The sequence below is a fragment of the Pseudomonas sp. RIT-PI-q genome, from assembly GCF_001297125.1.
In the GTDB taxonomy this organism is placed as follows: domain Bacteria; phylum Pseudomonadota; class Gammaproteobacteria; order Pseudomonadales; family Pseudomonadaceae; genus Aquipseudomonas.
Window position 1 is genome coordinate 1 of record NZ_LHPC01000021.1, and the last position, 56,649, is coordinate 56,649.

52 protein-coding genes, 1 other RNA gene and 1 pseudogene (1 of these 54 only partly in view) are annotated in these 56,649 nt (G+C 56.6%); 20 read left to right on the forward strand and 34 right to left on the reverse strand.

All coding sequences use genetic code 11. The features are described 5' to 3' along the window. Positions 1-296: 296 nt before the first annotated feature. The 5 genes from AEQ67_RS06790 to AEQ67_RS06810 all read left to right on the forward strand — a co-directional run bounded on the left by AEQ67_RS06790 (position 297) and on the right by AEQ67_RS06810 (position 6,190). Positions 297-1,742, forward strand: coding sequence for a SulP family inorganic anion transporter (locus AEQ67_RS06790; protein WP_059403136.1), 1,446 nt, complete (start codon positions 297-299; stop codon positions 1,740-1,742). Positions 1,743-1,917: 175 nt separating this feature from the next. Further along, positions 1,918-3,267 carry a GntT/GntP/DsdX family permease gene (locus tag AEQ67_RS06795; protein WP_059403137.1) on the forward strand — a complete coding sequence of 450 codons (1,350 nt, stop codon included), beginning with the start codon at positions 1,918-1,920 and terminating at the stop codon, positions 3,265-3,267. A 15-nt stretch (positions 3,268-3,282) separates the two neighbouring features. Next, positions 3,283-4,143, forward strand: coding sequence for a MurR/RpiR family transcriptional regulator (locus AEQ67_RS06800; protein WP_059403138.1), 861 nt, complete (start codon positions 3,283-3,285; stop codon positions 4,141-4,143). Position 4,144: 1 nt separating this feature from the next. Then, positions 4,145-5,602 carry an N-acyl-D-amino-acid deacylase family protein gene (locus AEQ67_RS06805; protein ID WP_059403139.1) on the forward strand — a complete coding sequence of 486 codons (1,458 nt, stop codon included), beginning with the start codon at positions 4,145-4,147 and terminating at the stop codon, positions 5,600-5,602. Between the two features lie 219 nt (positions 5,603-5,821). Beyond that, positions 5,822-6,190: a glyoxalase superfamily protein gene (locus tag AEQ67_RS06810; RefSeq protein ID WP_059403140.1), complete on the forward strand. Its 369-nt coding sequence runs from the start codon at positions 5,822-5,824 to the stop codon at positions 6,188-6,190. Between the two features lie 108 nt (positions 6,191-6,298). Here the strand turns inward: AEQ67_RS06810 and AEQ67_RS36670 are convergent, their stop codons facing one another. Together AEQ67_RS36670 and AEQ67_RS36675 are read right to left on the reverse strand one after the other, a co-directional pair. Next, positions 6,299-7,162: a methyl-accepting chemotaxis protein gene (locus tag AEQ67_RS36670; RefSeq protein ID WP_442965633.1), complete on the reverse strand. Its 864-nt coding sequence runs from the start codon at positions 7,160-7,162 to the stop codon at positions 6,299-6,301. Between the two features lie 42 nt (positions 7,163-7,204). Beyond that, positions 7,205-8,218: pseudogene (locus tag AEQ67_RS36675) on the reverse strand (methyl-accepting chemotaxis protein); the annotation flags it as partial. A 261-nt stretch (positions 8,219-8,479) separates the two neighbouring features. On the opposite strand from AEQ67_RS36675, the gene AEQ67_RS06820 reads away from it, so the two are divergent. Both AEQ67_RS06820 and AEQ67_RS06825 read left to right on the forward strand, forming a co-directional pair. Then, entirely contained in the window at positions 8,480-9,151 is a 672-nt protein-coding gene (locus AEQ67_RS06820; RefSeq protein ID WP_059403412.1) for a histidine phosphatase family protein, read from the forward strand. A 26-nt stretch (positions 9,152-9,177) separates the two neighbouring features. Then, positions 9,178-10,011 (forward strand): phosphatase PAP2 family protein, encoded by an 834-nt coding sequence (locus AEQ67_RS06825; protein ID WP_059403142.1) that lies wholly within the window; start codon positions 9,178-9,180, stop codon positions 10,009-10,011. Positions 10,012-10,149: 138 nt separating this feature from the next. On the opposite strand, the gene AEQ67_RS06830 is transcribed toward AEQ67_RS06825, so the two are convergent. Next, a complete protein-coding gene (locus AEQ67_RS06830) occupies positions 10,150-11,589 on the reverse strand; it encodes an ArnT family glycosyltransferase (RefSeq protein WP_059403143.1) in 1,440 nt (479 codons plus the stop codon). Between the two features lie 177 nt (positions 11,590-11,766). On the opposite strand from AEQ67_RS06830, the gene AEQ67_RS06835 reads away from it, so the two are divergent. Then, the gene (locus AEQ67_RS06835; RefSeq protein WP_177333634.1) at positions 11,767-12,801 is read left to right on the forward strand and encodes a metallophosphoesterase; all 1,035 of its coding nucleotides are present in this window, start codon (positions 11,767-11,769) and stop codon (positions 12,799-12,801) included. 56 nt (positions 12,802-12,857) lie between these two features. Here the strand turns inward: AEQ67_RS06835 and AEQ67_RS06840 are convergent, their stop codons facing one another. The 9 genes from AEQ67_RS06840 to AEQ67_RS06885 form a co-directional block, all read right to left on the reverse strand. Continuing rightward, positions 12,858-13,880: a sensor histidine kinase gene (locus AEQ67_RS06840; RefSeq protein ID WP_059403414.1), complete on the reverse strand. Its 1,023-nt coding sequence runs from the start codon at positions 13,878-13,880 to the stop codon at positions 12,858-12,860. A gap of 10 nt (positions 13,881-13,890) precedes the next feature. Further along, positions 13,891-15,351: an ATPase domain-containing protein gene (locus AEQ67_RS06845; RefSeq protein ID WP_059403144.1), complete on the reverse strand. Its 1,461-nt coding sequence runs from the start codon at positions 15,349-15,351 to the stop codon at positions 13,891-13,893. Further along, entirely contained in the window at positions 15,348-15,782 is a 435-nt protein-coding gene (locus AEQ67_RS06850) for a hypothetical protein (protein ID WP_236710287.1), read from the reverse strand. The genes AEQ67_RS06845 and AEQ67_RS06850 overlap by 4 nt, the downstream gene beginning before the upstream one ends. Positions 15,783-16,004: 222 nt before the next feature. Continuing rightward, on the reverse strand, positions 16,005-17,411 hold the full coding sequence (locus AEQ67_RS06855) for a DUF2252 domain-containing protein (protein ID WP_059403146.1): 1,407 nt from the start codon (positions 17,409-17,411) through the stop codon (positions 16,005-16,007). 217 nt (positions 17,412-17,628) lie between these two features. Then, positions 17,629-17,988 carry a DUF6124 family protein gene (locus tag AEQ67_RS06860; protein WP_059403147.1) on the reverse strand — a complete coding sequence of 120 codons (360 nt, stop codon included), beginning with the start codon at positions 17,986-17,988 and terminating at the stop codon, positions 17,629-17,631. A gap of 161 nt (positions 17,989-18,149) precedes the next feature. Continuing rightward, positions 18,150-18,611 carry a cysteine hydrolase family protein gene (locus tag AEQ67_RS06865; RefSeq protein ID WP_059403148.1) on the reverse strand — a complete coding sequence of 154 codons (462 nt, stop codon included), beginning with the start codon at positions 18,609-18,611 and terminating at the stop codon, positions 18,150-18,152. Between the two features lie 333 nt (positions 18,612-18,944). Beyond that, positions 18,945-19,544 (reverse strand): hypothetical protein, encoded by a 600-nt coding sequence (locus AEQ67_RS06870; protein ID WP_059403149.1) that lies wholly within the window; start codon positions 19,542-19,544, stop codon positions 18,945-18,947. 1,337 nt (positions 19,545-20,881) lie between these two features. Further along, positions 20,882-21,298, reverse strand: coding sequence for a hypothetical protein (locus AEQ67_RS06880; RefSeq protein ID WP_059403151.1), 417 nt, complete (start codon positions 21,296-21,298; stop codon positions 20,882-20,884). Between the two features lies 1 nt (position 21,299). Next, positions 21,300-21,854: a Panacea domain-containing protein gene (locus AEQ67_RS06885; RefSeq protein ID WP_059403152.1), complete on the reverse strand. Its 555-nt coding sequence runs from the start codon at positions 21,852-21,854 to the stop codon at positions 21,300-21,302. Between the two features lie 441 nt (positions 21,855-22,295). On the opposite strand from AEQ67_RS06885, the gene AEQ67_RS06890 reads away from it, so the two are divergent. The 3 genes from AEQ67_RS06890 to AEQ67_RS06900 all read left to right on the forward strand — a co-directional run bounded on the left by AEQ67_RS06890 (position 22,296) and on the right by AEQ67_RS06900 (position 25,660). Next, positions 22,296-23,162 (forward strand): hypothetical protein, encoded by an 867-nt coding sequence (locus AEQ67_RS06890; protein ID WP_059403153.1) that lies wholly within the window; start codon positions 22,296-22,298, stop codon positions 23,160-23,162. Further along, positions 23,140-23,556, forward strand: a complete 417-nt coding sequence (locus tag AEQ67_RS06895; RefSeq protein WP_059403154.1) for a hypothetical protein — start codon at positions 23,140-23,142, stop codon at positions 23,554-23,556. Before AEQ67_RS06890 ends, AEQ67_RS06895 begins: the two co-directional genes overlap by 23 nt. Before the next feature lie 445 nt (positions 23,557-24,001). After that, positions 24,002-25,660: a hypothetical protein gene (locus AEQ67_RS06900; RefSeq protein ID WP_059403155.1), complete on the forward strand. Its 1,659-nt coding sequence runs from the start codon at positions 24,002-24,004 to the stop codon at positions 25,658-25,660. 706 nt (positions 25,661-26,366) lie between these two features. Here AEQ67_RS06900 and AEQ67_RS06905 read toward each other — a convergent pair. The 19 genes from AEQ67_RS06905 to AEQ67_RS06990 form a co-directional block, all read right to left on the reverse strand. Further along, on the reverse strand, positions 26,367-26,987 hold the full coding sequence (locus tag AEQ67_RS06905) for an abortive infection system antitoxin AbiGi family protein (RefSeq protein ID WP_161807459.1): 621 nt from the start codon (positions 26,985-26,987) through the stop codon (positions 26,367-26,369). 676 nt (positions 26,988-27,663) lie between these two features. Further along, entirely contained in the window at positions 27,664-28,029 is a 366-nt protein-coding gene (locus AEQ67_RS06910) for a histone-like nucleoid-structuring protein, MvaT/MvaU family (RefSeq protein WP_059403157.1), read from the reverse strand. A 63-nt stretch (positions 28,030-28,092) separates the two neighbouring features. Continuing rightward, on the reverse strand, positions 28,093-28,281 hold the full coding sequence (locus AEQ67_RS06915) for a hypothetical protein (RefSeq protein ID WP_059403158.1): 189 nt from the start codon (positions 28,279-28,281) through the stop codon (positions 28,093-28,095). A gap of 55 nt (positions 28,282-28,336) precedes the next feature. Next, entirely contained in the window at positions 28,337-29,200 is an 864-nt protein-coding gene (locus tag AEQ67_RS06920) for a hypothetical protein (protein WP_236710288.1), read from the reverse strand. An 89-nt stretch (positions 29,201-29,289) separates the two neighbouring features. Next, complete coding sequence (locus tag AEQ67_RS06925; protein ID WP_059403159.1) at positions 29,290-32,196, reverse strand: DUF927 domain-containing protein; 2,907 nt, start codon at positions 32,194-32,196, stop codon at positions 29,290-29,292. Further along, a complete protein-coding gene (locus AEQ67_RS06930; protein ID WP_059403160.1) occupies positions 32,193-32,465 on the reverse strand; it encodes a DUF3077 domain-containing protein in 273 nt (90 codons plus the stop codon). Before AEQ67_RS06930 ends, AEQ67_RS06925 begins: the two co-directional genes overlap by 4 nt. Then, positions 32,462-32,746 carry a hypothetical protein gene (locus AEQ67_RS06935; RefSeq protein WP_038362940.1) on the reverse strand — a complete coding sequence of 95 codons (285 nt, stop codon included), beginning with the start codon at positions 32,744-32,746 and terminating at the stop codon, positions 32,462-32,464. The genes AEQ67_RS06930 and AEQ67_RS06935 overlap by 4 nt, the downstream gene beginning before the upstream one ends. Positions 32,747-33,277: 531 nt before the next feature. Next, on the reverse strand, positions 33,278-33,583 hold the full coding sequence (locus tag AEQ67_RS06940) for a hypothetical protein (protein ID WP_059403161.1): 306 nt from the start codon (positions 33,581-33,583) through the stop codon (positions 33,278-33,280). Next, entirely contained in the window at positions 33,580-33,834 is a 255-nt protein-coding gene (locus AEQ67_RS06945; protein WP_059403416.1) for a helix-turn-helix transcriptional regulator, read from the reverse strand. Before AEQ67_RS06945 ends, AEQ67_RS06940 begins: the two co-directional genes overlap by 4 nt. Positions 33,835-33,929: 95 nt before the next feature. Further along, positions 33,930-34,181, reverse strand: a complete 252-nt coding sequence (locus tag AEQ67_RS33590) for a helix-turn-helix domain-containing protein (protein WP_082377788.1) — start codon at positions 34,179-34,181, stop codon at positions 33,930-33,932. Between the two features lie 536 nt (positions 34,182-34,717). Continuing rightward, on the reverse strand, positions 34,718-35,953 hold the full coding sequence (locus tag AEQ67_RS06950; RefSeq protein WP_059403162.1) for a tyrosine-type recombinase/integrase: 1,236 nt from the start codon (positions 35,951-35,953) through the stop codon (positions 34,718-34,720). 167 nt (positions 35,954-36,120) lie between these two features. Continuing rightward, positions 36,121-36,518: a transfer-messenger RNA gene (ssrA, locus tag AEQ67_RS06955) on the reverse strand. A 114-nt stretch (positions 36,519-36,632) separates the two neighbouring features. Then, positions 36,633-36,887, reverse strand: a complete 255-nt coding sequence (locus AEQ67_RS06960) for a hypothetical protein (RefSeq protein ID WP_059403163.1) — start codon at positions 36,885-36,887, stop codon at positions 36,633-36,635. A 236-nt stretch (positions 36,888-37,123) separates the two neighbouring features. Then, positions 37,124-37,396, reverse strand: coding sequence for a hypothetical protein (locus tag AEQ67_RS06965; RefSeq protein WP_059403164.1), 273 nt, complete (start codon positions 37,394-37,396; stop codon positions 37,124-37,126). 118 nt (positions 37,397-37,514) lie between these two features. After that, entirely contained in the window at positions 37,515-40,334 is a 2,820-nt protein-coding gene (locus AEQ67_RS06970) for an FAD-binding and (Fe-S)-binding domain-containing protein (protein ID WP_059403165.1), read from the reverse strand. Continuing rightward, a complete protein-coding gene (locus AEQ67_RS06975) occupies positions 40,331-41,002 on the reverse strand; it encodes a LutC/YkgG family protein (protein WP_059403166.1) in 672 nt (223 codons plus the stop codon). The genes AEQ67_RS06970 and AEQ67_RS06975 overlap by 4 nt, the downstream gene beginning before the upstream one ends. Beyond that, positions 41,002-42,456: a LutB/LldF family L-lactate oxidation iron-sulfur protein gene (locus tag AEQ67_RS06980; RefSeq protein WP_059403167.1), complete on the reverse strand. Its 1,455-nt coding sequence runs from the start codon at positions 42,454-42,456 to the stop codon at positions 41,002-41,004. Before AEQ67_RS06980 ends, AEQ67_RS06975 begins: the two co-directional genes overlap by 1 nt. Further along, on the reverse strand, positions 42,453-43,277 hold the full coding sequence (locus tag AEQ67_RS06985; protein WP_059403168.1) for a (Fe-S)-binding protein: 825 nt from the start codon (positions 43,275-43,277) through the stop codon (positions 42,453-42,455). The genes AEQ67_RS06980 and AEQ67_RS06985 overlap by 4 nt, the downstream gene beginning before the upstream one ends. 150 nt (positions 43,278-43,427) lie before the next feature. After that, positions 43,428-45,122, reverse strand: a complete 1,695-nt coding sequence (locus tag AEQ67_RS06990) for a lactate permease LctP family transporter (protein WP_059403169.1) — start codon at positions 45,120-45,122, stop codon at positions 43,428-43,430. 262 nt (positions 45,123-45,384) lie between these two features. On the opposite strand from AEQ67_RS06990, the gene AEQ67_RS06995 reads away from it, so the two are divergent. After that, positions 45,385-46,152, forward strand: a complete 768-nt coding sequence (locus AEQ67_RS06995; protein ID WP_010463546.1) for a GntR family transcriptional regulator — start codon at positions 45,385-45,387, stop codon at positions 46,150-46,152. Positions 46,153-46,260: 108 nt separating this feature from the next. Here the strand turns inward: AEQ67_RS06995 and smpB are convergent, their stop codons facing one another. Then, entirely contained in the window at positions 46,261-46,743 is a 483-nt protein-coding gene (gene smpB, locus AEQ67_RS07000) for an SsrA-binding protein SmpB (protein WP_008149046.1), read from the reverse strand. A gap of 118 nt (positions 46,744-46,861) precedes the next feature. On the opposite strand from smpB, the gene AEQ67_RS07005 reads away from it, so the two are divergent. From AEQ67_RS07005 to AEQ67_RS07015, 3 genes are read left to right on the forward strand one after another with little or no spacing between them, the layout of a single operon-like run. Then, a complete protein-coding gene (locus AEQ67_RS07005) occupies positions 46,862-48,265 on the forward strand; it encodes a sodium-dependent transporter (RefSeq protein ID WP_059403170.1) in 1,404 nt (467 codons plus the stop codon). Between the two features lie 7 nt (positions 48,266-48,272). Continuing rightward, a complete protein-coding gene (locus AEQ67_RS07010; RefSeq protein ID WP_059403171.1) occupies positions 48,273-48,707 on the forward strand; it encodes a type II toxin-antitoxin system RatA family toxin in 435 nt (144 codons plus the stop codon). Then, positions 48,700-49,014 carry an RnfH family protein gene (locus tag AEQ67_RS07015; RefSeq protein ID WP_059403172.1) on the forward strand — a complete coding sequence of 105 codons (315 nt, stop codon included), beginning with the start codon at positions 48,700-48,702 and terminating at the stop codon, positions 49,012-49,014. The genes AEQ67_RS07010 and AEQ67_RS07015 overlap by 8 nt, the downstream gene beginning before the upstream one ends. Before the next feature lie 61 nt (positions 49,015-49,075). Here AEQ67_RS07015 and AEQ67_RS07020 read toward each other — a convergent pair whose 3' ends face one another. Then, the gene (locus AEQ67_RS07020; protein WP_059403173.1) at positions 49,076-49,603 is read right to left on the reverse strand and encodes an outer membrane protein assembly factor BamE; all 528 of its coding nucleotides are present in this window, start codon (positions 49,601-49,603) and stop codon (positions 49,076-49,078) included. Positions 49,604-49,700: 97 nt separating this feature from the next. On the opposite strand from AEQ67_RS07020, the gene fur reads away from it, so the two are divergent. Beyond that, positions 49,701-50,105: a ferric iron uptake transcriptional regulator gene (fur, locus tag AEQ67_RS07025; RefSeq protein WP_003197684.1), complete on the forward strand. Its 405-nt coding sequence runs from the start codon at positions 49,701-49,703 to the stop codon at positions 50,103-50,105. Positions 50,106-50,180: 75 nt separating this feature from the next. Here the strand turns inward: fur and recN are convergent, their stop codons facing one another. Continuing rightward, on the reverse strand, positions 50,181-51,854 hold the full coding sequence (gene recN, locus AEQ67_RS07030) for a DNA repair protein RecN (protein WP_059403174.1): 1,674 nt from the start codon (positions 51,852-51,854) through the stop codon (positions 50,181-50,183). 240 nt (positions 51,855-52,094) lie between these two features. On the opposite strand from recN, the gene grpE reads away from it, so the two are divergent. From grpE to dapB, 4 genes are all read left to right on the forward strand, one after another. Next, the gene (gene grpE, locus AEQ67_RS07035; protein WP_059403175.1) at positions 52,095-52,649 is read left to right on the forward strand and encodes a nucleotide exchange factor GrpE; all 555 of its coding nucleotides are present in this window, start codon (positions 52,095-52,097) and stop codon (positions 52,647-52,649) included. Between the two features lie 102 nt (positions 52,650-52,751). Beyond that, positions 52,752-54,668, forward strand: a complete 1,917-nt coding sequence (gene dnaK, locus AEQ67_RS07040) for a molecular chaperone DnaK (RefSeq protein ID WP_059403176.1) — start codon at positions 52,752-52,754, stop codon at positions 54,666-54,668. A gap of 297 nt (positions 54,669-54,965) precedes the next feature. Further along, the gene (gene dnaJ, locus AEQ67_RS07045; RefSeq protein ID WP_059403177.1) at positions 54,966-56,090 is read left to right on the forward strand and encodes a molecular chaperone DnaJ; all 1,125 of its coding nucleotides are present in this window, start codon (positions 54,966-54,968) and stop codon (positions 56,088-56,090) included. 9 nt (positions 56,091-56,099) lie between these two features. Continuing rightward, positions 56,100-56,649, forward strand: partial view of a 4-hydroxy-tetrahydrodipicolinate reductase gene (dapB, locus tag AEQ67_RS07050; protein WP_059403178.1) — the 5' portion only. 257 nt of this gene lie beyond the right edge of the window; the window shows 550 of its 807 coding nt (coding positions 1-550); the start codon lies at positions 56,100-56,102; its stop codon lies beyond the right edge, outside the window.

Consider the following 56,649-nt stretch of genomic DNA (forward strand, 5'->3'; position numbering starts at 1 on the left):
ACCACTCAGGCATTGGTGATACTGGCTCGCAAGCTTGCTCGGATCGTATTCGCTCTACTGAAAGGACAGGGCGAATACCAACCCAAAGCTGGTTGAGGGCTTCCCCTCAACCATAGAATCTCCCACAGGTTCTGTGTCGTTCGCCAATTTCGCGAACGACACAGAACCTGTGGGAGCGTGGCTTGCCCGCGATTGCGTTTGCGCAGTCTCAATAACTGGCCGGGCCGCCCGCAATTCCGTACCATCCGCCCCTTCTTTTTCGGCCATTTCCTGCGGCCTGTCTTGTTGGGTAAATCATGAAACCACAGCGTCTGCGCGCCGATGCCCTGGCCGGCCTCACGACCTCTTTCGCCCTGCTCCCCGAATGCATTGCCTTCGCATTGGTGGCCCATCTCAATCCATTGATGGGGCTTTACGGCGCTTTCATCATTTGCACCCTGACCGCGCTGTTCGGCGGGCGGCCGGGCATGGTGTCGGGTGCTGCCGGATCGATGGCCGTGGTGATCGTTGCGCTGGTCGTGCAGCACGGCGTGCAGTATTTGTTGGCCACCGTGTTGTTGGGGGGGCTGATCATGCTGGCGTTCGGGCTGCTGAAACTGGGCAAACTGGTGCGCATGGTGCCGCACCCGGTGATGCTGGGTTTTGTCAACGGCCTGGCGATCATCATTGCCCTGGCTCAGTTGGAGCACTTCAAGAGCGGTGAAGCCTGGCTCAGCGGTACGCCGCTTTACGTGATGACGGGACTGGTGGCCGTGACAATGGCCATCGTTTATCTGCTGCCGCGCCTGACCCGTGCCGTACCGCCGGCGCTGGTGGCGATTCTGGGCGTGGGCCTGGCGGTTTATCTGCTGGGTCTGCCGACCCGCACCCTGGGCGACATGGCGCACATCGCCGGTGGTTTGCCGACGTTGGCCCTGCCGGACATTACCTGGAACCTGGAAACCCTGCGCATCATTGCGCCGTACGCCATCCTGATGGCGCTGGTCGGCCTGCTGGAAACCTTGCTGACCCTGAACCTCACCGACGAAATCACCGAAAGCCGTGGCTACCCGGATCGCGAGTGCGTGGCGTTGGGCGCGGCCAATATGGTCTCCGGTGTTTTTGGCGGCATGGGCGGTTGCGCGATGATCGGGCAAACCGTGATCAACCTCAGTTCCGGTGGTCGTGGCCGGCTGTCCGGGGTAATGGCCGGGGTGATGATCCTGCTGTTTATCCTGTTCCTTTCGCCGCTGATCGAGCGGATTCCGTTGGCCGCGTTGGTTGGAGTGATGTTTGTGGTATCGCAGCAGACCTTTGCCTGGGCCTCGCTGCGGGTATTAAACAAAGTGCCAATGAACGACGTTCTGGTGATCGTCGCGGTGACGGTGATTACGGTGTTCACCGATCTGGCCACTGCCGTGCTGTGCGGGATCATCATTGCGGCGCTTAACTTCGCCTGGCAGCAGGCTCGGCAGCTTTACGCCGACAGTCATCTGGAGAACGACGGCAGCAAGCTTTATCGCGTGCATGGCACGTTATTCTTCGCCTCGACAACACCGTTTTTAAATCAGTTCGATCCTGCCAACGACCCCTCCCAAGTGACCCTCGACTGTCGCCACCTGAGCTTCGTCGACTACTCGGCCATCGCCGCGCTGAATACGCTGCGCGAGCGCTATGCCAAGGCCGGCAAGCACCTGCGCGTGCTGGGCCTGTCTGAGCGCTGCAAGAAACTGCTGAAACGCGCTCGCGTGCATCACGACTGAGCGCTCGATCATGTAAATACCGCCCCTCAATTTTCATAACCCACGCCCACGCATACCTCTGCGCGACATCCCTTACCTCTTCACGAAAATTACTTTCACCTCGTTTGAATATAACGCCTCGAAATGTTTTAAGAGTTTCACAAATTTTCGACGTGACCCTCTCGAGGAGTACCGCATGACCCTGTCCTTCGGCTATTGGCTGCTGGTGTATGCCGCCATCGCCATCATTGCGCTGATCGTGCTGATCGCCCGTTACCGACTCAATCCATTCATTGTCATCACCCTCGTTTCCATCGGCCTGGCCTTGCTCGCCGGGATGCCGGCGTCCGGGGTGGTCGGCGCGTACGAGGCCGGCGTCGGCAAGACCCTGGGGCACATCGCGCTGGTGGTGGCGCTGGGCACCATGCTCGGCAAGATGATGGCCGAGTCCGGCGGCGCCGAGCAGGTGGCGCGGACCTTGATCGACCGTTTCGGCGAGAAAAACGCGCACTGGGCGATGGTCTGCATCGCGTTTCTGGTCGGCCTGCCGCTGTTCTTCGAAGTCGGTTTTGTGCTGCTGGTGCCGATCGCCTTTACCGTGGCGCGACGCGTCGGCGTGTCGATTCTGATGGTCGGCTTGCCGATGGTCGCCGGGCTTTCGGTGGTGCATGCGTTGGTGCCGCCGCATCCGGCAGCGATGCTGGCGGTGCAGGTCTATCAGGCGTCGGTGGGGCAGACCTTGCTCTACGCGATTCTGATCGGCATTCCGACCGCGATCATCGCCGGTCCTTTGTACGCCAAGTTCATCGTGCCGCGCATTCAATTGCCGGCGGAGAACCCGTTGGAGCGGCAGTTTCTCGACCGCGAACCGCGCGACAGCCTGCCGGGTTTCGGCATCACCATGGCGACCATTCTGTTGCCGGTGGTGCTGATGCTGATCGGCGGCTGGGCTAACCTGATTTCCACGCCGGGCAGCGGTTTCAACCAGTTCCTGTTGTTCATCGGCAACTCGGTGATTGCCTTGCTGCTGGCGACCTTGCTGAGTTTCTGGACCCTTGGCCTGGCCCAGGGCTTCAACCGCGAATCGATCCTCAAGTTCACCAACGAATGCCTGGCCCCGACCGCCAGCATCACCTTGCTGGTTGGCGCGGGCGGCGGCTTGAACCGGATTCTGGTGGACGCCGGCGTCACCGACCAGATCGTCAGCCTGGCCCAGGTCTTTCACTTGTCGCCGCTGTTGATGGGCTGGCTGTTCGCCGCGTTGATGCGCATCGCCACCGGTTCCGCCACGGTGGCCATGACCACCGCGTCCGGCATCGTAGCGCCGGTGGCCGTGGGGCTGGGCTATCCGCATCCGGAATTGCTGGTGCTGGCGACGGGCGCCGGCTCGGTGATCTTTTCCCACGTCAACGACGGCGGCTTCTGGTTGATCAAGGAATACTTCAACATGACCGTCGCCCAGACCTTCAAGACCTGGACGGTGCTCGAAACCCTGATCTCGGTCGTCGCTTTCGGTCTGACCGTTGGCCTTTCTTACCTGATTTAACCGGAGCCGCCCGCCATGGACATCCTCTACCAGATCCGCGCCCGTCAGGATTCCTTCAGCGCGGGCGAAGGACGCATCGCCCGGCTGATGCTCGACGACGTCGGATTTGCCGCTTCTGCCAGCCTTGATGAGCTGGCGCAAAGGGCCGAAGTCAGCACCGCCACGCTGTCGCGTTTCGCCCGCACGGTGGGCTGCCGCGACTTGCGTGACCTGCGTTTGCAACTGGCTCAGGCCAGTGGCGTGGGCAGTCGCTTTCTCAACCCGGCGGGCACGCCGGAGCAGTCGGCGTTTTACGGGCAGATCGTCGGCGATATCGAGACGACGCTGCGTCAGCATTTGTCAGCCTTCGACGAGTCGCGTTTCGCCGATGCGGTGAAACTGCTGGGCAACGCGCGGATGATTCACGCCTTCGGCATGGGCGGTTCATCGACGCTGTGCAGCGACGAATTGCAAGTGCGGCTGGTGCGTTTCGGCTACCCGATTGCGGCGTGCCACGACCCGGTGATGATGCGCCTCACCGCCGCCGGCCTCGGTGTCGAACATGCGGTTATCGCGTGCTCGCTGACCGGCATCACCCCCGAATTGCTTGAGGCCGTTGAACTGGCCCGCAACTACGGCGCGCGGATTCTCGCCATCACCCGGGCCGACTCGCCGCTGGCGCAATTGGCCGATGTGCTGCTGCCGCTGCAAATTGCCGAAACCTCATTCATCTACAAACCGACGGCAGCGCGCTACGGCATGTTGCTGGCGATCGATGTGCTTGCCACCGAGCTGGCACTGGCTAATCCTGAAGACAATCAAGAACGTCTGCGGCGGATCAAACTCGCCCTGGACGACTACCGCGGCGGCGACGATCACTTGCCGCTGGGAGACTGACATGATGTACGACACGCTCATCCGCAATGCCTTGGTCATCGATGGCAGCAACCGCCCCGGTTACCCCGCCGACGTGGCGATTCTGAACGGGCGCATCGAGCGCATCGGCGACTTGCACGACACCCGCGCCACCGAAGAAATCGACGCAGCGGGCCGGGTATTGGCGCCGGGTTTCATCGATGTGCACACCCACGACGACACCGTGGTGATCCGCCAACCGCAGATGCTGCCAAAACTCAGCCAGGGCGTGACCACGGTGATTGTCGGCAACTGCGGGATCAGCGCTTCGCCAGTGAGTTTGCGCGGTGATCCGCCAGACCCGATGAACCTGCTCGGCACCTCGGCGGCGTTTGTGTACCCGACGTTCAGCGACTACCGCGCAGCCGTCGAAGCGGCGAATACCACGCTGAATGTGGCGGCGCTGGTCGGCCACACGGCGCTGCGCAGCAATCACCTCGACGACCTGTTTCGCACGGCGACGGCCGATGAAATCGCCGCGATGCGCGAACAACTGCGTGAAAGCCTTGAGGCCGGTGCGTTGGGCTTGTCCACGGGCCTGGCCTACGCCAACGCGTTCTGCGCCTCCACCGATGAGGTAATGCAACTGACCGAAGAGCTGACGGCCTTCGGCGCGGTCTACACCACCCATTTGCGCAGCGAGTTCGAACCGGTGCTGGAGGCCATGGACGAAGCGTTCCAGATTGGCCGTCACGCGAAAACGCCGGTAATCATTTCGCATCTCAAGTGTGCCGGAGCCGGTAATTGGGGGCGCAGTCCGCAACTGTTGGCGTCCCTCGAACACGCGGCGAAAACCCACCCGGTGGGCTGCGATTGCTACCCCTATGCGGCGAGCTCTTCGACCCTGGACCTCAAGCAAGTCACCGATGCCCATCGCATCACCATCACCTGGTCCACGCCGCACCCGGAACTGGGCGGCCGCGACCTGATGGACATCGCTGCCGAGTGGGGCGTGCCGTTGCTCGAAGCCGCCCGCCGACTGCAACCGGCCGGCGCGGTGTATTACGGAATGGACGAGGCGGATGTACGAAGAATCCTCGCGCATCCGCTGTCGATGGTGGGCTCCGACGGATTACCTGAAGACCCGTTTCCTCACCCGCGCTTGTGGGGCGCATTCCCCCGCGTGCTCGGCCATTTCAGCCGCGACGTAGGCCTGTTTCCGCTGCACACCGCCGTGCACAAGATGACCGGCTTGTCGGCGGCGCGATTCGGTTTGAAGGAGCGTGGCGAAATCCGTGAAGGGCATTGGGCGGACCTGGTGTTGTTCGATCCTGCAACGATTCGCGACGTGGCCGACTTCAATGATCCACAACAGGCAGCCGAAGGGATTGACGGGGTGTGGGTCAACGGTGTCTTGAGTTACAGCGATGGTCAGGCGAACGGGCGCAGGGAAGGGCGGTTTTTGGCGCGGGCCGGGGATTTGCGCATCGGGTTTCATTGAGCGGCGCGGTAACGCCGAAAAGATCGCAGCCTCGTTGCACTCGACAGCTCCTACATCGGACCGCATCCACCCGTAGGAGCTGTCGAGTAAAACGAGGCTGCGATCTTTTGATCTTTTCTCCGTGATGGCACATTGCAATTAAAGAAAGCCATCACCAAGCCGAATTGCTGACGTACAGCCCGGCTACACTCTGGGCCTTATCAGTCTGGGAGCAACTCCATGAGCTTCGGCAAAACCACCCCGATCCTGCGGATTTTCGATGAAATCAAAGCAGTGGAGTTCTACGTCGATTTCCTCGGTTTCAAGATCGATTGGCAGCACCGTTTCGAGCCCAACTTGCCGTTGTACCTGCAGGTCTCGCGCGGTGAGTGCGTGCTGCATTTGTCGGAACACCACGGTGACAGCACGCCCGGCTCGGCGTTGCGAATCGAGACCGACGAACTGGAGGCATTCCAGCAGCAGCTGCTGGCCAAGGAATACCCATTCGCCCATCCACAGATTCAGGCGATGCCGTGGGGCAGCCAGGACATGACCGTGGCCGATCCGTTTGGCAATCGGTTGGTGTTTACCAATGCGATTAGTGTTTGAGCGTTAGATAGCCTTCGCGGGCAAGCCTCGCTCCTACCGGTTCAATGAGTACCTTGTAGGAGCGAGGCTTGCCCGCGAATGGATCTTTCATTCACCGCAAAGTGAATGTCAGACGCGGAAGTGGCTGACCATCATCTGCAACTGATTACCCAACCGTGCCAGTTCAACACTGGACGCAGCGGTTTCGTCGCTGGCGGCGGCGGTTTGTTCGGAGACGTCGCGCACGTTGATGATGCTGCGGCTGATTTCTTCGGCCACGGCGCTTTGCTGTTCGGCCGCGGCGGCGATCTGCTGGTTCATCGACTGGATGTTGGACACCGTGCGGGTGATGTTTTCCAGTGAGACACCGGCCTTGCGGGTCAGCGCGACGCTGCTGTCGGTGAGGGCGCGGCTGTTGTTCATCACCGCCGACACCTGTTGCGTGCCGTTCTGCAGACCGGCCACCAGACCTTCGATTTCTTCGGTGGATTTCTGCGTACGCTGGGCCAGGCCGCGGACTTCATCGGCGACCACGGCAAAACCGCGACCGGCTTCACCCGCGCGAGCCGCTTCGATGGCCGCGTTGAGCGCCAGCAGGTTGGTCTGTTCCGCCACGGCTTTGATCACGTCCATGACGCTGCCGATCTTGTCGCTTTCCTGTTGCAGCACACTCATGGCTTCGGTGGAACGCGCCACTTCGTTGGCCAGGCGTTCGATCTGAGCGATGGCTTCGTTGACCACTTTGTCGCCTGCGCGAGCTTCGCCATCAGCGGCGGCTGCGGCCAAGGAAGCCTGTTCGGCGTTGCGTGCGACTTCCTGCACGGTGGCCGTCATCTCGTGCATGGCGGTGGCCACCTGATCGGTTTCGATCTTTTGGCTGTTGACCCCGGCGCTGGTTTGCTCGGTGACGGCAGACAGCTCTTCGGCGGCGCTGGCAATCTGCGTCACGCCGTCGCGGATGCTGCTGATCAAGTCGCGCAGGGTCACGCCCATGCGCGCGATGCCTTGCTGCAACACACCGAGTTCATCGCGGCGAGTGACCTTGACGTCGTGGGACAGGTCGCCGCTGGCGATGCGCTCGACCACGGCCAGGGTGTCGCGCAACGGGCCGGTGATCTGGCGGGTGATGATGACGGCAGCAATGATGCCTACCAACAACGCCAGCAAGGTGCTGATCAGTTGCAGGGTGCGGGCCTGGGCGCTTTCGGCGTCACGACGGTCGAGCTGGATCTGATACAGCTGATCGCTCAGGGACACGATGGCGGCGCCCTGGTCGGTCATTTCCTTGCGCGCCTGCACGGCGTCGTTGCTGGCGGCTTTGTAAGCCTGCAAGGCGCTGCGATAGTTGCCCAGTGCAGTTTCCAGCTGACGCAGGGCTTCTTGCTGGGTGTCGGCGAAATGCACGTTGAGGGAATTCAGGCTGGCAATTGCCGCGTCGAGTTGGCCGACGGCTTTTTGCTCGGTCTCGGCGTTGGTGGTGGCGGTGTAGCCGCGCACTTCGTAGCGGGCCAGCAAGAACGCTTCCTTGGCGGCGGTAATGGCCTGGAATTGTTCGAAGCGCTGATCGCTCAGCGGCATTTGCTGCACGCGGCTGTTGATGGCATTGATCAGCGTGTTGGCGGTCTCGGCGTTGGCGCCCATGACGTCGCGCGCGCTGTTACCGGTGCGGTAGGCGCTGCGCATTTTGTTCAGCGACGTCTTATAGGCATCGATGACGGTGCCTTGTTCTCTGAGCAGCTTGAGGTTTTCCGGGCTCTTGAATTTCGCCAGCAACGCTTGTTGCTGGGCGGAGAACGCGTCGAGGGTGGTCTGTACGTTCTGCGCGGCCGTCTCGTCGCCGTTGGTCAGCATGTATTGCAGGCGAACCACCCGCAGCTTGGTCAGGCCGGCATTGAGCTGGGTGATGTCGCTCATCCAGTTGCTGCGGTCAATCAATCCGCCCAGGCTCGTCCAGCCAGTCAGGGCGAGGACGCAGGTCAGTGCCAGAACCAGGCCAAATCCCAGGCCGAGTTTCAGGTTCACGCTGATGTTGCCGAACCAGCTATTCATCAAATTCCTCCAGGAACGTTGTGTTTCTTGATCGTCGGTTGGCTGGAAGATTGTTGTTTTTGAGAGCCAGCAAGGTGTGTAGCAGGACTGTATCGGCCGTCTTTTCGGGAGCTGAAAGGTTTTTGTTGGATGGATTTTGTAACAAGGCTTTTGCGCGGTTCTTAAGCTTTTTTTCACAATCGTTTCACTACCTGCCAACGCCCGGCTCTCTACCCTCTCGGCATCGAATGATAGTGATACATGCCGGCGAGGCGGCCTGATGTGGAATTGAGACTGAGTCTGTTCGGGATAAAACGCTCGATTGATCTGAGCCGTGTTGCCCGCTATCGCAATACCGTGGTGGTACTGGCCTCGGCGCTGTTGGTCATTCCGCTGACGGTCTGGCTGCTGCATCCCGCCGCCGTGCCGGACCTTGCCCACGGCAATCTGGCCGGTGCCCGGGCGTTGGCCACCGGATGGGCCAAGGGCGACATGATTGTCCTGGTGCGCCACGTCGAACGTTGCGATCACTCCAAAGCCGCCTGTCTGAGTGGCGACGATGGGATTACCGATCGCTCTCGTAGTGTCGCGGTGGAGGTCGGTGCACAGTTCGAACAACTGGGGCTGAACAAGGCCGATATCTACAACAGTCCACTGATGCGCACTGCGCAGACTTCCAGCTACATGTTCAATAAGGTCGGCGTCGGTGAAGACTGGCTGATCAATTGCAAGGGCACCATGCTGCGCGATGCGCTGGCGCATAAGGTAGCCGGCCGCAACCTGATTCTGGTGACCCACAGCGAATGCATGTCGCAACTGGAGAAAGACCTCAAGCTGCCGACCTCGACTCTGGGTTATGGTGCCTCGCTGTTTATCTCCACCGAAACGCCGCAAGCGCCGCGCATGCTCGGTTTCATCGAAGCCTCGGACTGGCGTTCGGTGAGCACCCAATGACTTCACTCTCTGAATCAGGACACACGATGCTGACTGCTTCCCGCTACCGCTTTTACTGGGTGAACTTCGGTATTCCGCTGGCCTGCGCGGTCGTGGTTTTCCTGCTGTTCGACCTGACCAAAATCGACATCGCCTTTAACGATCTGTTTTTTGATCCGGTCACGCAGACGTTCCCGCTGGACCATGTGCATCTGTTCGAAAAGATCACCCATAAATGGGCGCGGATCATCCCGAACTGGACCGGCGAGATCGCGATCATCGGCGCGCTGCTGTCGTTTCTCTGGCCACGTTTGAAGGCTGAAAAGCACTCGAAAATCATCGCGGTCCTGGAAAAAATCAAAGTCGCGCCGGTGCTGCGGTTCGCCAGCAAACACCGTCGGGATTTCCTCTATGTGGTGTTCGCGTTTTCCATCAGCACCGGCGTCATTCATTACCTCAAGGGCCACACCAGCGTGTATTGCCCGATTGAAACGACTCAGTACGGCGGGAAGATCGAGCACAAGGAGTGGTACGAGAATTTCGATCTGCTGAAAGTCGCGGGTGACGGTCGTTGCTGGCCGGGCGGGCATGCCTCGGGTGGCTTTACCATGCTGGCGTTGTACTTCGTGGCGCGCCGCTATCGCTGGCGCTATTCCAAGGCGCTGATGTACGGCTCGCTGGCGCTTGGTTTCGTCTACGGGACGACGCGGGTTGTGCAAGGCTGGCACTACATGTCCCACACCTTCTGGGCCGGGATCTTTGTGTGGCTCGCGTGTTTGCTCACGGCGCTGGCGTTTTATGGGCGAGCGCGGCTGGAGTTGCCGGTGTTGCACAAGGCCGATGAACCGGCGTTAGTGGCTCAATCTCAACCGGCCAATTGAGATAGGTTTTTGAATGTCGAAACCCGCAATCCGAGTAGGGATTGCGGGTTTTTTGTTGCACGGGAAATAGCCTTCGCGAGCAAGGACACCGCTGTACCTGTGGGAGCGAGCTTGCTCGCGAAGAACGATAACGCAGTCTCACTGCCCGACGAAGTAGTAAGCCTGGCGGCCAACTCGCATCACCTTCAGCACTTTCAGCGGCGGGCCCGGTGCAACTTCTGCGGCCATGACCGCCACATTGGACGGCGACGCCGCCAGAAACTCATGAAGCTGCGCCTCGGTATCGAGCCCCTTGAGCACGGTGCGGGTGTAGAACACGCTGGCGCCGCCCACCCGCTCGTTGGCCTGGAACAGGGCGGGCTGTTGCCCGTTGGCCTGCATCGCCTGAATCTGCTCGGTCAACGGCAGGAACGACAGATTGCGATCGGCCTGAGGCAATATCCATTGAGCGGCGGCGAGGTAGCTGCCGATCACTATGGCGAGCACGCCGATGGCCACACCTTGGCGGTGTTGGGCGATGCGGCCGATCAGGGCCGAAGCGCCCTCGCGTGCTTTCAACCGTGCGAACAGGACACTCGCGTACTCAGCCGCAATGACCGCTGCGGCAGGCGTCATCGACATCAGGTACACCGTGCGCTTGCTGGATGCCAGCGTCAGCATGACGAACTGCGCGAGTATCCATAGAGTGAAAAACAGCAAGTAACGGTTGGCCATCAGACTCCTGCGAAAGTGCCACAACCCCAGGTACACCAGAATGTTCCAAGGCAAAAACGCTTGCGGCAGTTTGGCTAGGTAGTAATAAAACGGTTCGTAATGCCCGGCCTCGACGAAGGAACCGCTGAAGCGTCCGACGCTGTTGGTCAGCAGCACGTCCGTCAATGCCTGGGTGCCACCGCGCTGATACAGCAGCGCGAGCCAGATCATCAGTGGCACCAACCCCAGCAGCGTCAACAGGCCCGGGCGCAACCAGCCCGAGATATTCAGGCGCTTGTCCATCAGGCTTTCGGCCAGCAAAAACGCGAAGATCACCACCCCTGGCATCGCCAGGCCCAGCACGCCTTTGCTCAAGGTCGCGATGGCGATCCCGGCGACAAACAGCAACGCGTTGCCGCTGGTCGCGTGTCGATGCCCCTGAAAAAACGCCAGCAGTGCCATGGTCACGCCGAGGGCGAGGAGTGCGTCTTCACCGACCCCGCGCACGTTGCTCCAGTAACTGGCCATGGTCGCCAGCAAAATCCCGGCGGTCCAGGCTATCGCCCTCGGCCGGCCGAATCGCCGCAGCATGGCGTACAGCACCATCACGCTGAACAGCCCGGCAAGCGCCGAGGCCAGTCGCACTGCCCACGGCGTGCCACCGAAGACGCGGATTGCCCCGGCATCGAGCCACAGGCTCAGGGGAGGTTTTTCCAGAAACGGTTCACCGAATAAACGCGGCGTCACCCAGTCGTTGTCCAGGTGCATTTCCATGGCGATCCCGGCGACTCGGGGCTCAGTGGAACCTTGCAGTTGGTGATTGCCCAGGGCGAAGAAAAACAGCAGGCAGCAAAGCACAAGCAGCAATGGGGCAGGGCGCGACATAAGCTTCTGACTACCGAAGGAAGAGAACCGAAAAAAAACGGGATGGAAAAAGTATACGGGGCGTTTTCTCAACAAAATGTGAACAACTGGTGTGATTTATTGGGGGTGCAAGTAGCCGTGCTTTCCCCTCCGTACCTGACTGGCCCACACCAAGTGAGATCTTGATTGAAACGCGCAATGACCCCATCGCTGTTTGCAAAACGTTCGATGCTCAGAAGAACGGTGTACTGCTCAGGCATTGCCGTCGTTATTCTGCTGATCGTCGGTGGCTACTGGCTGTTCACGCCGCCATCAACCTTTGTCCCGCTGAGCGATCTCGACCCTTCGCTGGTATCAATGATCGCTTTGGGCGATCAAGGCAGCGGTGACCTGCAACAGTGGCGTGTGGGGCAAGCCATGGAGCGGGTGGCGGCCCGAGAGGGGAGGCTGGACATGGTCGTGTTACTGGGCGACAACTTCTACGGAAAGGCTTTAACCAGTACCCACGACCTCAGCTGGCAAACGAAATTCGAACGTGTCTATTGGGGGCACTGGTTGAGTCATGTGCCGTTTTACGCAGTGCTAGGCAATCACGATTACCCGGTTTCACAAAAGTTTGAGATCGAATATGGCCAACAGCGCAAGGGCTCGGGTCGTTGGCAAATGTCGAGTAACTTCTACACCAAGGATTTCGGTAGCGTCGATGGGCATCCATTGGTGCGAATGGTGTTTCTCGACACATCGGGGCCACGTGAAAGCTTGCAACAGCAAATCGACTTGATCGATCAGGCGTTCCAGGTTCCCGGTCCGGCTCCAGTATGGAGAATCGTCGCGTCCCATCACCCAGTCCGCAATCAGGGCCAGCATGGTGAAGACTCGGATCTGGTGGCCACCCTCTTGCCTGTGTTGCAGCGCAACAAGGTAGACCTGCTCTTGTCGGGACATGATCACAACCAGCAATTGCTATTGCGTGCCGGGGAGCCCGCGTGGGTCATTTCCGGCGCGGGTGGCCAGAAACTGTATGCCGTGGACGCCACGCCCTCGGCCGATAGCACGTTCGCCGCTTCACGGGCGGGGTTTGCCAAACTCGACCTGAATGCCAGTCAACTCCGGCTGACGTATTACAACGATAGGGGCGACCTTGAAACCGGCTATCGCTGGAACAGAAACTGCCAGTGGATGGCCAAAGGGTGTTTGCTGCCCGAGGTTGACCAGAACGTCGTCGCGCAATAGGTGGCTGTGGCAGGGGCGAAGGCAGCGCACGGGAATCGCAGGGCCTGCGGAAAAACTCAAACCGCCAGCGGCAAGGTCACGATAAAGGTACTGCCCTTGCCGTCACCATCGCTCATACCGATGACCGTGCCGCCATGGGCTTCGACCAGCTCACGAACCACCGTCAGGCCAATACCGAGGCCCGCACCGTTGAAGCCGACTGCATGCAAGTCCTGCACAAAAGGTTCGAAGATAAACGGCAACGCCTTGGCGGAAATACCAATGCCGCTATCGCAAACGCTCATCTCCAGCAGATCGCCTTCGGTGGTGACTGATAACGTGACCGTGCCGCCCGCCGGTGTGTATTTGGCCGCATTGCCCAGCAGGTTGCCGAGGATTTGCGTGAGCCGTACCGGATCGCCATTCACCGCCAGTGCGCACTCGGGCAACTCGGCGGTGAAACTCAGTTGCTGGGCGGCCATCAACGGGCTGCACACAACGATGGCCTCCTGAATGATCTGCACCATGTCGATGATGCGGCAATCCAGGCGCAGTTTGCCGGTGCTGGCGCGGGAGACATCCAGCAAGTCATCCACCAGGCGCGACATGTGCTGCACCTGGCTTTCGATCAGCGCCTGCATGCGCGGCAGCTCTTCACTTGGGACCCGCACCAGTCGGCCGGCAAGCATGCTGATGGGCGTCAGCGGATTGCGCAGTTCGTGGGCCACCAGGGTGAGGATATTTCGTTGCTGGGCCAGGCTGTGTTCGGCCGAGGCTTGCAAGTGTTGCGCGCTGAGGACGGCCAGGACCAATTGTTCGTTGGTTTCGCGCATTTCCAGGTAGCGCTGTTGTTCTTCGGCGGAGCGCTGGGGTTTTTCCGCATCCGACTGCGCCAACAGAATCGCCAGGACCAATTGCTGATTGGCTTCGATCAGTTGCTCGATCTGCAGGCTGTCCGCGATCTGGGTGTTGGCGTCGCTCAGTTCCTTGTTCAGCGCCGCCAGTACGGCACGGGCCTCGACGGTTTTCTGACCGAGCAGGAACAATTCGCGAGCGGCAGTGGCCATCGCTTGCTCGTTCTTGCTATTGGCCTCGTTCATGATTTTTTGCTCATCCTTCGATTTTACCCAACCGCTGCCGGGTTGGCCGGCCACCAAGTAATCCTTCTTGATCCAGCAACATCTCGCCGATTTGCAGGCCGTTATCGTCGATGCGGTACAGGCGCAGCTCATCGGAGTGAGCGCTGGCCCGCACCTTGACCACGGCCATGATGCGCAGCAAACGGCTCTGCACTTCAATGTAGCGCTGAACGATGATCGCGTCGGTCAGAAACGCCGTGCCATACGGACTGAAACGCAAATCGGTGTAGCGATCCTCCAGTTCCGAGGTCAGCAGCACACTGACCCCGATGCTGGTCAGCGCGGTGACCATGCGCGACAGCGACTCGCGAAAGTCATCGCGAAAGGTCGGCGCCAGGGCCAGTTCGAAGCCTGACAGTGAGTCGATCACCACCCGGGTGGCGTTGAGTCGAGTGATCTCGGCGAGCAGCAGCTGGACGATTTCATCGATCGACAGATCCGGCGCACGGCTGTCCACCAGACCCACCTGGCCGCTCCGGATCAAGCCGGCAAGGGTGGCGTTTTGCGAGTGATTAGGCCGTTGTTCGAACACCGCGATCACGCCGGTTTCACCGTTACGCGCACCTTCGGCGAGAAACCCCGCCGCCAGGATGCTTTTGCCCGAGCCCGACGGCCCGGCCACCAGCAGGGAGTAACCACGCGGCAGACCGCCACCGAGCATCTCATCGAGTTGCGGCACGCCCATTTTCAGGCGCTTGATGGGGAATTCCAGCGGCGCTTCAACCGGGTTGATGGCCGCTGGCGCGAAGACCTTGATCCCCGATGTCGCAATGCGGAAGGTGTGCAACCCCGGCAGGGTTGGCTGGCCGCGCATCTTCATGATTTCCATCTTGCGCACCATCGAGTTGCGCTCAACGCTTTGGCGTAGCCAGATCAGGCCGTCGGCCACGGTGAAAATCGGGTTGGTGTCGGTTTCGGTGAAGTATTCGCCGATGAGGAAAGTTGTCGCCTGCCAGGTGGTCATCAACATGCCCAGTTGCTGAACAAACTGCGGCAGGTTGTTATTGGGGTTGTCCTGGGTCTGGCTGGCCAGCACCACGGAGCGGAACGAGTCGACAAACACCAGCGCCGGGGAGTGCGCCTCCACCTCGCTGACGATGCGCCGCAGCACTTCGTCCAGATTCCCGGCCAGGGTGTCGTCGGCCAGGTTGATGTAGCGGATCGATTGGTTGATCGCTTCGCTGTCGAAAAAGTCGAATTGCTGCTGATAACGCAGCATCTTCAGCGGCGGCTCGCCCAGCACGGTGAAGAACAGCGCCGGACGTTCGGGCGTTGCCAGGGCAAACATCATCTGATGCGCCAGGGTGGTTTTGCCGCAGCCGGGCGGGCCGGCGATCAGGTTGAACGAAAACTCCGGCAAACCTCCGCCCAGCACCTCGTCCAGTCCTGGCACGCCGGTGGCCAAGCGGTTGATAGTCACTTTGGTGCTCATGGCGAATTTTCCTGCGAAGGGGTGTCGCTCAAGGAAGGTTCCCACACGCCACGAAGCAAACGTGCGGTGAGCGAGGGCCCGATCAGCGTGGTCAGCAGCTCGTAGTAGGTAGTCAGCAGCACTTCGCCGAAAAACAATGCATCGGCTTTGCTTTGTTCAATGAGTACGGACTTGAGGGCAGTCAGATCCATGGCAGCCTGCACACTGTCATAAGTGCCGGCCAGACGTGGATGAGTGGAGGCGCACAGATGGAGGCTGCGGCGGTAAAGCGCGGCAACCCCTTGATGGCCAATGATGGGCGTGAGGCCTGTGTCCATATCTTGCAAGGTTGAAATAATCGCTTGGGCGATCCTTGCAATGTCAGCCTCGGGGCCAACACGGTGCGCCAGAGAAGCTACGATCTGGCGGCTCTCTTCGCTTAGCGTGGACATGGCTAACTGATATCTGATTGGCAGGGTTTGATGGTACACCCAATAGGGCATTGAGAGTGATTTGCGTCAGGCGACAAAACGCAGGCAAAAAAAAGCCCGCGGGAGGGCGGGCAAACCGTAGTTTCTTGAATGAGCGGGCGAACTTTACCGATTGCTGAAGCGCAGTGGGGTGAAGAAAAGTTCATGTAGATGAACAAACACGCGTCAGCCCCCTCGGTGTGCCTAGGGCAAATGGTCTGCTGCAAAGTCAGCCTCCGAGCGGGCCCGCAAGCGACCCTTGCGGCAGGCCTGCTGAAATCGCTCGAAGTCTTGCTCATTCTGCTTCGTATAACTTTGCGCGTACTTGAACAGTGCATCCGCCAGCGCATCGCTTTTGCCGATGTAGCCGCTGATCTGCGCGGCGTGCCCGGACGATTTGGCATGCGCGCGTGCCAGGGCACGGCCACAGATTCGCCCGTAGGCGGCGAAGGCGTCAGCGTCGAAGGATTCGAGTTCGGCCGAGACTTTCATGTCGCGCAACTGGCGCACATAGAAGTGCCGACCGCTGGGGCCGGTCGTCCAGCCGAGGAACAGGTCGCTTGCCGATTGCATCAACCGCTGGCCATCGACCACACGCTGACCGTTATGCCGCACCCGGGATTTTGTTTTCACGTAATCGGCGAGCACTGAACGTCGCGCTTCCTTGAATTGCAGGAACAACGGGAAATCCTGATCGTCGGTCAGCAGGGCCACCAGGCACCGAGTGCCAACACTGCCCACGCCCACCACTTTGAATGCCATGTCTTGAACATGAAAACGTGACAACAACTCACGGCGGTCAGCTTGCAGCGTGCCTGGGTAATCGCGCATGAATGCGTCGTAAAGCGGTCGCCAATCCGAAAGACGCAGCCAGTCATCATCGGCATCCAGCAGCGTGGTGTTTTTGTGCAGGTGGAAAATTTCCGGCAGATCATCGCGAATGATCAGGCGGCCTTCGGCGTCACGTTCACTGATTTTCGGCAGCAATTCGGCATGGGTGCGCCGTTCGGCTTTTTCGATCGCGCGTTCCACGTATTCCAGGTTGGTTTTGCTCGCCTGCTGCAGCAGATCGTTGTAAGTGATGGACTCGTACCAGGTCTCCAGTGAGCTTTGTTCGGCGCACTCGAGCATCGTCTGCTGGTAGGCCCCGACCACATGGCGGCAGACCGTTTCTTCCACCGACTCGCCATGGCGCAAGTCGCGTACGGCAATCAGAAAACTCGCCACCAGCCGTTTCAAGTCCCATTCCCAGGGGCCGGGATGGGCTTCGTCGAAATCGTTGACGCTGAACAACAGATTGCGCTCGGGTGTGGCGAAACCGCCGAAGTTCATCAGGTGGCTGTCGCCACAGATCGGCGAAACCAGTCCCATGTTCGTCGTGCCGGCCAGGTCATGGGCTTGCAGCAGCGCATTGCCGCGATAAAAGGTGAAGGGCGACACCAGCATGCGGCCGTAGCGCAGTTCGACCAGGGACTTTATGCGCCCCTCGCTCGAGGCCTTGATCAGCGGCAGTGGGTCGCGGTCTGTCTTTCCCATAGAGGCCTGAGAACTGCGGGAGCAATTCTTGCGGGCGTCCTTGCCTTGCTTCAAGCGGTCTTTGAGGGTGGTCATGGGGGCTCATTCGGTCTGCGTTGGAGGGCATATGCGAAGTGAGTGTAGAAGGAGCTCGGGATGACGTCGTTATCGCTGAAATGAAAAAGCCGGGCTGGGGTGCGCGTACCTCCTGTAGGAGCTGGCTTGCCAGCGAAGAACGTTAACGATGACGCGTGTTAATAGGATAAACGTTGCGTATTTGGCGCCTTCGCTAGCAAGCCAGCTCCTACAGGTCTCAGGCCGGTGATTCGGGCGAGCCTAGTTTTTTTTGCGCTTGATTGACTAACATCTCAGCCAAAACGACCAACCGCTGAATCCCCAATGCTACGTTGCGGTGTCGACCATCGAGCCGGGCCGTCAGAGCGGTAGACATGACCTTCAGCGAGGCCAGGTTTTGGCTGGCGTTTGCGAGCAGGGTGGGCGCGTCGACGTCCGGGTTAACGGTGAAAATATTGCGCGCAGGATCGACCTGTCTCGGGTTGCCCGGGCGAGCGCTGACGCGACGGTGCATGGCTTTGGAACTTTGGGTCAGATCGAGGGAATCCGATTCTGAAAGGTCTGGATTTTTGATTAAGTACAGGCGGGGCTTTTTCATGGAAGAACTCCGGAAGGCTGGGGACCCTACGCTTTACGGCCTGTCAAAACCGTTCGACGGGTTGCAACACGAATGGGAGTTTATCTGCCCAGACTGCTGCTCGACAGTTCATGGAGATCGACACAACTTGAGGGAAATGTCCTAGGACGTGTGGGCTGCGCTCACAACTCAGTCGATTTCAACGTGTGCTTGAAATGATGCTCCCAAAGCTTTACTCCCAAGCCTCCTGTCCTATCCAGCGATGATCCGACCGTCAAATCCGTCAGCAACGTCGGCTGCAACCCCGCATCGAATAGCGCAAACCCGGCCGCCAGGCAGCACGTTTCCGTTTGAAGGCCACACACCAATACGCGATCCACCTTCAGGCTTTTGAGATGTTCGATGGTTTCAGGTGAAGGCGCGTAGCCGTACTTGATGAAGACGCGGTCGGCCGGGATCAGGCTGTCATCGTCCGACGCCGGGTGCCAGCCGAGTTGTTTCTGGAAGGGAGTTCTGGATTCGTCGTGGCGTTCGACGGTGGCGACGCTGGGCAGGGTGCCGATGAGTGTCTGGATGCCGTCGATGAGCCATTGCGGTGGAGCGAAGCTGGGTTGCACGTCGATGATGAGGAGGGCTTGGCGCATGGGCTTCTCCGGGCGGGCTGAGCGTTTTGGGATGGTCTGGCGGGCCTCTTCGCGGGCAAGCCCGCTCCTGCAAGGGGAGGTGTGAATCCTGGATCAGCGAACCCCAGATGCAACAAAACCCGCACTTGGCGGGTTTTGCTTTGCTTCGTATTTGGTGGGCCGGGGTCATTTGAACTGAGCTCTCAGTAGCCAGTAAACATTGAGGAAGCGATGGCGTTGCGATTTAAGGGATACATATGGGGATACACGTTGTCTTGTGCTGCCCTGAAACGAGGCTATGTTCCCATCAGAATTGCTTCAACTGAGATTGTTGATGTTGGGTTCAGCGCTGGGTTAGCCGGCAGCTACTGAAAAAGCAGCAAACAGGACCGGCCACCACTTTTGACAGACGTCCGTTATGTCAGATGCAAGCTCAGTAATTTTGGTTGCTTTCTCAAGCAGCGAAATTGCGACTGTATTGCGCCGGGCATCTTTTGGCGCAGCAGACTCCTTCGCCACAACGCTTAAGATCTCCACCAGTTCGTTTTTCTGATTTCGAGTTAAGTCGCCGCTCTGAAGGATTGCCTCCGACAGCCCCTTCACTGCTTCGGCAAGACCCTGCTCACCGTTTTGCGCCAATGCAGTGATTGACTGATCGACTGTTCCGATTGACCCAGTGTTGATCGTTCCTACGACACTGTTGTTTACTGAAATATTGTTCAATTTTGTGCCTGCTACGACAACGGGACGTGGTCGGGGAGGGAATTTAGGTCCATCTGGTGGGAAGCCGGCAATCGATGACATTTCGTCATTCAAGTAGTTGATCATCCGCTCACTATTCTCAAACTCTTGCTGCCGAATCTGGGTAAGTTTGAAGTAGCAGTCGAGGCACAGAGGGACGTTATTTTCCCCGATCTGGTACATAGCAGGCGTGTCGCATTGGCAACATTTCATGTGTCCTCCTAGAGCTAACACCAAGGGTCAGCTGATCTAGTCTGGAAAAACCTATCGCTTACCATAGGCTAACGATACCAAGGATAAGCCCGACAACACCGAGAATGAGTCCCGTGCCACCGAGCCACGCAGCCAGTCGTACAACAACTTGCGGGTGTCCAACGCAAGCCAGGAACTGTCCGATCCAGGAGTTACTGGCACGGACAGTTAACGGTATCTCGACTCGCGTGCCAATTTCTCCTAGGCCGGCTCTGTACCAGGCGCCTATCACCAGCGTTTCCTCCGGTTTTGTTATGGTTCGCCGAGGTGATTGGTTATAGGTTTTGAGAAAGTTGGCATCAATTTGAAGGGCTTCGCAGTAGACACTTTTCTGAGTATTCGGGTTTGTGATTTTGATCACGCCTCTAGGTGGTAGGGATGCATTCTGCAACCAGACCCAACCCTGATGGGCGTCTTCATCTCGAGCGCTAAATATTTCCATGGCTAGCCATCTCTCCCGTCATCCGCCAATACCTCAGCCAACTATATGCAGCTTTAGTAAAGCGAAGATTCGGTAGGCCGTCTGTCTATTTGATTCACAGTACGCTGTTGGCATGAGCCTTGAAAAAACTACCGGGGACCCTGAGGCCTTCTTTAGGACACGGGGTCGGAAACCCGCGGGGCTTTGATAGCGGACGGTGCCCCAGCTTACTGAAATACAAATGTTGAAATTGAAAGGATCTTGAAGAAAACGGAGATCGTTACCGGAACGGTAACGGTGAGTTCTGATCGGTCATTTCGTAGGGCAAATGCACAGGTGAACAGGCAGTTCACCGGGTTCACCTGTTCACTAAGCTGGGAGTTCTCCCGCTAACAAGATCCCGCGGGTTTCCGACCCCGTGTCTCAATGAAAACCTCAGGGTCCCCCGGCAGACCGCGGAAGATGCACTTCCAGTTCGCTGGAGGGATTGATGCTACCGGGGAGCGGGGCTCGTATCTGTTCAAAATGCGGTGTAACGCGTGTAACTGATGTAACAACTATAGCTAAGTGATTGTATTTATTGGCTATTATTGGCGTTACACCAATTTGGCTCATATTTTTTAAGCGTGTAACTGAGTCCCGTCGTGTAACAGTTTCAAATGAATAATAAAGAGAAAGGCGAGGCCATGCCTATGAGGCTGAAGGTAGAGCGAACCAACTGCATGACAGCCGATTGGTGATGGTTAGCCGTCGGTTATCGTCTGGCACCAGGTCGTCAGTTGTGTCAGCGATTTGCAGGCAGTTGCAACAGACTGCTTTCGGCCAAAAGAAGACTATCAATAGAATCGTGCCAAAGCAGGTTCGTACAGGAGGGGGCTCACCTTGGAGCCAAACTGCCGTCGATCATAGACTCTTGCGCCTCGCTAATGTCATCCGATCCCTTAGCGCAAAACTGCACGTCCCGCGTGAACATATTTCCAAGATGACCGATCCTGAAAACATCGCCGGTCGCTAACCCCTGTGTCAGTTTATTCTCGCTGATCTCATAAAAATCACTCAGGCAGACCCAAGTATTTTTCTGGAAGCAAGTGGAGTTAGCAGGAAAGAAGAAAGCAGCAAATCTGTTGCCACTTTGACATCCGAAGTCATTTCGGTAGTGATGCCCTTGCGATGTGGTTTTGGCCACCAGAACAATTCCATTTTTCAAGTTACCCAGTACAACCAAGTACTTGTCTTTGGTTGTGCCATCAGCAAACAAGAAATCTTTATGGAGATATACTGTTCCTGGGGTCACATCATTTCCTTAGTGTGGCGACCAACTCTGCTCGATCGGCGGCAAGCCTCATAACGGCGTCCTCCTCCTGCCTGCGTACAGCCATCCGGTATGGGATGTTCTCTTGCTTTCGCCCCTGAACCTCGTAGATTTGATGCCACGGCAGGTTTTCGAGGTGAGTTTCCTCAACCATTTGCTCCGCGTCAGAATTTTTAAATTGATCTGCCAAACTATGCATGATGCGAAGCTCACGCTTCGTAAAGTGAGACGAATCAAATTGGCTCAAAGCCTCAACTCGAAGCATCTGACCTTTCGCCGTAGATAGGAACTCGAACGAGCAGTTTCCATCCCAGTCTTGCTCTGGGCGCCTGAGTTCCTCAAATAGTTCGGTGGGTACAGGCCCCATAGGCCACGCAAAATACTCCAGCCCGGTGACTGGCCGGCCAGTATCTCTAAAATGCGTAAAGTCTAAGAAATACAGGAGCTTAAAAAGCTTTGTCTTTCCCAGCTTTCGCGTGTTTTGCGCAAAAAACTTGACCGCTTCGATCAGCTTTTCACGTTCATGGTTGATTAGCATAGGTGTCAGGATAGCTCAATGCGAGATCTCAGCTCTACAGCACTCGACCATTGGCACGGCAATGAGCTTGCACGCTTGCGACACGGTTATCGCAGGCTATACGACTAAGGCCGAGCCAGGCTTAGAGATTCGAAGGCAGTCTGGTTTGTAGTAGCAAAGGCTGAGTACATCAGTGGACAGTGGATTTGCCAGATACTCATATCTGGGGTACTGTTTGTATGAACAGTGTTTTGTGAGGCGACGCTAGGAAATCAGTACGCCATGCACCTTAGAAGACGAAGACATTTTGCCATCATTGGAATTAGAATCAGCGACCTTCTGATTCAGGAGGTGCGAGGCTCTAATCAGATCGTTCAGACCGTTTAGCGCGTCTACTGATCGTGCAGAAGAGAGTTTTCAGGTAGCCCTAGTGCTATTAATCATTCATGGAAGTAGGTCGCAATGCACGAGACGCTGAAGATCAAGATCGATTTTGCCAAGGAACGTCGCAGACCTGCCGAAATATTCCAGGCCATGAGCAGCTACATAGAAGCTTACCAGGCACTCGGGCAAGTTATTGCAACGAGCGTTGGCGCAACAGACGACTTTGAACTTCGATTGGAAAACGTCGAGACGGGATCGATAGCGAGTTTGCTGAAGTCCGTTCCAGGGAAGGTAAGAACGTGGGTAGAAGATGCTGTTTTTGATGCCGGTGTGAAATTAGCGGGTGAACTTTCTGAAATCGACTCAACCAGCACAGAAGAAGACGTAGACCTCTTGGCGGCTAAGCTCGAAACTCACTTGAGCCAGTTTGATTTTGGGCAAACAGTGGATCCAATGATCGATCGAAAAGCTTTGGCAGTGGCTTTGAGTAAGCTTTCGGAAGCCAACAAACGACTGCTTCCAGAAGAGAGTGCTACGGCTACCCTGACTGAAGCTCACTGCGTAACTCCGATCAACACGCATTGGCGCTTCAATGCTAATCCCAAAGATATGTTTTTGGGAACAAAGGAAAGCCATGTTGGTGTCGATAAACTTTATGTGAGGGCTCCTGTCAATATAGGCAAGGGTGCATGGGCCATGTTAAGTGTCAGCACTGGGAGTCGATACAATGCCAATATTTCTGATCTCGGCTGGCTTGAAGGTTATCAGGATGGGCTGATAAAACCTATCGGCCCAAAAGATGTTATGGAGGCTGAAGTTGCCTACGAGATTTACACGCCGCCCGCCGGGAAAGGTAAGCCTTTCATATCCAGTGCGAAAATTAAAAGAGTGATTGACATCCATCGAGATGTGGGGCTTCAGCATGAACCCAGACCTCTCCTCTAGAGACCGGAAGGCTATTTTAGCCGAACTTATGTCCGAGTACCTTTTCATCGTGATTCCCTTCACGATGCTGGTACTCATTAAGCTGTATGCTTACACATGGCAGGAAATTGTGCTTTCAGCTGATTGGTCGCTGGGGTCTTGCATAATTTTTGGACAGGTAGCAGTAAAAATGACGAGGTCGGCTATCAAGCACCGTACTACCGATGATAGGTTTCTGGCCTGGTATGCTTCCAAACGCTTCTTCATGGTAGCGGTGTCCTTGTTGTTCTATTTTGGGATGATTGCGCAGCCAACCTTGAAACTGGGATTTGCGCAATTTATTGTGTTTGGGCTGGCCAGTTACTTTCACTTCAAAGATGGCGTGGCGGCGAGAGTCCTTGAAGCGCAAACATAAGTCTGAAAAGTCTTATAGAAAAGCATTGCTGAAAGATTTCACTTAACGTGGGTGTCCGAGTATTTTTTGCAACGAGCAGAGTGGCAAGGAGTATGAGGCTAAGGATGTAGTCCTCATCTTAAACTCCTTCGATGGAGCGCACCAAGTTTGCTATTTTTACTTATGGCCGATGATGTCCGACAAATAGCTTCCGACCGCGAGCGTCTGTGCTCGGCGCAAAAGCGAATACTTGATCAGAGTGTTCTGTTAAAGTATAAAAACTTATTTAATCGCATCGATAAATTTTGTTCGTTAAGGGTTGCGGTCTGGATGTATTTGACTATGTACTCAATTCGAGCTTAGCTTCTATCGACCAGATAATGATTTTATCAAGCATTTTGTCGCATTTGCTTGCGGCAGCAAACCTCCACTATTTATCGTTTTAACACCGCGTTGAGGACTGATTATGCTCAGTGATGACGGCTATGCAAAACTCTCTCACCCGCTATTAGACACATTTAGTCAAATTGAGGCATCGCAGCCTGGCCTTGCTTCTTGTCTTGATGCTTTGGGGTTATATCATCCCACTCAATATGTTCTTAGATTGAGTTATTCAGTACACAAGCTGGTCGATAGTGCCACTAAAAAAAAGAACGGGGATATAACTTGGGAAGAGTTTCAAGCTTTTTCGACATATCTCCACGAAACCGTTCACTGGTGGCAATTCATTGGCTCGACCATAGGCTTTATGTTGAGTATGGGTTATCCCGCGCAAACGCATAATAATATGGAAGCGCTGCAACAACTCGCAAAATCGAAGAAAGCCAAAAAGCCACTCATGGCGTGGGCTGAATCGGAGATGCGCAGAGGCAAAGATCATACGGATCCAGACATTGCACATGCTAACACCGTAACAAACAATACGTTGGATATAGCGTTTTACAGATCGCTAATCATGAATGCTTCGGGCATTAAAAAGGTTGCGACTTTAAATTATTTTGAGTCAAAGGCTCATGCTTTCAATGTTGCATACAATGCTACATTAAACGTCCTGAAAAGTATGTTTGATCCTGAGTCGGAGTTCCTTCCTAATCCTGACGATTGGCACGACGATTTTGAGAGTAACAAGGTCGCCAAACTTAGCGGTTTTTTCTATGGTTCCCCTATAAAGCTATATCCTATTCGAGGGTTTGATATCATTGAAGGTCAGGCTAGGTTTATTCAGCTACAGTTTCTGTCAGCTGTAACCGAAAATAAGATAACGTTCGAGCAAATTGAAAAAGAGGGTTACCTACAAGGAGTATATGGTGAGGCGTTCAAGTTGTTTCTGCAGTTGACAAATAGTGAGGCGCCTAAGCTAGTCGATAGTCCTCTTGTTGCGCTGTATCTTCTTGTTTGTGATATATCACTTAATCCTTCTGAAGGTTTCCCAAAGGCAGTAACTTGCATGAAGGATTTCATTAGTGTCGTCGATTGTAATTATCGGTTTCTAGCACTTTGCAGGGCTGTGAAAGAAAACTCTCACTTAAAATTTCACATTAAGGATTACAGCAAAAAAGAATACCTGGAGGTGGCGCAAATACTGACGCAGAGCAGTGGTCTCGAGCATCCATATGAAATACCTACTTTGATATCTACATGGAAAAAAGATAGGGGCTCAATCCAAGAGCTATTAAGGCAGCAAGACAGCTTTGATTATGATCCAGAAAGTATTGCCATTCGTGTCCTCTTCTCGCATTTCATAACTTTTAACTTGGATAAGCTTGAGGCTCCAGAATTTTTCTGTTGGGCAGGAAAACATTTTACGTTTGGAGAGGAGTTTAGGAAGTATCAAGATATCTGGTTGAGAAATTTATCATTGTATAGTGATCACTCTGAAGAACAGACGATTTTGCCACGTATGGTTCCTGGAAAAACTGAAGCTAATATAAAAAAGACGTTCAATGCATTTTACGCTGCGAACCTTGTATATAACTTGAGTAGCCAGTGGGTGACTGGGCAGGGGGAGTTTAAATATGAGTTCTCTTGGCTTACAGAGCGAGAAGATTCTGGAGTAATAAAAGATAAAACAAGTCGTTTGTTTGAAAATATTTTTAAAATTCATCCTGATGATATTAGCTGCTGAATAGTTGTAGTCGGCCCTTGATGGTGCGCTCTGATTGTATTGGCAGATGTGTAGCTTTTTGGGGTGAGGGGCTTAAGTGCGATATGGCTGGTGTGCACTGGAAGGGAGTTTAGTTGGCAGACTATGTCGATAATTGCGACATTGGGTTATTTGTGTGTGGAAGGCTTGGAATTAATATGCTATTTACTTAAACGGTATTTATTCCGAGATGTGATGCGCAGGTTGAAATGAGCGACGCTAGGCTTGTCAAATATCGAATGTTCAATTGAGTCAAATTCAGCCTGAAGTAGACGTCAGCTATTGGCCCAGAGTGTGTAAAAACGCTTCGCCAAAATTGAAGTGTCCGCGTCTACGTTAAATCTGAAATTTATCGGCACGTCTGCAGATGTGGATTTCGCGTAGAAACGCGATTTCCATTCCGGTTTTGAGCACCTGAAGCGCTCAAAAACGTTTTTACACAGCCTCGGCCGGTAGCAGCCTGTCACGAAAGGCTTGCTACCGGCCAGAAACAGTCGTTCTGGAAGGCCGGAACCGGCCAAAAGCGCCCAGATATCAGTCGATAGGCCCGGCTTCCCCGGAGCATTAGGGGCCTACACAGACAGCATTTATCAGCCCTGCCCCAAAAACTCTCTAGGCCAAACAAAAAAATATGGGAAGCCAGCAATCCCACCATCAAAAACGAAGGGGCTACAAGCTCATAAAAACTTCAAAAATCACTTTTAATCTGCTCAGCAGTTAACACTCTAGCAGTAATCCTCTCTACCTCGCGAGATGAAAACCTTCGGAGGTCACGCAGACTATCTAAAAAGCTAGGGAGTTCGTCTTCACTAGCTATTATAATGTACTTTATATCATCGGCATCAAAGTCTAGTCGGTAATCCTTTACACTTTCACTTGCTGTTATTAGAGTTTCTTCGGTAATGTCTTTTTCGGCATAATACATCTCGCAGGAACTACCAATTTCAGGAACATACCTCCACTCTCGCTCGTCCGAAAATCGGTACATTCCGTAAGACTCACCCTTGCGCTCCAATATCTCTTCGTAGTTTTTTGTATATCTAGCAATGTCCGCAATCCTATTGAAGGCCGCAATAGCATCATCATCGTCAGCATCATCTTGCTCATAGTGCGTAATGGCATGCTCATAACTATGTGCAAGATTAGACCGTCGTTGTACATAAAGAACCGGATTTAAGCCTTTTTTGACTGCCCACTCTCTGGTCAGCCCAATACCATAAGAGCCATAACGCGAAAGGTGATCTTTGATCTGAGATAGAGGGATATCACAGAAACTTACCATGGGGACATGAAGCGTCATACTTTTCATGCCCCACCATATGCGTTCCCTGCAGTATTTTATTCGAAAGTTATCCGAGAGTATTCCGTCGAGAGCCGCCCGACTATCAGTCAAATGAATTAATGAGCTAGAGCTGAGCGCCATAAAACAAGTTCCAATAAAAGAAATGAATATCTAAATTTTTTTTAAAAATATTAACGCTCTAGCCTCGCGACCGCTTGAGCGCATCATGTGCTCGATGCGCAAGGCTAACCTCGTAGAGAATCGCACACAATCCTACCTCTGCTCAAAATAAACTGACGCCCTTTGGTTGTTCGATGCACTCCGCGAGTGGCTGCGTAGGTGGATCCCTACCAATCACCAATGACAGCAACGGGTCGATAGAAGGCGTTCGTGAAAAGATGGTATCAGCCGTACTGTGCCCCGGGTCAATCTCCAGGTTGTGCCAGTCATGCCGTAGGGGGCCCTTCCTATAAGAAGGCTCGAGAAGTCTGGGCAGCAAGCAAAACAGAAGCCTATGAAAAGATCAAATACATCGAGGGCGGTAGCGTCATTAGCGGAATGTTAGGTGGTGCTGCGGCAGGTGTGGTCATGCGGCGGAGCCCCATAGTGCTGCTTTCCAGCACGACAGTGATGTTTAGGTAAATCAAGAATACTAAAATGACAAAAAAGGGCCCATCTGGGCCCTTTTTCAGGTGCAACGAACTTACTTTTTCAACCAGCTTTCAACCTCATCGGAACCGTGCTTGGTTTTCCACTCCTTCAACGTCTTGTGATTACCGCCTTTGGTTTCGACCACTTCGCCAGTGTGAGGATTCTTGTATGTCTTAAGCTCGCGAGGTTTGCGTTTGCCTGTTGTTTGAACGGGCGCTTGGCTGCGTGCGCTGCTTTGTGGGTCTAATAGGTTGACGATGTGCTTGAGGCTGAAGCCGTACTGGGCGAGCAATTCACGGAGCTTGGTTTCAAACTCGATCTCTTTTTTCAGTGCTCCGTCGCCCTTCAATGCTTCGAGCGCCTGAAGCTGTTCGGCCAAGTGTTTTTCTAGCAGACGGTATTCGGCAAGTTTTGACATTATTGCTTCCTGATTTATTTTTGAAGATATCTATCTGAATAGCATTACAGCATAGAGTTCAGGTTACTTTCGACCTTTTAGCTGGCTTTCGATGTGGCTCATTTCGCTCTTGATCAAGTTGACGGTTAGTGCCTGAACTTTAGAGGCTTTACCGGCTTTGATATCTACGACCTTCATCAGCGCCGTCAAATAGCTTTTGCGCGCTTTCAGGGTGTCAGTCCAGCTAGCGCTGTTTTGTATGGTAGTAATCATGATTTATTTAATCCGAGGGTTTCTAAACAGCCCGCGTCGGCGGGCTATTTCGGGTTCAAGCTGTCAACAGTTCCTCTAATGTGATATTTCGGGCAGCAGCGGCAAGCTCCTCACGACGAATATCCGAATGAAAAGGACCGAATCGAGGTACATCCAGCTTGGAGAAACCGTATCCCGAGCCCCCCTTTTGGTAGCTCACGGCAATTATCCGTGCGCCTATAGCTATGAGTTGATCTGTAACCGCATTCCACTCTTCGTCTAACGTAAGCCCTACTGCGCTCAGGGCCGCATTTTTGGCGTCGTCTGCTCGCTGCTTGGCGTTTGAGATTTGCGTTTCAAGAGAGTCAAGTTCCGCCTGTAAAGCCACGAGGATGAGCTCCTGCCTTCTAACGTGCTCATCTGTGGATGCGAGTTGCTTGGCTGCCTTCTGAATTTCGCCGTTGGCTGCTTTTTCGCCTTCGCTGTCGCCACTCGCAAGACTTCTGGCATACAGACTTGCAGCGTCTCTTTCTGCTTGCTGCGCTTTTTCCAGGGATTGCTCCGCATCCGTCTGAATCGTCAGAAGGCGCTCATTCAAGTGCGACTGTGTCCGTTCCAACGCTTCAACCTCAGCAGCCGTTTCGGACATGGCTTGGATCGACTTCGTTTTGATCTCGTCAACCTGCTCCATGCGTTCCAAATACGCGATCTTTGTTTCAGTGCGTTCAAGCTCGTATGGGATAGCTCGCAAGCGGCTGTTGGCAGATGATAGCCGCTCCATAGCTTCACACCCCTCAGGGCTTCCTATCATGTTGCCGTTCGGGCTGTAGTTGCTGGGGGCGTTGCGCCACTCGGCCTCCAGAACAGGAATACTTTTTTCGATGGTTTCGCGCTCAGCGACAAGAGAGGCTCGTTGGTTTTTCAATTCATTCATTTTCATGTTCATGGTCCTTGATGAGTTTTGATTACATTGATTTGGCTGGCGAGGCCGGGAGTGAGCCGGCGTTACCTCGATCAGCTGAGATGCCCTCAGGCAGCCCGAGCCTCGCTGTCATCCGTTCCCGGAATTGCCTTCACGATGTAGCAGCGCTGTTGGCCTAAGCCGGGCAATCGCACCAAACTTGATGCCTTGCCGTCGCTGCTCGGCTCCAGCACACCGCGTTGCAAGAGTTCCTTGTTTACTGCGGTAAGGTTCATGCCCCGGAAGATCTCCGAGCGCCAAGCCTCGGTCAGCACGTAGTAGGTATTCGTGGTGTGCAGGGTGTCTCCCATGCCGTGCTCCAGCGTCTTGCGAAAGCCGAGGCGGTCGATCGTGCGCGGGCCGTGTTCGTCGATCTTGGCTGCAGTCGATTCCCAGCGGGTGAAGCGGCTTTCGCCGAAGCGCTCGATGAACTGTCGCAGCCTCGCTGATATCGCATCGCCCTCGAAATTACCGGCACCGCCACGTTCGTTTAGCCAAGCACTCAGGCACACGCGAGCGGCCGTGGTGGCGGTCCCGTCTGGCCAGCCGGTGATACCCATCGCGGTGGCCAGCTCGCCTGCGGCTGCCGCGAGACCGAAACGAGCGGCAGCACGGTGCGCCTGCCCACTCGCGGATGCAGGAAGCGATTTAGCGATAAAGCCTTCCAGCGTGCGGCGCAGGATCCCCGCCCAGCCATGGCGTTTGCCGGGTTCGCACAGCGCCGTCAGAAATGCAGTGAGCGGGGTGCCGTAGTATTTCGCTACGCGGGCTTTGAGCGCATCGGAGAGCGCTGCCGCATCCTCGAAACCGTTGAGCGTGTCGAACATGCCAAGGCCTTTGCTTGCGTCGGCCGGAACGGCGAGCATGCGCACCTCCATGCCCGCTTTCAGCTCCTTGTTGGCTTCGGCCATGTGCTGGGCCAAGGTCTTCTCGCCAGTGGAGAGGAACAGCAGGCGCCACTCTTGTACCTGTCGGCCTGCTTGGCCTCGGTCATTGGCGCGAGCCTTCCCGGTGCCGTTGCCGAGCATGTAGACCGTTTCGCCAATGATGCGTGGATCGCACATGCCGATTTCATCCAGTACCAGGAGTCCATCAGAATGCGCGGCAGCGATGGACTCCAGCGCGTTGTCAGTCGAGCGCCATGAACGCACCAGACGAGGTCCGCCATAGATCGAGGTGGCAACTTGCAGGTGAGTGGTCTTGCCGCCGGAGCTGTCGCCGTACAGGTGGAAGCCGCCCGACTCATGGCCGAGCATGTGTAGCAGCGGACCCGCGAACGCCACTCCAACGACAAACGCTAGGCGATGATTGCCAACGCACAATGCGCCTATCTGCTGTTGCCATTGTTCGAGCGTGCCCGCTTCGTTGATCGGTGGAAGCTGTGCACCGGCATCATAGAAATGCAGATGTTCGCTGTGCGTGCCAACCTGCTGCTCGGGCAAGAGAAAGGCGTTGTCGTGCCAACCCAAGCGGGTTACCAGACGTGCCCGTTCCGCGCTGTCAAATCCGCCGAGGTAACTCTGCAAGTCATTGCGTGCGTTGCGTCCCGAGCGGCTACCGGCGAGGCGCAGGCCCATGTCTACCAGCGGCCCAAGTACGTCCTTGCCGAAGTCGCCAGTCATTGTGCGTGCCGGAATGTTCCAGCGTTTTTTGGTGCCGTCTGGATCGTCGAACTCGACCAGGAGACCCCAGTTCTGGCCCTTGTCATCACGCGTCCGGGCGAGGATAGCCAGAGGCGAACATACCGGACGCGCCTCGCCGTCGTCACCGGCATAAAACACGCCTTCGGACGTCAGGCGAAAGCCACCCGGCATTAGGTCGTTTTTCGATTTTGTCGGGCGTTTGGGCGCTGCTTTAGGCTTCTGTTCGGGTTCTGGTTCAACGTGTGCAACAACTGTTTTCTCCTCGATCACAGCGAACAGTTCACCACTGCTTTCCAGCTCGACGAAGTGGGCGGCAGTCCAGCCTTTGGCGATTGCATCGGCGGCATCGTCGCCTTCGTTCCACTGCCCACCTTTGGCAAAAGCGGCACGTTCGTTCTTTCGCACCGGCTTACGTTTGAACACGTCCAGTGCGATGGGGCGGACCGAGGCAGCGCCGATTTCGCGCAGCTTCTCGGCAACGATTTCCATGCAGCCTTTGCCGCTGTCGTCGTTGTCCGGCCACAACAACACGTCCCGACCTTTGAGAGTTGTCAGGTCGGCTTTGTGCCAAGAATTGGAACCGTTCGGCCAGCAGGAGGCCACGTGGTTGGGCAGCAGTTCGGCGGCGGCATCGGCAGCTTTCTCGCCTTCGCACAGAACCACCGGTGCGTCACTGCGTTGGGCCAGTTCATCAAGGCGAAGCAAGGGGCGCGGATCTGGCAGACCCTGCCAGCGCCATTGTGTGGATTGGCCATCGGCGCGCTGACACCACGTCAGTGGCGCGAAGACCTTCTTCGGCTTGCCGTCTTCATCGGGGCCGAGGTCGAAGCGGTAGAGCGCCATGAGAGGCTGACCCTTTGCGTCGCGATAGACCCATACCTTGGACGGCACACCATGATTGCGATGTTTGGCTGGGCACTTGTTCATGGCCTCGGTCGGGATCGGCTGAATAGCGTTCCACGTCGTTGCTTTGGGCTTGATCGGTGCAGCTTTCGTCTGGGCAGCACCGGGCGCAACGTTCAATAAGTCGGCCAGCTTGTTGCAAGCCTCGACGTCAGTGCCGCCGTCCAAATAGCGCACCAGATCGATGAGATCGCCGCCTTTGTCTCCGGTGGCAAAGTCGGCCCAGGTGCCCTTGCTCGAATTGATCTTCAGCGAACCGGCACGCTTGTCGCTGCGGGTTGGATTCGGAGCGGTATATTCCTTGCCGCCGTCTACACGCTTGCCGTTGGGTAGCCAATGCGACAGGACACGATCAATGTCTTTCAGCGCAGCGGCTTTCACGTCGGCAAAGCTTGGGCGTCTCGCGGAGTTGTTCTGGCGTTGGCTCATGCGTCAGCCCTCGGCAGAAACAGCGCGTCGTTGATGTCATCGATCAGCGCTTTGGCCATCTCGCCAAGGTACAGAGCAGGCCAACTGAAACGCTCACCGCTGTCGCTCATAGCGGCGTCGAAGTTGAGTTGGTTAGCGTGATGCTGGAGTAGAGAAACCATCTCCAGTGCATCCTCGACCGGGACACCGGCATTGACCCGAAATAACTTTAAATCGGTGGCGTTCACGCGAGTAAAAGTGGCGTGGCCGAGCGTGGTGGAAGCGGTCATAGCGCACCGCCTTTCTGCATGGCAGGCGTCGACGTGTTATCGCCGTGCATGGCCAGTGTTTTGATCAGGCCGAGGGTGCCGCGTACATCCCAAAGGACGGCCGCGATAACGTGATTGGCGAGGCGCGAGGATTCATTTTCGAAGTGATCCTCGAGCAATGTCAGCACTGAATCGGCACGGTCAATCGCGCAGGTAATAGCGTCGATGGGCACACCGGCTTCTGCGGTTGGATTCACGCAAAGCAGGTCTTCAGGCAGAGAGAAACTCAGGGCATTATTCATTGGGCACCGCCTGCGGTTTCGAGTGCGCGGGCTTTGGCCATGTGAGCGTTGTAACGAGAGAGGCGTGTAGAGAGGCTGGAGTTGGCGTGTAAAGCGGCGAGAGCCATTGCACGGTGTGCAGTGGCGCGAATTTTGGACGGATTGAGGCCGTGCATAGGTGGAGCTCCTTCTTAAGTAGGAACTGCCACGATTCGTCGCCAAACGAATTGGGGTGGCAGCTGTGCGCAGGTTGGCGAACCGGGTAAGAAGGAACCCGGCAGACCCGAAGGTCTCCCACGCACAGCCGCCATAAAGCAGGAATGCGGGCACAAAAAAAGCGCCTGCAATCGAGATGGGGGCGCCTGTGCGCCTTCTTAAACTCGGGTCGCCAAACCCGGTCGCTGATTTTGCAGCGACGGCCAGAGAGTAACGTCCGTTTTTCGAAAGTGCAACTGCGCTGGTGGCTTGCGGTTTATTCTGGTGCGGCATAAATTGTTCGGGCATGTAGATTGACCTCAACGCCTCCGGATCGCCCCCGGGGGCGTTTTTTTTTCAGGCGTGAGCTTCCCAGCGCAGGGAGAGCAAGGGCAGGAAGTCGCCGTCGATCAAGGATCTGGCGTCTTCGTAGGCGTCGATCTGCTGGCCTTCATCGACGACCACAAATCCAAATTTTTCGCAGTGGAGGGCGAGAATGCACCAGGTGCCGTCGGCCCATTTGAGGATGCTGACCACACGCCCCTTTTTTTCTTCTCGGCTGCGAAAGCGTTCAAACCGCTGCATGGTTTGGGATGAAAAACCGATTCGGCGCAACAGCGAAAACGGATACATCACCGCTTTGCTCGCGATCTTGAATTTCATGCAGCCACCTCGTTACGGGTCGCGATGCGTGCTCGATTCCAATTCAAAACCTCGGCTAAAACCCACGCCACCGGCGCGCCTCGTGCGTTGCTATTGGTGAGTTTCACTGCCTGTGGGAATCCGCTTTCGGACTGGTTCATAAGCTTGTAAACGGTTGCGCGGCCGATGCCTGTGAGAGCCATGACTTGATTGATACGGATCAACGTGGCAGCGGGGTCGTACCGGGACAGATCCCAATCAGAAGCGTTGATTTGTGATTGCGGCGAGTTGGCGCTGTTACGTCGGTCAGTGATCGACGCGGCGGATGCAGAGAGCTCTATAGCTTTCTTGACTGGGTTGGAAGCGGTCACTCGGTTCGTCCTCCCGCATTGGCAGCGGTGGAGCAAACCCGGGTTTCAAGCCAAGCCGCGACGTCCCCGGAGCGATAACGCACCCGTGACCCGGTTTTGACGTAGGGGAGTGAATGAGTACGTGAGCTGCGCCATGCAGCGAGCGTTCGGCTGGACAAACCTAGAGCGTTCGCTACCTGATCAGTAGTGAGAAGCTCTGTAGCAGGCTGGATGGTTGCAAGTGGGGTTGCGGCGTCGTGGATAGTCATAACGGGTTACCTGTCGTAGTTCTTACAGGCCCCAGCTATGTAAACTAATAATTGATTTTTAAAAGATTTATTTTTCGTCTACTTCGAAGCAGTGTTCCGTTTAGTAGCAAGTAAAGTCAGCATGTTCGCGACAAAGTTTTCATTTTTTGCTGGGCTGTCCCACCATGTCCCACTGGTTTTCTATACAGTGTAAAAAATGAAAAGCAAAACGCGTTTTTCACAATTCTTTACACAAACGGTACTTTATTACCGAGTTTTCGACTCTCTCTCTGCAGTTTCTCAATTTCCGAAATTCAGCCCCCCGCCCCATGCTTTCTGTCGTTTCCAGCGAAAGACATTCGAGTCCCATCCATACGTGGCCATCAGTGAAGTGGTGCTATCCGGCGTTACACGCTTAGTCATCGTTACACCGCGTGTACGCGATCCCGTTCAAACGTGTAACCACCGGGAGATCCAATGAATTCGGGCATTTGGCGGAGGTCGTTACACGGGTTACACGCGTTACACGGATTTTGGGCGGGGGTGTGGATACCTGCTCATACCACCGCGCCGAAATCCCCGTGAACGACACTTCCAGCGGCTAAGTGATCCAGGTAATCGGCGTACCACTGCATCATGGTCGTGCGCTGTTTTAAGTACACAGCTTTGTTGTAAACACCCGCAACCCCATCCTTCATATGGGAAAGCTGGGCTTCAATATGGTTTTCATCAAAGCCGTGCTCGTTAAGGATCGTACTCGCAATGTGTCGGAATCCATGGCCAGTTTGACGACCTTCATAGCCCAAGCGACGTAATGCCATTAAGAAGACAGTATTGGAGCGTGCTTTGGTTGTATCGCTACGGCCAGGGAAAAGAAGCTGATACTTGCCAGTCAAAACATACAGATCCCTCAGCAGAGTTACTGCTTGGTGAGGTAGTGGCACTAGGTGCTCTCGACGCCGTTTCATTCGCTCTGCTGGTATCGTCCAAACAGCTTTTTTTAGATCAAACTCCGACCATCGAGCTTCGCGAATTTCAGAAGGACGGCAGGCCAGCATGGAGAGCAAGTGAAGCCCAATACGGATATCGATAGCGCTTGGATAAGCGCGGATTGCTCGGAGGAGAGGAGGCAATTCTTCTGGGGATACATGAGCGTAGTTTTCTGCTGGCTTCGTCTGCAGAAATTTGTGCAAGCCTTCCAGCGGGTTGTGTGTTGCCCGCCCGGTTACCCTTGCGAGGTCGTAAATCTCACGACACATTCCTCTTACGCGGCTGGTCTGCTCAATGATTCCTTTCCGCTCCATTGAGCGAAGAAAGTCCATCCATTCCATTGGAAGAATTTCGCGGTACGAGCGAGTTCCGAAAACCGGGAAGACATGCAGCTCCAGTGCGCCGATGGTTCGGACTGCTGTTCCTGCGGTCCAACCTTTACGTTTCGACGCATACCATTCCCGAGCAAGTTTTTCGAAGGTATTACTAGCGCTTTCCAACGCAGCGGCTTTTTGGGCCCGCATTGTTGCCAATGGGTTGCTCCCATCAGCAGTGCTTGCCCGCAGGTCGACTGCTTTCTGTCGCGCAGCAGATCCAGAGACCGTTGGATAACTGCCCAACCCTATCCATGACCACTTCCCGTCAGCTTTCTTGTAGCGAAGCTGCCACGACTTCTTCCCGTCTGGCCGGACACGGAGGTACACGTTGTTCCCATCGTGCTCGCGGTACTCCTTGGAGTCAGCTTCCAGGCTCGCTATGACTGTGTCAGCGAGAGGGCGCCGTTTGATTTCAGTCCTTTTCATTTCCTTGTACCCATCAGTTTCAATCTGTATCCGAGGTACACGAAAGGATACAGCGCACATTGGGATAGGGGTAGACAAGGACGGATAGCCAGAAACAAGAAAGCCCGCACAGGGCGGGCTTCTTGGGGTGTTTCGTAGACTGTCTGAGACAGGTCTAGATTGCTATTTGGTGGAGCCGGGGGGATTTGAACCCCCGTCCGCCAGTACTCCGCTGTCGGTACTACATGCGTAGCCGTTTCTATTAAGTTAACCCTCAGCGACCCGAAGGGCAGGGTGCTTTGGGCGAGTTGTGTAAGTTTTAGCCGCTTCGTCCACAACGTACTGCACGGCGATTCTGTTCTATATGACAATCACTTCGGGTTTACAGACATCCCCTAGTGATTGCTGGGCCCGAAGGCACCAGAAGCTCAGGGTCTAAGGCTGCTTACGCAGCGATAGCGAATTCCTGGCCGTAGTTATCGTCATTGGCAACTATAAGTAGTTGCAACAGTGGATTTACGAGTTCTGTTACCAACTCGGCATGCACCTAAAGTTTCGCAACCGGCGTCGAATCCTAAACGGCCCCGAACTCATTGCTCGTGAATCAAAGTGAGCAACAAGCCTGTGCAGTGTACGCCAACCCGGCTCGGAAGGCCAACCCGAAGGTTGGCCGCGAGTGATTGTGGATTGGCTTCATTGTTCAGTGTGTCATCGACAACGCCTGAGTGGCCTCGGTGGCGCACTTTTTGTCGTCCCCGGAGGCTTTTGAAGCTTCGGCGCTGGCCAGCAGTCTTTTGATCTCCATCGTGGTGTTGTCGGGGGTCGCTGGCAGTGCATTCACTTTGGCTTTGAGCTCTTGCAGCTTGCTCGTACAAAGGTCGTTGTCCGCGGCAAATACGGGAGAGGCCAACATTGCAGCAGACATGAACAAACCAGCGAGTGCGGTACGTTTCATGGATAACTCCTTGTGCTGATGGTCTCGGTGCTGCCGTATGATCGGGCGGCTCGGCCGAGGTCGAAAAACAAGCCACGATTAATTTGGCCTACTTAAGAGACCACGACGCTGCGCAGGAATTCGTTTTTTGAGAACCTCAAACGGCCACAGGCCTGTTGCTCTGTGAATCGTGTTGAGCAACAAGCCTGTGGGGTGTGCGCTGACAAGGCCAACCCGAAGGTTGGCGTTGTGCCGGGTTACTTCCCGCCTTTGTTCGCGTTCTTGATTTGCTGGATCGTTTGTTCGGTCTCGGCGATGCAATCGTCAGTCCCTTCCTTGGTGCCTTTTGCCTGATCGGCTTTGGCTTTCGTGACGCTGTCCATTACCTGATCAGACATCTCCGGAGGAGTCTGTGCCTTGGCATTTTCGATGGTTTTCAAGTTGACCGCACAGAGGTCTTCGGCGGCAAACGAGGTGGACGCCATCAGCGAGGCAGTAACGAACAGACCTAACAGTACAGAACGTTTCATATGTATCTCCTTGAACTGAGGGTCCAGGCATCGCTGGCCATCAGGACGGGCTGCCGAGTTTGGGTTAAGCCCGGTTATTGCGGGCTTAATGAGTGGACTACGGCAGCACATCAGGGTTCTATTTTTCTTGCATAACCCTTGCCTGCGTTACCCGGTCCACCAAATAGACTAGTCCGTGGTAGTCAATTCCGCCGTGCTGCGTCAGACCAATCTCACAGGTCCGGCTGGTGGAAATCCCCTCGCTGCACTGCTGCACCGCGTCCTTGAGCGAACGCAGCGAATGCGCGTTCAGCTCAGGCGTGGTGAAGCCCTTGTCACCGGCAAAGCCGCAGCAATGAATGCCTTCGGGGATGACCACGTTTTTGCTGCACTTGCGCGCCAGATCAATCAACGCCTGGCTCTCGCCAAGGTGCTGAGTGCTGCAGGTCACGTGCACCGCAATCGGTGCTTCCTGCGGTGTGAAATCGAGTCGATCCATCAAGTGCGTACGGATGAAGCGCACCGGGTCGTACAAATCCAGCCGAACATCGCCCAGGTCCTGGACCAGCCGTAATGTGCAGGGGCTGGTGTCGCAATAGATCGGGTCGAGCCCGCCGCGACTGGCGTGCAGCAGCGCACCGATCAGTTCCTGGCGTTTGTGTTCGGCCTGTTCGGCGTAGCCTTTGGAGGCGAATGGCTGGCCACAGCAGAGGCTGTCCTGGTTGTCGGGGAAGACCACCTGGTAGCCGGCTTTTTCCAGCAGCCCGCGGGTTTTGTCGTACAACGACATTTGCTCTTTATCACCCGCAGCGGGGCCCATGACCCGCGAGACACACGCCGCCAGGTACACCACCCGAGGGCGTTCGTCCGACACGGTCGGGCTGAAGCGAATGGCTTTTTCCGGCTGCGGCATGGCGTTGGTCCATTGCGGGACCTGGCCTTTGGACAACTTCGTCAGCGTTGCCGAAAGTTTCGCCAGCCGTGGCGCGCCCAGCAGCATCCGCGCGCCATTGGCGACGTGCAGGGTAAAACGCGCGCCTTGCAGCGCGGTGGCGAAATTGCCTTCCAGCCAGTTGGCGGTTTTCGTATGAGTCGCCTTACGGCCGCGCAGTTTTTTCACCAGCTCGCCGGTGTTAATTCCTACAGGGCAGCGTTGCGCACAGAGACCGGTGGCGGCGCAGGTATCGATTCCCTGATATTCGTAAGCGGCCTCAAGTTCAGAGGTCTCGACGCCTGCGCGTTTCTTCGCCTGGATGTCACGCCAGATGACGATGCGCTGGCGCGGGCTCAGGGTCAGGCCTTTCGACGGGCAGACCGGTTCGCAGAAACCGCACTCGATGCACTTATCGACAATTTCGTCGGCGGCCGGCAGTGGTTTCAGGTGCTTGAGATGGATCTGCGGATCCTCGCTGAGCACCACGTCCGGATTGAGAATGCCGTTGGGGTCGAGCAGGCGTTTGAGCTGCCACATCAACTGGTAGGCATCGCTGCCCCATTCCAGCTCGACGAAGGGCGCCATGTTGCGCCCGGTGCCGTGTTCGGCCTTCAGCGAGCCGCCGAACTCCACCGCAACCAGCTGCGCCACGTCGTCCATGAACGCCTGGTAGCGTGCGACTTCTTCCGGGTTGTTGAAGCCTTGGGTGAAGACGAAGTGCAGATTGCCTTCCAGTGCGTGTCCGAAAAGGATCGCTTCGTCGTAGTGATGTTTGTCGAACAGTTCGATCAGACGGTTCACGCCGATCGCCAGTTGTTCCACCGGGAACGTCACGTCTTCGATGATTACCGTAGTACCGGTTTTGCGCACCGCGCCGACGGCGGGAAAGGTGTCCTTGCGGATCGCCCAGAGTCGGGCGTTTTCGACCGGGTCTTCGGTGAAGTCGACTTGTTTCTCCACGGGGAATGAGGTCAACGACGCCATGATGTGCGCCAGTTGTTCGTGCAGTAACGTGGACGATGCGGCGCGGGATTCGATCAGCAGGGCACAGGCATTGATCGACAGTTGTTGTACGAAAGCCGGCATGCCGGGTTTGTCCTGCACCGAACGCAGACTGCGTCGGTCCAGCAGCTCCACAGCGGATACCGGTTGGCTTTTCAGTACGGTGACGGCGTTGCAGCAGGTTTCCACATCCGGGAACACGATCAGTGCCGACGCCTTGTTCGGATGGTCGATCACCGTGTCGTAAGTCACCGCGCTGATAAACCCGAGCGTGCCTTCGGAACCCACCAGCAAATGGCTCAAGATATCCACAGGCTCGTCGAAATCCACCAGCGCATTGAGAGACAGGCCGGTGGTGTTTTTCAGACGATATTTGTGGCGAATTTTTGCAGCCAGTTCGGTATTGGCGCGGGTCTCGCGGCCCAATGTCGCCAGACGTTCCAGCAGGTCGGAGTGACTCTCACGGAACGCCGCTACGCTGCCAGCATCTTCGGTATCGAGGCGACAGCCGTCGGCCAGCACCAGACGAATACCCGCCAGTGTGTGGTAGGTATTTTGTGCCGTGCCGCAGCACATGCCGCTGGCATTGTTGGCGACGATGCCGCCGATTTTGCAGGCGTTGATCGAGGCCGGGTCTGGACCGATCTTGCGTCCGAACGGTGCCAGCCACGCGTTGGCTTGCGCGCCGATCACGCCCGGTTGCAGGCGAATTTGTGTGCCCTGGCCGCGAATCTCGCGACCGTTCCAGTTATCCCCAAGCACGATCAACACCGAATCGCTGATGGCCTGACCGGACAAACTGGTGCCGGCCGCGCGGAAGGTCACCGGGACGTGATCGCGTTGCGCCAGTTTGAGCAGCGCGACCACTTCATCTTCCGACTCGACACGGATCACCAGTTTCGGAATCAGCCGATAGAAACTGGCGTCGGTGCCGAAGGCCAATGTCGACAGCGGATCGTCGAAACGTCGCTCTTGAGGAATCAGTTGCTGCGCATCTCGCAGGAAAGTCGTCGGTAAAGTCATTGGTCCTCCACGATCAAAACCACCAGGTCTTTCGGACCGTGGGCACCGTAGGCCAGGACTTGCTCGATGTCAGCAGTCTTCGACGGGCCGGACACCAGCAAGGCGTTGGTCGGCATGCCCTGGGCCCATTCGAATTCCTGCTGGACCTGATAGAAGTTGTCGCGGATTTCACTGGCCTTGAGCAGGGCGAAATGCACCGGAGGCACCAGGCTCATCAGGCGCGGTTCTTCCCGCGTCGGCCAGAGAATCAGACTACCGGTCGCGGCGATTGCGCCGAGGGTGGTGGTCAGGCTGGCGGGTGTGTCGTTGAACAATTCGGCCTTCCATTCTTCAACCGGACGCTCGTAGGTTTTAAGCGTAGGCAGCCCAGGATTTTTCGCCCAGTGCTGAGTGACACGTTGACCATGAGGCGTAGTCGGTGCGATCAGCAGGCTCGGCAACTGACGATCGTGCAGCAACTGAGCAAGCAACGCAGGCCAACCTTCGCCGGACGTCAGATGGATTTCGGTGTGCACCGCTTCCATCAGTTTGCGCAATTGCGGGATGCGTTGCTCGGCCGTGTAGGTGTAAGGCTGTGTCACCAGTTCAACGTCGAACTCGTCAGGCACCGGGGTCGTGCCGGTCAGACTACTGCGCAATTTACCGAGGATATTTTGCTTGGCGCTCATCAACGATCTCCCTGTTTGGCCAGATGCTCGCGGGCCATGTCATGCAGTGAGCGGGCAGCGGGTTTCGGTGCGCTGTGGTTTTGCGTCCAAGGTCCGACATTACTTGGTGCGAGGGCGCGCAAGCGAGTGGCGAAGAAACCGAACAGACGATACAGCGTCGGCGAGCTGTTGAGCTTCGCCCAGGCGTTCCAGATAAAACGTTCCTTGCGCGAGTATTTGCTGCCTTGCCCGCGCATCACTTGATGCTGACTGTCCGGGGCTTTGACGTTCTCTTCTCGCAGGCGCCGCAGCAGTGCGGGGATAGGAATTTTTACCGGGCAGACTTCGCCACAAGCGCCGCACAGCGACGACGCGCTCGGGTGGTCCGGGACTTTCGCCAGGCCGACCATGTGCGGGGTGATGATTTTTCCGATAGGCCCAGGGTAAACCTCGCCATAGGCGTGGCCGCCGATTCGGGTGTAGACCGGGCAGTGATTCATACAGGCGCCGCAGCGGATGCAGTTCAGGGTCTGGCGCAATTCGCTGTCGGCAAAGGCCTGGCTGCGACCGTTGTCGAGCAGTACCAGGTGCACTTCTTGCGGGCCGTCGAGTTCATGCTCTTTGCGCGGGCCGGAGATCATGTTGACGTAGGTGGTGATCGGCTGGCCGAGGGCCGAGCGGGTCAGCAACGACAACAGCGGCACCACATCGCGCAGGTTTTCCACGACTTTTTCGATGCCGGTGACGGCGATATGCACCGGCGGCACGGTGGTGGTCATGCGCCCGTTGCCTTCGTTTTCCACCAACAGCAAGGTGCCGGTTTCGGCCACGGCGAAGTTGACACCGGAGACGCCGATGTCCGCTTCGAAGAATTTCTGCCGCAAGACCTTGCGACCGATCTGAATGAGTTGGTCAACGTCCTTGGTGTATTCCACGCCAAGTTTGTCGTGGAACAAGGACGCGACCTGACCGGCATTCTTGTGGATCGCCGGCATAATAATGTGTGAAGGCTTCTCGTGGTCGAGCTGGACGATGTACTCGCCCATGTCCGATTCCAGGCATTCAATGCCCTGTTCAGCGAGGAAATGATTCATCTCCATCTCTTCGCTAACCATCGATTTGCCCTTGATCACTTGCCGCCCCTCGTGAGCGCGGATGATCGAGAGGACGATGCCATTGGCCTCGTCCACCGTTTCCGCCCAGTGTACTGTCACACCGTTGCGGGTCAGGTTCTGTTCAAGCTGCTCGAGCAGGTCGGGCAGCTTGGATAACGCACGGGCGCGGACAGCATTGCCCAGCGCTCGCAGATGTTCTCTTTCATGGGCATCGCTGAAGGACGCTGCCCGTTTTGTCATCAGTGAATCCATCGCAGTGCGAAAGTTGTTTCGCAGTTGCTTGTCATCCAAAGCCTTGTGAGCCCGGGTGCGAAAGTCTTCTTCTACGGCGACCGTAGGAATAATCGCGGACGCGTTCATTGAACACCTCCGGTTCGCTGCCAGAGGAAGCTGGCCAGGTGTTGGCCGCGCAACGCTTCCTGCTGTTTTTCCAGCGAGCCGTTGATGTTCATCAGGCAACCGCAGTCGGCACTGAGTACCTTGTGCGCGCCTGATTCCTTCAACGAACGGGTCTTGTCAGCCACCATCGCGCCGGAAATGTCTGGCATACGGACGCTGAAAGTCCCACCAAAGCCACAGCATTCACTTTCGTGGCTGTGATCGACCCGTTCCACATTGCTCAGTTGCGACAACAGCTCGCGACCGTGCAGGTGAGTATTCATTTCACGGCGTGCCGAGCACGACGTGTGAAGCGCCACTTTGACGGGCTCGCCACTGTCCTTGAGTTGCACCTTGCAGACGAACAACAGGAACTCGGCCAGTTCATACGTCCGGGCGGCCAGCGCCTGGACTTGCTTCAACGTTTGCGGCTCGTCCTTGAACAAGTCGGCGTAGTGTTCACGCAACATCCCGGCACACGATCCCGAAGGCACCACCACCGGATAATCCCCGGCGAACAGCGCCAACTGCGAGCGCGCCACGGTCCGGGCCTGCTCGGTGTAACCCGAGGTGTAGGCCGGTTGTCCGCAGCAGCTTTGCCCTTGCGGGTACTCGACACGAATGCCTTCGCGCTCCAGCAGGTGGATCGCGTCCATCCCGGCTTCCGGGTAGAACAGATCGACCACGCAGGTTCCGAACAGGTAGACCCGTGACGGTTTTTCGCTGGGGTATTGCCGAGGCTTGGGCAGTGGCGGGGCGACGCGGGTCGTGTTCGGCACAGCGTTGTAAAAAAGCTCGCTCATCAGGCGTTCTCCGGGTGGTCCCGGTTATCCGTCCGTTGAGGCCGCTGAATATAGAGAGGGAAGCTTTCAGCAGCCTTACAGACCGGGTTGTGAATAGCTGACGCCGGAATCGTGGTCCGGCGTCGGTTTTTTCGATGCTGCTTGTAGGACTTAGTGCACCAGCATGCCGGTGAGCCAGTAGGCCTGGATGTAGGTGATCAAGCCGACGATCGTTGCAAAGAACAGGCTGTGCTTGAGGGTGAAGCGGAACAGATCCGATTCCTTGCCCACCAGGCCGGTCGCGGCGCAGGCCACGGCGATCGATTGTGGCGAGATCATCTTGCCGGTCACGCCGCCGCTGGTGTTCGCGGCTACCAACAGCACATCGCTGACACCGATCTGGTGCGCGGTGGTCGCTTGCAACGAACTGAACAGTGCGTTGGACGAGGTATCGGAACCGGTCAGGAATACCCCCAGCCAGCCAAGGAACGGTGAGAAGAACGGGAAGGCGGCGCCGGTGCCGGCCAATACCAGGGCCATGGTCGAGGACATGCCCGAGTAGTTGGTGACGAAGGCAAAAGCCAACACCATGCCGATGGACAGAATCGGCCAGCGCAGCTCGTAGAAGGTCTCCCGTAAAGTGGGCAGACCAGTTTTGATATTGATCTTCAGCACCAGCATCGAGATCAGCGCGGAGAAGAAAATCGCCGTGCCGGTCGCGGAAATCGGGTCGAGTTTAAACACCGCTGGAATGGCGGTTGGAGCGGTCACGATCGGTGCGACCTTGATCACCATTTGATCCAGGTGCGGGATGGCGAAGTTGAACCCCCAGCTGTACATCGAACCGCCCGCGGCGAACATCGCCTTGAACGGTTTCAGGGTCCAGATGGTGACCAGCACGGTGAGGATCAGGAACGGCGACCAGGCCTTGAAAATCTCACCGAGGCTGAAAGGCGAAGCCACGGTGGTGCGCGGCTGGCCGAAACCGCCGGCGCTGGCGGTCACCACGGACGCCGAGACGGCGCCGGCGATGTGCTGGCCGGCGGCGCGTTTCGGCTGCCAGACTTTCAGGAACAGCGTCAGGGAAATCAGGCTGGCCAGGGCCGACGTGATGTCCGGCAGTTCCGGGCCAATGAAGTTCGAGGTGAAGTATTGCGTGACGGCAAAGCTCAAGCCGGCTACCAGTGCGGCAGGCCAGGTTTCACGTACGCCGCGCAGGCCGTCCATCATGAATACCAGCCAGAACGGCACGAACAGCGACAGCAGCGGCAGTTGGCGACCGGTCATGGCGCCGATTTTGAACGCGTCAATACCGGTCACTTGGCCAGCGACGATGATCGGAATCCCCAAGGCACCGAACGCTACCGGCGCGGTATTGGCGATCAGGCACAGACCGGCGGCGTACAGCGGGTTGAAGCCCAGTCCTACCAGCAATGCGGCGGTAATCGCTACCGGCGCACCGAAACCGGCGGCACCTTCCAGGAACGCACCGAAGCAGAAGCCGATCAGCAGAACCTGCAAACGCTGATCATCGGTGATCGACAGCACAGAGCTGCGGATCACTTCGAACTGGCCACTCTTGACCGTCAGTTTGTAGAGGAACACCGCCGCGACGATGATCCAGGCAATCGGCCACAGCCCGTAGGCGAAACCATACCCGGCGGCGGCGAACGCCATGTCGACCGGCATCTGGAACGCGAAGATTGCCACGGCAATGGACAAGGCCAGCGTGATGCTGCCGGCCACGTGCCCTTTGAGCCGGAACACGGCCAACGCGAGGAAGAAAAACACGATGGGTATAACGGCGGCGAGCGCGGAAACGCCGAGGCTGCCGAGCGGGGTATAGAGCTGTTGCCAGGTTTGCATATGGGGTGGCCCCTAATTGTTGTTGGTCAGGCACTGGTCAGCGTTCTTGGTTAATTGGTAATACCAATTTACAATCGCTGTTGGCTAGGGTAAAAGCGTTCTAGGCGGTGTGTCAATTTGCCGCCCTAAAACTTTTGTCGAATAAGCGCTGTGGCACGCGTGTGATCCGCTCGATCAAATGCCGTCTGGTAGGTGCTGGTACAGCGCTGATAGGCCAGAATAGAGAGCCCGGCGAGTCGTCGGGATCGTGGAGAATTGAGTTATGGGGTTTGATCAAATTCGTCAGCGCCGTTTGTCTGACGATATTGTCGAGCAGCTTGAGGGGATGATCCTCGAGGGCACATTGAAGTCTGGCGAGCGCTTGCCGGCCGAACGTGCGTTGGCCGAGCAGTTCGGCGTGTCACGCCCTTCGTTGCGCGAGGCGATTCAGAAGCTGGCGGCCAAGGGTTTGCTGGTCAGCCGTCAGGGCGGCGGCAATTATGTGGTGGAGTCGCTGGGTTCGACCTTTAGCGATCCGCTGCTGCATCTGCTGGAAAGTAACCCCGAGGCTCAGCGCGATCTGCTGGAATTTCGCCACACGCTGGAAGCGTCCTGCGCTTACTACGCGGCGTTACGTGCTACTGATGTGGATCGCGAGCGATTGACCGCAGCCTTCAATGAATTGCAGGACTGCTACACGCGCCATGATGAAGTGAGTCGTGCGGAAGAGGGCGCGGCGGATGCGAAATTCCATCTGGCGATCGCCGAAGCCAGTCACAACGCCGTGTTGCTGCACACCATTCGCGGGTTGTTCGATCTGCTCAAGCGCAATGTGGTGACCAACATTGGCGGAATGTACAAACAGCGCACCGAAACCCGCGACATGCTGATCACGCAGCACCGGGAGTTGTACCTGGCGATTATCGAAGGAAGGGCAGAGCAGGCGCGGGAAGTCTCCAGTCGGCACATTTTGTATGTGCAGGAGGTGCTGGAAGAAGTGCGTCAGGAAGTGCAGCGCATGGCTCGGGCGGAGCGGCGCAAGGGGATGTAGTCAGGTGGGTTTGCGGTGAATCATTCGCTGGCAAGCCTCGCTCCTACAGGGGGCGTGTGGTTCCGTAGGAGCGAGGCTTGCCCGCGAAAGCGATCTCAAGGTGAAAGATTAATCTTCCTTGCCCTTGTTGCGCACCGCACGCTGCAGTTCGCGACCGGCGTCACGTTCGCGCTCGGTATCACGCTTGTCGTATTCCTTCTTACCCTTGCCCAGAGCGATCTCACACTTGACCATGTGCTTGCTCCAGTACCAGGACAGGCACACGCAGGCATAACCTTTTTGCTGCACGGCCGTGGCGAGCTTTTCCAGCTCGCGGCGGTTGAGCAGCAATTTACGGGTGCGGGTCGGATCAGCGATGACGTGGGTACTCGCCGTCATCAGCGGCGTAATGTGGCTGCCGAGCAGCCAGGCTTCGCCATCCTTGAGCAGTACGTAACTGTCAACCAGTTGCAGCTTGCTTGCCCGCAGACTTTTTACTTCCCAGCCGGCCAGGACCAGACCAGCCTCGAACTTATGTTCGATGAAGTAATCGTGTCGCGCCTTTTTATTCTGCGCGATGGTCCCTGTAGGGTGTTTCTTCTGTTTAGCCATAGGGGCGGCATTATAGGGAGTTGCACGCGAGTCGGCTACGGTCTCGCTACGTGCTTGAGCAGGTTGATTGAATCCCGGACAATGCGGCCTCTTTTTCGAACGGTTGGGCGTGTTAACGATGTCGACAGACAAGGTTTCTGTCCACGGCAGTTGGGCTAGCCGCTGGGTCTTCATACTCGCCGCGACCGGTTCGGCCGTGGGGCTAGGTAGTATCTGGAAATTCCCGTACATGGTCGGAATCTATGGCGGCGGCGCCTTTGTGTTGATGTTCCTGGTGTGTATCGCGCTGATCGGTGTGCCGGTGATGTTGGCTGAAACCCTGATCGGCCGTCGTGCCCGGCAGAGCCCGGCCAACGCCTTGAAGGTGCTGGCGCTGGAAGCGGGGCAATCGGGCAAATGGTCCTGGGGCGCATTCGCCGGGATGATCACGGCCTTGCTGATCCTGTCTTTCTATAGTGTGGTGGGCGGCTGGTCACTGGATTACATCATCGACATGGGCCGCGGTGACTTCCAGGGGGGGACGGCTGAACAGGTCAACACGTACTTTGGAAATGTGATCGCCGATCCATGGCGCCAGATACTTTGGCACACGATTTTTATGCTGCTGTCTGCCTTTGTTATCGCCAGGGGCGTCGTTGCCGGTCTTGAGCGCAGCTTGCGGATCATGATGCCGCTGCTGTTTGTGATGATTCTGGTGTTGCTCGGCTACAGCATGACCACCGGCCATTTCATGGAGGGCGTGCATTTCATGTTCGACTTCCAGCCGGAAAAGGTCCTCGACGGTTTGCTACCGGCCATGGGACACGCGTTTTTTTCCCTGAGCGTGGGTGTCGGTTCGATCATGATCTATGGCGCTTACATGCCAAAGCACTCGTCAATTTCCAGCACCGTTGTCGGTGTAGCGCTGCTCGATACATTTGTTTCGCTGGTGGCCGGACTGGCATTGTTTCCGATTGTGTTCGCCGCTGGCCTGGACCCGAGCGAAGGCCCTGGCCTGATGTTTGTCACCCTGCCATTTGCCTTTGGTAACGTGGCGTTCGGCCAACTGATGGGGGTAGTGTTCTTTGTATTGGTAGCGATTGCGGCCTGGAGTTCGGCAATTTCCTTGCTCGAGCCGATGGTGGCTTACCTGGTTGAGCGCACGAAAGTCAGTCGCACCTGGGTCACTTTCTGGCTGGCATTCACTTGCTGGTTCATCGGTCTGGGTACGGTGTTTTCCTTCAATATCTGGAAGGAAGCCAAATTTTTCGTGAACGAAGGCGGGGTGTTCCATCTCTATCAATGGGGCGCGGTCGGTGGCCTGCATTTCTTTGGTTTGGTGGACTTTTTCACCTCGCGGATCATGTTGCCACTCGGTGGTTTATGTTTCGTGGTGTTTGCTGGCTGGGTGATGGGTCGTGAAACGGTGCGCGACGAGTTGTCGATCCGTAGCCCGATGTTATTCGCCCTGTCCCTGTTTTTGATGCGCTATGTGGCGCCCATTGGCATTCTCATAGTGTTTGCCACCCAGCTGTGGAAGTGACGCTGACATGACGACACACATTCAACGTTCTGCCTTGCTGCCGTATCCGGCACAAGCGCTGTATGACTTGGTCAATGACGTGGCGCGATACCCGGAGTTTCTTCCGTGGTGCTCTTCGGCCGAAGTCCTGGAAAGTTCTCCCGATCACATGCGCGCCAGCGTTGGTGTGGCGAAGGGCGGGCTTAGTCAGCATTTCGTGACGCGCAACACCCTGGTTCCCGGGCAATCGATAGAGATGAATCTCGAGGAGGGTCCGTTCACTCAATTGCATGGCATCTGGGTGTTCAAGGCGTTGACTGATAAAGCCTGCAAGATCAGCCTGGACCTGTCGTTCGATTACGCCGGGCCGATTGTTCGCGCGACCTTGGGGCCGTTGTTCAATCAGGCGGCCAATACGCTGGTAGATGCATTCTGCCAGCGCGCCAAGCAAATACATGGTTGAGGCAGTGGTTGAGGTTGAGGTGGTGTATGCCGCCATTGACCGTCAAGAACTCCTGTCCGTGACGGTGCCGGAAGGGGCAACCGTGCGGGACGCGTTGCTGAAATCCGGTATCGGTCAGGCATTTCCGGAGCTGGATCTGACCAGTTGCCCGGTCGGGATCTTCGGCAAGGTCATCATTGATCCGGACAGTCATCGGGTTCAGGCAGGGGATCGCATCGAGATTTACCGGTCGTTGCTGGCTGATCCGAAGGAAGTTCGCCGGCTACGCGCTGCCAAGGCGGCTGAGGCCAAAGCGCGGAATCAGTGAGTAGCTGAAACACCAGGCAATAAAAAACCCGGACATGCCGGGTTTTTTAATGCGCCGCAAATTATTGCGGCGAGGTTCCCAGTGGTTCTGGAGTCGGGACCGGGACGGTTTCTACGCCGTCTACGTCCTTCTGGATCTGGTCCAGCAACGAGCCTGGCTTTACCGGTTTTTCCGGTTTCGGCTTCTCGGCGTTTTCTGCCGGTGCGGTGACGTTGGTGCCGCTATCCTTGCCGAGAATGGCTTCATCACGGCTCACGCCTGGCATGAAATCACCAGAGAGGCTGACAAGCTGGTCATTTGGGTTGAAGATAACGCTAATGCGTTCCTGTTGGCGTTCACCGCCACCGGGTTGCAGGCTATACAGATAATCCCAGCGATCGGCATGGAACGTGTCAGTCAGCAGAGGGTTGCCCATGATAAACCTTACTTGCTTACGGGTCATTCCCGGGCGTAACTGGTCTATCATGTCCTGCGTGACGACATTGCCCTGCTGGATGTCGATTTTGTAAACCCCGGGGAATGAACAACCGGCGAGTGCGAGCAGTCCCACAAAGGTGAAACTGGTTAGCAAGAGCTTGGTGTTTTGCATCGGTGGGCGACTTCCACTATCTTGGCTGGGACAACGTAAACGCCGATCATACCCGCATTAAGAGAAGCTGCGAAGCAGCATCGCGAGAAAGCTGACCATGGTTGAAAATAGCGAACTACGCAAAGCCGGCCTCAAAGTGACCCTTCCACGGGTCAAAATTCTGCAAATGCTCGATTCCGCCGAGCAACGCCACATGAGTGCCGAGGACGTCTACAAGGCGCTGATGGAGGCTGGTGAGGACGTCGGTCTGGCCACGGTTTACCGTGTTCTGACCCAGTTCGAGGCAGCTGGCCTTGTGGTGCGGCACAACTTCGACGGAGGCCATGCGGTCTTCGAGCTGGACGACGGCAAGCATCACGACCATATGGTCAACGTCGAAACCAGTGAAGTGATCGAATTCTTCGACGAAGAAATCGAGCGCCTGCAGAAAGCCATCGTCGACAAGTACGGCTTCGAGATGGTTGATCACAATCTTGTTCTGTACGTGCGCAAGAAAAAGTAAGCATGTCGCGCGAACCTGATGTTCGCGAAACGAGCGAAGGCGACCCCAGGGTCGCCTTCGTGCTTTCTGCCGGCCTTAAATTTTTGCAGTAACGACCATCTTCTTCGCGTGAGCCAGGGATTCCTTGGTTAGGTCGATGCCTCCCAGCATCCGCGCCACTTCTTCGACACGATCGTTCTTGCTCAGCTTGGAGACGGCAGTGTGAGTCGCCTCTTCGCCACGCACCTTGTGCACAAATAGATGTTGGTGCCCCTGCGCTGCCACTTGCGGCAAGTGGGTCACGGTCAGCACCTGCCCACGCTCCCCAAGTCGGCGCAGCAACTGGCCGACGATCTCGGCGGTCGGGCCGCCGATACCCACGTCCACTTCGTCGAACACTAGCGTCGGTACGCGAGAGGTCTGCGCGGTGATCACCTGAATGGCCAGGCTGATCCGCGACAGCTCGCCACCCGAGGCTACTTTGGCCAAGGCTTTTAATGGCTGGCCGGGGTTGGCGCTCACCAACAGTTCTACTTGTTCGAGCCCGTTGGGCAGTAGTTCATCGCTGCTGTTGGGGCGCAGTTCGATGGTGAAACGACCGCCGGGCATGCCCAGTCGCTGGATTTCCTGCTCCACGGCACTGGCCAGACTGCTCGAAGCTTGATGGCGCAAGTCGCTTAGCTCGCGAGCCTTCTCTTGATAATGGCGGGCATAAGAAGCGAGTTCATCGCTCAGTCGCTCGATGGATTCATCGTTGGCATTCAGGGTTTCGATTTCATCCAGCAAGCGCTGCTGCATCTCGGCGACTTCAGTTGGCTGGATCCGGTGTTTACGCGCCATGGTGTAGATCGCATCGAGGCGTTCTTCCAGGTACTGAAGGCGCGCTGGATCGGCATCGAAGTTATCAAGGAAGCGGTTCAATTCGCCCACGGCTTCTTCGACCTGGATCTGTGCACTGGTCAGCAGGCTGCTGGCTTCGCCCAGTGCGCCGATCGAGTTGTTGACGCTCGACAGGCGGTTAAGGCTGGCCGTGAGGGCGTTCAAGACATTGCCGGAATCACTTTCGCTGCACTGTTCGACGACTTGCCGGCAAATGCCCAGCAGGGTTTCGGCGTTGGTCAGGTTCTTGTGTTCCTGTTCGAGCTGCTCCAGCTCGTTTTCGCCGAGGCCGAGGTTTTCCAGCTCTTCGAGTTGATAGCTGAGCAATTGGTGGCGAGCGCGCTGCTCGTCGCCGGAGTTGGAAAGGCGCTCGAGTTCCTGGCGGGTCTGGCGCCAGCGTTGGGCGGCCAGATGTACCTGGCGGGCAAGGTCGGTGGCGCCGGCGTACTCGTCGAGCAAGCGGCGGTGGGTGTCGGTCTTGAGCAGGGATTGGTGTTCATGCTGGCTGTGGATATCGATCAGCAACTCGCCCAGTGCCTTGAGATCGCCGAGCGGGCAGGGCGTGCCGTTGATATAGCCGCGCGAACGCCCTTCGGCGGTGATCACCCGGCGCAGGATGCACGGGCCGTCGCTTTCGAGATCGCGCTCGGCCAGCCAGGCGCTGGCTTCCGGGATATCGACCAGGTCGAAGGTTGCCAGGATATCGGCCTTGTCTGCGCCGGGGCGGACCACGCCGCTGTCGGCGCGATCACCCAGGGTCAGTCCCAGGGCGTCGAGCATGATCGACTTGCCGGCGCCGGTTTCCCCAGTGATCACGCTCATCCCGCGATCGAGTTCGAGATCGAGATGTTCAACGATGGCGTAGTTATGTACGGACAGGTGCACCAGCATAAAGGCCGCTCCCAGGCTTTAGGTCTGGTTATTTATACAGTGTTTTGTTTCTGGCTGACAATGCCCTCGCTTAGCTCGATTTGCTTGATCCGACGAAAGCCTTAGTGCGGCATGGAATGACAATGCAGCGTTTTTTGTAGGGTTAATCACAACAAACCCCTTGAAGCTCGATTTTGCGGCCCCATATAGCTGGGCAGAAGCGCGAGTTGAGCTCGCGGACGATATTGAAAGGAGAAATCTATGGCTGACGAACAGACAGTGGATACGCAAAATCTAGACGCCGAGGCTTCGGGTGAAGACCTGGCGGCACGTGTACAAGTGCTCGAAGAGCAACTGGCAGGCGCACAGGATCAGGCTTTGCGTGTTGCCGCCGATCTGCAGAACGTCCGCCGTCGCGCCGAGCAGGATGTCGAAAAGGCTCACAAGTTCGCGCTGGAAAAATTCGCCGGCGACCTGTTGCCAATCATCGACAGCCTGGAGCGTGGCCTGGAGTTGTCCAACCCGGATGACGAAAGCATCCGCCCTATGCGCGAAGGCATCGAGCTGACCCTGAAAATGTTCCAGGACACCCTGAAGCGTTATCAGCTGGAAGCAATCGATCCACACGGCGAACCGTTCAATGCCGTGCATCACCAGGCGATGGCCATGCAGGAAAGCGCCGACGTCGAGCCGAACAGCGTGTTGAAGGTGTTCCAGAAGGGCTATCAGCTCAATGGTCGCCTGCTGCGCCCGGCCATGGTCGTGGTCAGCAAGGCCCCTGCGCCAGTTTCGCCTTCGATTGACGAGCAGGCTTGAAATTGGCCGCAAGGCCCCCATTTATAAGTCAAGCGTTTAAGTGCTACCGCAGTTAGCCACCACTGCTGCGGCAACCAAATCCAAAGTTTCGGGAGAGTGAACATGGGCAAAATTATCGGTATCGACCTGGGGACTACCAACTCCTGCGTCTCCGTGCTTGAAAACGGCGTAGCCAAAGTTATTGAAAACGCCGAAGGCGCGCGTACCACGCCGTCGATCATCGCTTACGCCAACGATGGCGAAATTCTCGTGGGCCAGTCGGCCAAGCGTCAGGCTGTGACCAATCCGCACAACACCCTGTATGCGGTGAAGCGTCTGATCGGTCGTAAGTTCGACGAAGAAGTCGTACAGAAAGACATCAAGATGGTCCCTTACAAAATCGCCAAGGCTGACAACGGTGATGCGTGGGTAGAAGTGAACGGCCAGAAAATGTCGCCGCCACAAATCTCGGCTGAAATTCTGAAGAAAATGAAGAAGACCGCCGAAGACTACCTCGGTGAGCCAGTGACCGAAGCGGTGATCACCGTTCCGGCCTACTTCAACGACAGCCAGCGTCAAGCCACCAAAGACGCCGGCCGCATCGCGGGCCTGGACGTAAAACGTATCATCAACGAACCAACCGCAGCCGCTCTGGCTTACGGTATGGACAAGGCGAAAGGCGATCACACCGTGATCGTTTACGACTTGGGCGGCGGTACTTTTGACGTTTCGGTTATCGAAATCGCCGAAGTCGATGGCGAGCACCAGTTCGAAGTGTTGGCCACCAACGGTGACACGTTCCTGGGCGGTGAAGATTTTGACATTCGTCTGATCGACTACCTCGTTGACGAGTTCAAGAAAGAAAGCGGCATGAACCTCAAGGGTGATCCGCTGGCCATGCAGCGCCTGAAAGAAGCCGCTGAAAAAGCCAAGATCGAACTGTCTTCGAGCCTGCAGACCGACGTGAACCTGCCGTACATCACTGCAGACGCCACCGGTCCTAAGCACTTGAACGTGAAAATCTCCCGCGCCAAGCTTGAAGCGCTGGTTGAAGACCTGGTTCAACGCACCATCGAACCTTGCCGCATCGCTCTGAAAGACTCCGGTATCGACGTTGGCGCGATCAACGACGTGATCCTGGTAGGCGGTCAGACCCGTATGCCACTGGTTCAGAAGCTGGTGACCGAATTCTTCGGCAAAGAAGCACGTAAAGACGTTAACCCGGACGAAGCCGTTGCCATGGGTGCAGCTATCCAGGGCGCAGTATTGGCCGGCGACGTGAAAGACGTTCTGCTGCTGGACGTCAGCCCGCTGACCCTGGGCATCGAAACCATGGGTGGCGTGATGACCGCGCTGATCGAGAAAAACACCACGATTCCTACCAAGAAATCGCAAGTGTTCTCGACGGCCGACGACAACCAGGGCGCAGTGACCATTCACGTGCTGCAAGGTGAGCGTAAGCAAGCCGCACAGAACAAGTCCCTGGGCAAGTTCGACCTGGCCGAGATTCCACCAGCACCACGTGGCGTGCCACAAATCGAAGTGACCTTCGACATCGACGCCAACGGCATCCTGCACGTAGGCGCCAAAGACAAGGCCACCGGCAAGACTCAGTCGATCGTGATCAAGGCCAACTCCGGTCTGTCCGAGGAAGAGATTCAGCAGATGATTCGCGATGCTGAAGCCAACGTCGACGCAGATCGCCAGTTCGAAGAGCTGGCAACCGCTCGCAACCAGGGCGACGCGCTGGTTCACTCGACTCGCAAAATGGTCGCAGACGCTGGCGATAAAGTGACTGCTGAAGAGAAGACTGCAATCGAAGCCGCTGTTGTTGCTCTGGAAGCCGCTGTTAAAGGCGACGACAAAGCTGCAATCGAAGCCAAGGTTGAAGAGCTGTCGAAAGTCTCCGCTCCAGTGGCGCAGAAGATGTACGCCGAACAGGCTCAGCCTGCTGAAGGCGCGGCACCGCACGACGAAAAAGCTGAAAAAGCCGACGACGTCGTTGATGCCGAGTTCGAAGAAGTCAAAGACCACAAGTAAGTTGTTGGTCGCCCGGTTGACTGCCTTCAGGCGGTGGCTGGTAGGATGTCGCCGCGCGGGAGCTTGCTCCCGCGTTGGCGTGTCTGGAGTTAGCGAATTTTTACAGCATGCGACAGCGTTCGGATGTTGATGGTATGGCCGGAAATGCTCCTGCTTTTCGAGCCGACAGTACCGCATCGAATCAAAGACCAGGATCGTTGAATTGACGTGAGTTGGGTCCGGGCCTGTATTGGGGCTCAACGAGTTTGGCAAGGCTCAGGAGAGGTTTGCCGGACGTCCTTAAGAGTGCAAAGACTTATGGCAAAGCGTGACTATTACGAGGTGTTGGGTGTTGAGCGTGGCTCAAGCGAAGCAGACCTGAAAAAGGCCTACCGTCGCCTGGCAATGAAGCACCACCCGGACCGTAATCCCGATGACAAAGCGTCGGAAGACATGTTCAAAGAGGCCAACGAGGCCTACGAAGTGCTGTCCGATTCGAGCAAGCGCGCGGCGTACGACCAGTACGGTCATGCCGGCGTTGACCCGAGCATGGGTGGCGGCGGTGCCGGTTTTGGCGGCCAGAACTTCTCCGACATCTTTGGCGATGTCTTCAGTGATTTCTTCGGTGGTGGTCGCGGCGGTTCCCGTGGCGGCGCTCAGCGCGGCAGCGACCTGCGTTACACCCTGGAGCTGAACCTGGAAGAGGCGGTGCGCGGCACGACCGTGAATATCCGCGTTCCGACACTGGTCAACTGCAAGCCGTGCGACGGCTCGGGTGCCAAGAAAGGCTCCTCGCCGGTTACCTGCCCGACGTGCGGCGGTATCGGTCAGGTGCGCATGCAGCAAGGCTTCTTCTCGGTGCAGCAGACCTGCCCGCGCTGCCATGGCCAGGGCAAGATCATTTCCGATCCGTGCAACTCCTGCAACGGCGAAGGCCGTGTCGAAGAGTACAAGACCCTGTCGGTGAAAGTGCCGGCCGGTGTTGATACCGGTGACCGCATTCGTCTGTCCGGCGAAGGCGAGGCGGGTGCTCAGGGCGGTCCGACGGGCGACCTGTACGTGGTGATCAATGTGCGCGAGCACGCGATCTTCCAGCGTGACGGCAAGCATCTGTTCTGCGAAGTGCCGATCAGCTTCGTCGATGCGGCATTGGGCGGCGAGCTGGAGATTCCGACCCTTGATGGTCGAGTCAAATTGAAGATCCCTGAGGGGACTCAGACCGGCAAGCAGTTCCGTGTTCGCGGTAAGGGTGTTGCACCGGTGCGTGGCGGCGGTGCTGGCGACCTGATGTGTCGCGTGGCGGTTGAAACCCCGGTCAACCTGGGTCGTCGTCAGCGCGAATTGCTGGAAGAATTCCGTAGCTCGCTGGCAGACGACAACAGCCATTCGCCGAAAACCACGGGTTGGTTCGAAGGCGTGAAGCGTTTCTTCGGCGACTTGTAAGGAGTGAGCATGCGACGTATAGCTGTGATGGGCGCTGCTGGACGCATGGGCAAAATCCTGGTCGAGGCCGTGCAGCAGCGCGCACCGTTGACCGGCCTGACGGCGGCGATTGTGCGCCCTGGCAGCACGCTGATTGGTGTGGATGCCGGTGAGCTGGCCTCGCTCGGACGTATCGGCGTGCCGTTGTCCGGTCATGTCGAAGCGGTGGCTGATGAGTTCGACGTGCTGATCGACTTTACGCTGCCGGAAGTCATGCTGAAAAACCTGGCGTTCTGTCGCAAGGCGGGCAAGGCCATGGTAATTGGCACGACCGGGTTGGACGCTGTGCAAAAACAGTTGCTGGCCGAGGCGGGCAAGGACATTGCGATTGTGTTCGCGGCCAATTTCAGTGTGGGTGTGAACCTGTCGCTGAAGCTGCTCGACATGGCGGCTCGTGTGTTGGGCGATGAAGCGGACATCGAAATCATCGAGGCTCACCACCGGCACAAGATTGATGCGCCTTCGGGCACGGCGTTGCGCATGGGTGAAGTGATCGCCAGTGCGCTGGATCGCGATCTGC

What these genes read in the sequence shown, in the direction of transcription:
- AEQ67_RS06980 (WP_059403167.1), bottom strand. Translation starts at nt 42,456, where the DNA reads ATGAACGCGTCCGCGATTATTCCTACGGTCGCCGTAGAAGAAGACTTT.
- AEQ67_RS06840 (WP_059403414.1), bottom strand. Translation starts at nt 13,880, where the DNA reads ATGAACGAGGCCAATAGCAAGAACGAGCAAGCGATGGCCACTGCCGCT.
- AEQ67_RS06915 (WP_059403158.1), bottom strand. Translation starts at nt 28,281, where the DNA reads ATGATTACTACCATACAAAACAGCGCTAGCTGGACTGACACCCTGAAA.
- dnaJ (WP_059403177.1), top strand. Translation starts at nt 54,966, where the DNA reads ATGGCAAAGCGTGACTATTACGAGGTGTTGGGTGTTGAGCGTGGCTCA.
- AEQ67_RS06985 (WP_059403168.1), bottom strand. Translation starts at nt 43,277, where the DNA reads ATGAGCGAGCTTTTTTACAACGCTGTGCCGAACACGACCCGCGTCGCC.
- AEQ67_RS07010 (WP_059403171.1), top strand. Translation starts at nt 48,273, where the DNA reads ATGACGACACACATTCAACGTTCTGCCTTGCTGCCGTATCCGGCACAA.
- AEQ67_RS07015 (WP_059403172.1), top strand. Translation starts at nt 48,700, where the DNA reads ATGGTTGAGGCAGTGGTTGAGGTTGAGGTGGTGTATGCCGCCATTGAC.
- AEQ67_RS06905 (WP_161807459.1), bottom strand. Translation starts at nt 26,987, where the DNA reads ATGAAAAGTATGACGCTTCATGTCCCCATGGTAAGTTTCTGTGATATC.
- AEQ67_RS07020 (WP_059403173.1), bottom strand. Translation starts at nt 49,603, where the DNA reads ATGCAAAACACCAAGCTCTTGCTAACCAGTTTCACCTTTGTGGGACTG.
- AEQ67_RS06920 (WP_236710288.1), bottom strand. Translation starts at nt 29,200, where the DNA reads ATGAAAATGAATGAATTGAAAAACCAACGAGCCTCTCTTGTCGCTGAG.
- AEQ67_RS06990 (WP_059403169.1), bottom strand. Translation starts at nt 45,122, where the DNA reads ATGCAAACCTGGCAACAGCTCTATACCCCGCTCGGCAGCCTCGGCGTT.
- AEQ67_RS06960 (WP_059403163.1), bottom strand. Translation starts at nt 36,887, where the DNA reads ATGAAACGTACCGCACTCGCTGGTTTGTTCATGTCTGCTGCAATGTTG.
- AEQ67_RS06970 (WP_059403165.1), bottom strand. Translation starts at nt 40,334, where the DNA reads ATGACTTTACCGACGACTTTCCTGCGAGATGCGCAGCAACTGATTCCT.
- AEQ67_RS06795 (WP_059403137.1), top strand. Translation starts at nt 1,918, where the DNA reads ATGACCCTGTCCTTCGGCTATTGGCTGCTGGTGTATGCCGCCATCGCC.
- fur (WP_003197684.1), top strand. Translation starts at nt 49,701, where the DNA reads ATGGTTGAAAATAGCGAACTACGCAAAGCCGGCCTCAAAGTGACCCTT.
- AEQ67_RS06855 (WP_059403146.1), bottom strand. Translation starts at nt 17,411, where the DNA reads ATGACCACCCTCAAAGACCGCTTGAAGCAAGGCAAGGACGCCCGCAAG.
- AEQ67_RS06810 (WP_059403140.1), top strand. Translation starts at nt 5,822, where the DNA reads ATGAGCTTCGGCAAAACCACCCCGATCCTGCGGATTTTCGATGAAATC.
- dnaK (WP_059403176.1), top strand. Translation starts at nt 52,752, where the DNA reads ATGGGCAAAATTATCGGTATCGACCTGGGGACTACCAACTCCTGCGTC.
- AEQ67_RS06950 (WP_059403162.1), bottom strand. Translation starts at nt 35,953, where the DNA reads ATGAAAAGGACTGAAATCAAACGGCGCCCTCTCGCTGACACAGTCATA.
- AEQ67_RS06930 (WP_059403160.1), bottom strand. Translation starts at nt 32,465, where the DNA reads ATGACCGCTTCCACCACGCTCGGCCACGCCACTTTTACTCGCGTGAAC.
- AEQ67_RS06830 (WP_059403143.1), bottom strand. Translation starts at nt 11,589, where the DNA reads ATGTCGCGCCCTGCCCCATTGCTGCTTGTGCTTTGCTGCCTGCTGTTT.
- AEQ67_RS06865 (WP_059403148.1), bottom strand. Translation starts at nt 18,611, where the DNA reads ATGCGCCAAGCCCTCCTCATCATCGACGTGCAACCCAGCTTCGCTCCA.
- AEQ67_RS36670 (WP_442965633.1), bottom strand. Translation starts at nt 7,162, where the DNA reads ATGGGCGTGACCCTGCGCGACTTGATCAGCAGCATCCGCGACGGCGTG.
- AEQ67_RS06995 (WP_010463546.1), top strand. Translation starts at nt 45,385, where the DNA reads ATGGGGTTTGATCAAATTCGTCAGCGCCGTTTGTCTGACGATATTGTC.
- AEQ67_RS06925 (WP_059403159.1), bottom strand. Translation starts at nt 32,196, where the DNA reads ATGAGCCAACGCCAGAACAACTCCGCGAGACGCCCAAGCTTTGCCGAC.
- AEQ67_RS07005 (WP_059403170.1), top strand. Translation starts at nt 46,862, where the DNA reads ATGTCGACAGACAAGGTTTCTGTCCACGGCAGTTGGGCTAGCCGCTGG.
- recN (WP_059403174.1), bottom strand. Translation starts at nt 51,854, where the DNA reads ATGCTGGTGCACCTGTCCGTACATAACTACGCCATCGTTGAACATCTC.
- AEQ67_RS06940 (WP_059403161.1), bottom strand. Translation starts at nt 33,583, where the DNA reads ATGAAATTCAAGATCGCGAGCAAAGCGGTGATGTATCCGTTTTCGCTG.
- AEQ67_RS06910 (WP_059403157.1), bottom strand. Translation starts at nt 28,029, where the DNA reads ATGTCAAAACTTGCCGAATACCGTCTGCTAGAAAAACACTTGGCCGAA.
- AEQ67_RS06965 (WP_059403164.1), bottom strand. Translation starts at nt 37,396, where the DNA reads ATGAAACGTTCTGTACTGTTAGGTCTGTTCGTTACTGCCTCGCTGATG.
- smpB (WP_008149046.1), bottom strand. Translation starts at nt 46,743, where the DNA reads ATGGCTAAACAGAAGAAACACCCTACAGGGACCATCGCGCAGAATAAA.
- AEQ67_RS06845 (WP_059403144.1), bottom strand. Translation starts at nt 15,351, where the DNA reads ATGAGCACCAAAGTGACTATCAACCGCTTGGCCACCGGCGTGCCAGGA.
- AEQ67_RS06805 (WP_059403139.1), top strand. Translation starts at nt 4,145, where the DNA reads ATGATGTACGACACGCTCATCCGCAATGCCTTGGTCATCGATGGCAGC.
- AEQ67_RS06835 (WP_177333634.1), top strand. Translation starts at nt 11,767, where the DNA reads ATGACCCCATCGCTGTTTGCAAAACGTTCGATGCTCAGAAGAACGGTG.
- grpE (WP_059403175.1), top strand. Translation starts at nt 52,095, where the DNA reads ATGGCTGACGAACAGACAGTGGATACGCAAAATCTAGACGCCGAGGCT.
- AEQ67_RS06935 (WP_038362940.1), bottom strand. Translation starts at nt 32,746, where the DNA reads ATGAATAATGCCCTGAGTTTCTCTCTGCCTGAAGACCTGCTTTGCGTG.
- AEQ67_RS06885 (WP_059403152.1), bottom strand. Translation starts at nt 21,854, where the DNA reads ATGCTAATCAACCATGAACGTGAAAAGCTGATCGAAGCGGTCAAGTTT.
- AEQ67_RS06895 (WP_059403154.1), top strand. Translation starts at nt 23,140, where the DNA reads ATGAACCCAGACCTCTCCTCTAGAGACCGGAAGGCTATTTTAGCCGAA.
- AEQ67_RS33590 (WP_082377788.1), bottom strand. Translation starts at nt 34,181, where the DNA reads ATGACTATCCACGACGCCGCAACCCCACTTGCAACCATCCAGCCTGCT.
- AEQ67_RS06800 (WP_059403138.1), top strand. Translation starts at nt 3,283, where the DNA reads ATGGACATCCTCTACCAGATCCGCGCCCGTCAGGATTCCTTCAGCGCG.
- AEQ67_RS06900 (WP_059403155.1), top strand. Translation starts at nt 24,002, where the DNA reads ATGCTCAGTGATGACGGCTATGCAAAACTCTCTCACCCGCTATTAGAC.
- AEQ67_RS06790 (WP_059403136.1), top strand. Translation starts at nt 297, where the DNA reads ATGAAACCACAGCGTCTGCGCGCCGATGCCCTGGCCGGCCTCACGACC.
- AEQ67_RS06825 (WP_059403142.1), top strand. Translation starts at nt 9,178, where the DNA reads ATGCTGACTGCTTCCCGCTACCGCTTTTACTGGGTGAACTTCGGTATT.
- AEQ67_RS06850 (WP_236710287.1), bottom strand. Translation starts at nt 15,782, where the DNA reads ATGTCCACGCTAAGCGAAGAGAGCCGCCAGATCGTAGCTTCTCTGGCG.
- AEQ67_RS06860 (WP_059403147.1), bottom strand. Translation starts at nt 17,988, where the DNA reads ATGAAAAAGCCCCGCCTGTACTTAATCAAAAATCCAGACCTTTCAGAA.
- AEQ67_RS06870 (WP_059403149.1), bottom strand. Translation starts at nt 19,544, where the DNA reads ATGAAATGTTGCCAATGCGACACGCCTGCTATGTACCAGATCGGGGAA.
- AEQ67_RS06890 (WP_059403153.1), top strand. Translation starts at nt 22,296, where the DNA reads ATGCACGAGACGCTGAAGATCAAGATCGATTTTGCCAAGGAACGTCGC.
- AEQ67_RS06975 (WP_059403166.1), bottom strand. Translation starts at nt 41,002, where the DNA reads ATGAGCGCCAAGCAAAATATCCTCGGTAAATTGCGCAGTAGTCTGACC.